Genomic DNA, 42,481 nt, shown 5'->3' with positions numbered 1-42,481 from the left:
TTGCCAGCCGAGTGGGCCTCCACGCCCGTCCCGCATCGGTCTTCGCGGAGGAAGTCAGCAAGCTTGAACTGGAGGTGACCATCGCTTCCCCGGAAGTCAGCCCCGACGAGGCCCTCGACGCTGCGAGCATCCTCTCCCTCATGAGCCTGGGCGCCTCCCATGGGGACGTTGTGGTACTTCGCGCCGACGGCCCGGGCGCCGATGCAGCCCTCGACCACCTGGTGGGGATCCTGGAGACGGACCATGACGTAGAAGCCTAAAACCAGCGAGAAATCAGCACCTACGGGGGTGGCGCGCACAAGGTGCACGCCACCCCCGATGCTGTGCAAAGACGGCCCCGACGCCACCAGACGATAACTGAAAAGTAGGGCACTTCTCCCCTGTGGCCCGCCTGCCTCCGGGGTCTACCGTGATCCGCATCAGCGTCCGCCGTCGTCGAGGAGCCACCATGCCCGGGTTTGTGCAGATCATCGAATTCAGGTCCTCCCACAGCGCGCGGAGAACCGCTGGGAAGCGTGCGTGCCTTCCTTAAGTCCTGTTCCGGAGCGGGCCAGCGCCGATGGCAGCCTCGTCGTTGACCTCAGCGGGCTGGCATCGGCATCGCTGGCCACCGTGGGCGGCAAAGCCCTCAACCTCGGCCGGCTTGCCGCTGCGGGCTTTCCGGTCCCGCCCGGCTTCTGCCTAACCACCGCCGCATACCGGAAAGCCGCGCCCGGGGACCTGGCCGCCATCGCCGCCCGCCTTGACGGGGTGGGCCCCGGCGGGACGCCTGGCTTCGCGGGGATCGAAGGGCCCGACGGCGGCAACGGACTTCCGGATGACGACAGGACCCAGCTCGCTCGGCAGGCCCGCGAGACAATGGCGGCAGCACCGGTACCGCCCGACGTCGAAGCCGCCATCCGCGACGCCTATGCCGCGCTGGGCAGCGTTCCCGTGGCGGTACGCTCTTCCGCCACTGCCGAGGACCTGCCCTTTGCCAGCTTCGCCGGCCAGCAGGACTCCTTCATGGACGTGTCCGGCGCCGACGCCGTCATGCGTGCGGTCCGCCGCTGCTGGGCGTCGCTGTGGACGGACCGGGCCGTGGCCTACCGCGCAACCAACGGGATCAGCCACCGCGAGGTGGGCCTCGCCGTCGTCATTCAACACATGGTGGACGCCGCCACCGCCGGCGTCCTGTTCACCGCCAACCCGCTGACCGGCACGCGGACGGAGACAGTCATCGATGCCGGCCGCGGGCCGGGACAGGCAGTGGTGTCCGGCGCCGTCAACCCGGACCACTTCGTGCTGGACACGGCAACAGCCCGGATCCTGCAGCGGCCGCAGGACCCCGCCTCCGGCCTGGCCGACGAGCAGCTGCGCGAACTGTCATCCCTGGGTGGGGCCTGCCAGCAGCTGCTTGGCGCGCCCCAGGATGTGGAATGGGTGATCGACGCCGGCGGCAAGGCCTGGCTGACCCAGTCGCGGCCCATCACCACGCTCTATCCCCTGCCGGAAGATGAACCATCGGGCATCCATGACGGCGGCACCCGGGTTTACCTGTGCGGCACGCTGCTGCAGGGACTGACCCGCCCCATCACGCCGATGGGCCTGTCTGTCATGGGACTCATGCGGAACAGCAAGGGGCCGTGGAAGTACGTGAACCCGGGCCTGCGCATGTACGTGGACCTGACGGCGGTGGTCCGCAACAAGTCCGGCCGCAAGGCACTGCTGAGGATGCTGCCCCTGGCGGACGGGAGGTCCGCCGCGGTCTTCCCCGCACTGCTGGAGGATCCCCGGTTCAGCATCGTCACGCCCCCGCTCCGGAAGTCGCTCCGGAAGCCCGGCCGGAAGCGGCCGCAGCGGCGCCCCGGGAAGGCACAAGGCGCCGGGGCTACCCAGAGCCTGGCCCTGATCGCGGGACTCCTTCCCGCCATGGCGCGCTCAGTGCTCTGGCCGGAGGCGGAGTTGCGCAGGGCTCGGCGCTACCAGGGCCGGCTGGAAGCCCAGCTTCAGCTCCCCCTGCCGGCCACTCCGGCACGCCGGCTTCAGCACGCCGAGGACATTCTCGCCGGAACCATCAACGGGATCATCCAGTACACCCTGCCCGCTCCGTCCGCCGGCTACCTGATGCTGGCTGGCGCCCGCCGGCTGCTGCGTGGGATCGCCAAGCCGCGCGAACTGGAGGCAGTCCTGCGCGGGCTCCCCCACAACGTGACCACCGGGATGGACCTGGAACTGTGGGACCTGGCAGTGTCCCTTGGCCGGGATCCGGATTCACGCAAAGTATTCCTGGAGCTGCGGCCGGACCAGCTGGCGGCGCGATACAAGGCGGGCACGCTCCCGGGGCTTGCCCAAGCGGGGTTGCGGGCGTTCCTGGCCAAGTACGGACACCGGGCGGTGGCAGAGATCGACCTGGGGATGCCGCGGTGGGCCGAGGAGCCGGACCACCTGCTGGGGATGATCTCGAACTATCTCCGGGTTGGCGACCCGGAGCAGGCACCGGACCGCCAGTTTGCCCGCGCCGCCGATCACGCCGACGCCCGCATCACCGAACTGGTGGAGCGGGCAGCTGCAAGGAGCAGGCTGCGGGGGCGGCTGGTGGCATTCTGCCTGCGCCGGGCCCGGCAGCTCTCCGGGTTGCGGGAACTGCCCAAGTTCTACATTGTGCTGGTGCTGGCCGAGATGCACCGGCAACTGCTCTCGGTCGGTGAGGACCTGGCGCGGACCGGCTCCATCGCGGCCGCCGGGGACGTCTTCTTCCTGGACTTCGAAGAACTCCGCGTGGCCCTTCGCGGCGCCGACCTCACGGAGGTGGTGGCTTCCCGCCGTCGGCTTTACGACGTCGAACTGCGGCGCCGGCGGATCCCGCGCCTCTTGCTCTCGGACGGCACGGACGTGGAGGCGGCGGTGATGGCGGCGGCGGCCGCGCTGCCGGACTCAAGCACTGCGGACCGGCTCACGGGCACTCCGGCCTCGGCAGGCACGGCCACCGGGAACGTCAGGGTGGTCCTGGATCCCGTGGGTGCCCATGTGGAACCGGGCGAAATCGTGGTGGCCCCCTCCACCGATCCCGGCTGGACGCCGCTGTTCATGACGGCAGGTGCCCTGGTGATGGAAATGGGCGGCGTCATATCGCACGGTGCGGTGGTGGCCCGCGAGTACGGCATCCCCGCCGTGGTCGGCGTTGCCGACGCCACCACGCGGCTGTGCGACGGCCAGACCGTCACCGTCGACGGGGCAGCCGGAACCATCGTCTGGTGAGGCGCTCCCCTGCGCAGGTCAGTCCAGCGCCCAGGCCTGCTCTGTCCCTGCGCCGGCGGCCTTCCTGCGGCGCCGCAGCACCGCGACGAGGAATGCAGCGCTGGCCAAAAGCAAGGCACCCGCTCCGGCGGCGACTGCGGGCAGCGCGATCCCAAAGGATCCCTGGGAAATGACGGCACCGTCTGAAGTACCGGCGTCGGCTGTCCCTGCCGGCTCTCCCCCGCCCGGGGCAACGGCCGCGGCTGGCACGTCCTGTCCGCCGTCGAGCACTGACAGTGACTTGCCGCGTCTGTTGACCACTACCACGGACCCGTCGGCCCGCTGAACCAGCCGGCCGGGATCGTCACCAACTGCGATGGTCTCGGCGGCCGAAGCCCCGGCCGGAATCACCGAGACCGAATCGTCCAGGCTGTTGGTCACGTACACGGTCCCGTCCGCAGCGGACAGCACCTCCTGCGGCGCCCGGCCCACGGGAATGCGCCGCGCCACCGCGGTGCCGCCGGGCTCGATCACCGCGACGTCGTTGGTCATGATGTTTGCCACGTAGACGGTCCCGTCCGGGGCCGCCGCGATCCCGTGCGGGCTGGCCTGCGCGCCCACATCAATGGTGTGCGACGGCCACGCCGCGCCGGGGGGAATCACGGTGACGGTACCTGCGAGCTGGTTGGTGGCATAGGCCGTCCCGTCCTTGGCCAGCGCCACCCGCACGGGGTACGGCCCCGCCTGGATGGTCCGGTTCACCCACGCGTCGCCCGGCTTCACCACGGACAGGGAGTTCTCCTCCGGGCTCACCACGTACAGCGATCCCTCGGGCCCCACCGCCAGCCAATGTGTGCCGAAGGAGACCTTCATGACCAGGGAGACCTCGCCGGCGCCGGGGGCCACCACACCGATTTCCGACTGCGCGCCCTCGCTCTGCGCCACGTACAGCGTCCCGTCCGGCGTCACGGCGAGCGAGGTGGGACCGGCCCCGGTCCTGATGGTGCGGGACGGCACGGTCTCCCCCGGACGGTAGGCCAAAACGCCGCCGTTGTAGCTTTGGTCGCTGACGTACAGGGTGCCGTCGGGCCCGGTCGCGACGGCCACCGGCTGGCCGACCACACCTATCGTTGCGGTGTCGGCGGCGGAGGCCGGAACGGTGACGACGGCGGTAGCCAGCAGGAGCGCGACGCCGGCCAGCAGGGCACGCCGGAGGGCTGGCGCCGCGAGCGGGCGTGAAAGCTTCGTCTTCATGAATGATCCCCCAAGAATGCTGCCGACCCCCTCGGCAATCCTCCGATCCTACCTGCCAGCCGCCGGCTGGACGGTGGGGCGATTACCTCCGTCGGGCCTTCCACCGAGGGGCCGCTTCAGCGCTCCCGCCGGAACGGCGGCATCAATCCGGACGTTGAGATGGTATGCAAAGGCGCATCGTTGTCCCCGCAGTCCTGGTCGTGGCCGCCGTCGCCGTGGCTGTGGGCCTTTACCTGTTCCAGCCCTGGCGCATCTTCACGAGTTCAACCATTATCGAGGACATCCCGTCCGCGGCCCCGTCCTCAGCGATCCCGGCGACGCCCACCGCCGTTCCAGCTCCCCGTGAACTGGCCGCAGGTTGGCTCATCAGCCATGAACACGTCAGTTCCGGAACAGTAAAGATCCTCGAGCTCCCCGACGGGAGCCGGATTCTCCGCTTCGAAGGACTTGATACGTCCGACGGCCCCGACCTTCGCGTATGGCTCACCGACGCCCCCGTCCTTGAGGGAACGGCCGGCTGGTACCTCTTCGACGACGGCGCCTATCTCGATCTCGGCGCGCTCAAGGCCAACAAGGGCGACCAGAACTACGAGATCCCGGCAGCGACGGTGCTGGCCGACTACAAGTCCGTCAGCATCTGGTGCGCCCGGTTCACCGTGTCGTTCGCCGCGGCTGAGCTGAAGCCTTGAGCCGACCGGGCGTCCGGACAGCAGCAGGCGTAGCCTGAACCCATGGACGCCGATCTCCGGCAACTCCGGCTCCGCACCGGCATCACGGTGCCGTGCCTCGTGCAAGACAACAGCCAAGGCGAAGCCGGCGCCATTCCCCTGCTGTTGCTTCACGCCTGGGGCGAGTCGCGCAAGAGCTTCGACCGGCTGATCCCCCTGCTGGCCGGCTTCCGGATCTTCGCGCCGGACCTGCGCGGCCAGGGAGAGGCGGACAAACCCGCGGACGGCTACTCCCTGGCGGAGCAGGCGGAGGATGCCGCCGCGGTCCTGGACGCTCTCGCCGTCCCCCGCGCCGCCGTCGTCGGTTCCTCCAGCGGCGGTTACGTGGCCCAGCAACTTGCCGTCGCCCATCCCGGAAAGGTGGCCGCGCTGGTGCTGGTGGGGTCTCCCCTGAGCCTGCAGGGACGGCCCGCCTTCGCCGACGAGGTGGACACGCTGGCCGACCCCCTCGACGAGGCCTGGGTGCGGGAGTCGCTGACCTGGTTCCCCCTGCTCCACGACGTCCCTGCCTGGTACGTCGAGGACCGCGTCCGCGACGGCCTGCGGATGCCGGCCCATGCCTGGAAGGACATCCTCAACGGGTTGTGCGAGGCCGCGCCGCCCACGGAAGCCGGAACCATCCAGGCTCCGACGCTTATCCTCTGGGGTGCACAGGACACCCTGCTGCCGCGCAGCAGCCAGGAAACCCTGGCGGCCCGGATCCCGGCCGCGGTGCTGAGGATTTACCCTGACGCCGGACACCTGGTTCTGTGGGAGTGCCCGGAGCAGGTGGCAGCGGACGCGATGGAGTTCCTCCGCTCCCGGCGCTGAAACGCGGCGGTCTCAAGCCCTCGGTGGATTCCTCAACCCCGGCTCAAAATCCCCGAAGGTTTCCCCAAGAATCGCGCTTTACGCAGGCGGCCGCGCACACAATATTTTCAGCAGCCACTGCGAAGACTCTCTTCGAGGGAATAGAACGAAATCCAGGACACTGCCTCTGCAGGCGCCTTATTGGGGGAACCATGAGCAATGAATACCAACTCGCCGACGGCTCGCCGCGCTATGGCCACCGCACGGCTTCAGCGGGCACAGTGCAGGCGACGACGCCGGTCACTGCTCCCACCGACGTGGCAGAGGGCGCTGCAAAGCTCAGCCTGGACGTGATGGCCGCGGCCATTGACCGCAGGCTGAGGAGCGCATGGGCTGATGAAGCAGACCCGGCTGTCGAAGCACTTCGGACCGGGAACCCTGAGGAACTGGCCGCAGCGCGTGCCCTCGTGCGGCTTCACCTCGGCTCGCAGCGGCAGTGGCGTCTCAAAGCCCAGGCCGTCTGGGATCAGCAACTGGCCGGTACCCTGGCGCGGCGGAGGGCCGGCGGCCGGGTCCAGGAAATCCTGGCACTGCGGCTGGGGCTGATGGCCGCGCTGATCGCACCTCCGGCGTACATTGTGGCCACCGGCCCGGATGACCTCCTGAAACTCCTGCTTGCCGGTATCGCGTGCTTTGCTTTCGCCGTGGCGGGCGGACACTTCCTGACGTGCCGGGCCCGGGTGCCGGTCATGCCGAACCTCCGTGGCCCCTGGCTGAAGGAGCTCCGGGAAGACGTGGTCAACGCAACCCTCGTGGCCATCCTCCAGAACAAGGGCACCCCGCTGGATCCCCGCGCTGCGGCGGCCGCCCGCCGGGGCTGGGAAAGCATCCAGGCCGCGTCCCAGGCCGTCGGCTCGCTGAACCCCTGATCCGCGGACCACTAGGGCGCACCGGGCGCAGCAGCCAAGCACCCGCGCCAACGCCGCCGCACTCAGCCAGCGGGCCGCCGTCGCGCATTACGACGGCGGCCGCTGACGCCGGTGCCTAACTCGCCGAGGGCAGGTGGTGCTGTCCGCCCCTCCGCCTCCCCACGGTCACATACCAGGCATCAGTCCGAGCTGGCCCATCATCGAGGCGACGTCCGGATGGACCCGGAAGGAGACGATCTTTCCGTCCCTGATAGAGGCGAAGTAGGTCCCCGTCCCGACGACGGACTTGCCGGTGGCAGAAATTTCCCGGTCTCCCATGCGGAGAGGACCGGTGTTGGTCCCGGTGAATTCCACTTCCGCCGCCACCTCGTCATCACTGACCACGCGCCTGGTGGTCCTGAGGTGCATATCGGGAAAAGCCGAGAACCACGCGTCCATATAGGACTTGACCTGCTCGCGCGAGTGGAACGGCTCCGGAGCCATCACATCCGAAAAGGTGAAATCGTCGGCCAGCAGGCCGGTGAATCCGGCTGCGTCGTGCTGGTCCCAGGCCGCCAATCCGCGGTCGTCAAGCTGCTCAACTTCAGCGCGCGACATCACACATCTCCTTTCTGAAATCCCTTGCTACTTGCCCGGCGCCCGGTAGGACGGGGTCTTCTTGGCGGCCTCGTCGATGTCCTCCACGGTCAGGAGCGGTTTCAGGCGGACGTTGACGTTCCCGGACGAATTGATCAGCAGCGACAAAGCCGCAGCGCTGGCATCGTCCGGCACCTCAAAGACGCCGAGGACGTCGTAGTAGCCAAACGCGTAGTAGAAGCTCTCCAGCGTTCCACCCACGGAGCCGAGGGCCTGCGTCAGGGCCTCGCGCCGCTTGGTGCCGCCTTCCTGCATGAGCCCCTTGATTCCGTCGCCCACATACGTTGCTTCAAACATGTACTTCGGCATGATCTTTCCCTTTCCTACATTCCCATCCCGGTTGCCGCCGCAGGAACCAGCGCCACCCCCAGTGCGATCACGCCCAGCGCCGCCGCAACCGAACGGTTCGCCAGCCGCCGCCACGGCAGCATCTTCTCCCCGGCAATAAAGGCCCCGATCAGGGCCATCCACCCGACGCTCATCACGCCGAGTGCGAACAGTGCCGTCATCAGCGCCCAGCAGCAGGCCACGCACCAGGCGCCGTGCTCCACGCCCATCCGAACGGCCCCGGAATAGCCGGGCCGCATCCTGTGCAGGATGAAGTCCATGGGTGAGCGGCATTTCATCAGGCTGACGTTCTTGGCTGGCGTGAACTGGTACAGGGCAGCGATCAGGATCACTCCGGCCGCCACGAAGCGTCCGCCCTGGTCGGGAGCGAAGGCCCCGGGTGCCAGCGCCGCCGCCCCCAGATAGAGCCCGTACGCCACCAGCCCGAAGACGGTCCACGCGGCCAGGTAGCCGGCCACGAACACCGAGGTGGACCCGGCGGGCGCGTAGCGTCCGGCCTGCCGCCGGTGCCGCTGGATGCGGTGGTACGCCAGCACCATCGGCGCCACCGACGGGAACATCATGGCTGCGAGCATCACCACCCACGTCACGGTGAAGAAGCCCACCGGCCCCGGATCGGTCCACGCACCCATGTCCATCCCTGCCAGCTGCGTGGAAGTGAAAACCCAGCTGGCAGCGGCGAGGACCAGCAAAACGGCCACCAGCCCTGCCTCACGCGGATCAACACGGGAGGCATCGGCCTTTGCCTCGCCGTCACCGGCCAGCTTCCTGCGGTACACGGGGCCGCCGTTCAGACCCGGCCCTTGGGGGCGTCTTCGGCCATCTCGCTGGCGAAAGCGAAGCCCGACGTTTCGCCGTAAACACCGTCGTATTCCTGCCCGAACAGGTCCACGTGCCCCGGCCCCTTGCCAATCCGGAATTCGGGCGCGAAGCCGTACATGGCGTTCTTCATCGTGGTGGCGCCACCGTCTGGTCCGGGCAGTGGCTCGAAGGTGACCTGGGCCTTGTCCGAGACTGCGCCCCGAGGCCGGTCACCGTCCGAGAAGGTGACGGCGCCGCGCTCCAGCCCCAGCCATTCGCCGTACAGCCCGGCAAGGTCGCCGAACGGACCCCCGGCCTGCCCGCGGATGATGGTTTCCAAGGCGCTCACCTGCTCATCGGAAGCGGACTGGTCAACGACGGCACCCACACGCCAGCCGCCTGCCGTCAGATTCGAGGGGAACCAGCCGACGAATGCAAAGTCGACGCCGGACAGGTCAGTGTCATCCAGGTTTCCCTTTTCGACGTGGAACACATTCAGATTGCGGCACTCGCCGCCAGGGCCGGTGGGCAGGCCGTCCACGGGGCACGGGCAAATCAGCTGGCAAGTGCAGTTGCCCACGTAGGTTCCGGACATTTCCCAAGACACAGCATCCTCCTCACCTGGCACCATCGCCTGGCAGAAGTGGCCCGGATCCGGCGCCCCATCCCTGGAAAACGGGGCGGACGGCCCCGTTAATGCAGACCGTATTCCCCCGCTCACGGGCCGTCAATATGGCGGGCTACCCAATGATTCCGCTCTCTGGAGGAACCGGAAAACGGTCAAAAGGGAGGGGCGACTCTCGGAAGAACGGCCATTAGTCCTGTCCCAAGGCCGTTCGGCCCTAGCGGGATGCAGCGCTCCAGCGCAGGCTGGATACTGGCGCCGGGGCATCCGCCAGCATGCAGTGCGCCAGCCACCGCCACACCGCGCCAGTGGAGGACCCCTATGTCAGTTGCAGGAGGACGGCTCCCGGAACGCAGGTGGGCCGCCGCGTTTGAGAGCCCCCGCCGTGACCCCCTGCGCAAGATCCTCCTCGGCGCCGGGCCGGCGTCGTCGCTGCTCTACGTGGTCTTCACCGACGGCTTCGCGGCATCCCGCTGGGAGGGTTACCGCCGCACCGGGCAGATGGTGAGCGAACTCTTCGCCGTCGGCTCCCCCGGCCGGGACGTCCTGGTCCCCTTCACGTGGATCTACACGGTCCTTTTCACGGCGTTCGGGCTTGGCGTCTGGAACTCCGTGCGCGGCAGCCGTCCCCTGCGCATCGGCGGCGCCCTGCTCACCGCTTACGGGCTGTGGAACATCATGGGCGCCCTCTTCCCGCTTCGGCTCGGCGACGACGCCTCCATCCCCATGCACATCGTTGCCACCAACATCCAGCTCGCGCTGATGGTGGCCGCCATGTGCTTCGTCGCGGCCGGGTTCCACGGCCGGATGCGGATCTACTCGATCGTCTCGCTCGTGGTGTCGGCGCTGATGGGTATGGTCGCGTTCATGGCGGCGCCGGGGCCGAACCTGGTGCTGGGCATCGGCGAGCGCATCAGCATCGGGGCGTTCCTGCTGTGGGTTGCGGTCCTCGCGGCAGCGCTGTGGAAACGGCCAGTGCTGTGGAAACGTCCGACGGCGGCGGGCAGCAAGGAGGCATCGTCATGAACTACGCGAACGGCCTGGGCAACGTGCAGCGGGGCGACCTGGACACGGCCGGCGGCAAGGCGGTGGGCCTCGGCGGCCTCATCCAGGCCGGGCTCCCGGTGCCTCCGGGGTTTGTCCTGACCACCGCCGCCTACTCGGACTTCGTGGCGGAGAACAACCTCGGGCAAGCCATCCAGGAGCTGGCCGCGCTCCCGCCTGATGCCTCGCCGGAGGACTATGAGCATGCCTCCGCGCTGATCCGGACCCTGTTCAGCAAGGGGGCCATGCCGTCCGGCATCCAGGCCGAACTCGAGGCCGCCTACCAACACCTCGGCGGGGACATCGCCGTCTCCGTCCGCTCCTCCGCCACCGCCGAGGACCTCGCCGTGGCCAGCTTCGCCGGGCAGCAGGAAACCTACCTCAACGTCCGCGGACCGGAGGCCCTCAGCAAGGCCGTCATCGACTGCTGGGCCTCCCTGTGGACGGCGCGCGCCATGGCCTACCGCGCCCGCGCCGGCATCCGGCCCGATGACGTGCGCCTCGCCGTCGTCATCCAGCAGATGGTGGAGGCGGATGCCGCCGGGGTGATGTTCACCGCCAACCCCGCGAACGGCCGCCGCGACCAGACTGTGATCAGCGCCGCCTGGGGGCTGGGCGAGGCGGTGGTCAGCGGCGCAGTCACCACGGATGACCTGGTGGTGGACACCGCCACGGGCAAGGTCCTCTCCCGGCAGACAGCCGACAAGGAACTCATGACCGTCCTCTCGGCGAACGGAACGGCCGAGGAGAAGGTGGCGGAAGCCCGGCGTCGTGCGCCTGTCCTGGACGATGCCGCGGCAGCGGAGCTGGCACGCCACGGCCAGCGCACCGTGGACCACTTCGACGTGCCGCAGGACATCGAATGGGCGCGGGCCGACGGCCAGTTCTTCCTGCTCCAGTCCCGGCCCATCACCGCTCTGCCCGAACCCGCGGCGGACGTCCCGACCGAGTGGCCCATCCCCTACCCCAAGGGCCTCTACTTCCGGGCGAGCATCGTGGAGCAGATGCCGGATCCGCTCTCCCCGCTCTTCGCCGACCTCATCGACGGCTCGGTGTCCCGCTCAATCTCGGCCCTGATGAACGACGCGCTGGGCCAGCACTCCCTCAGCGAGGGCGACGTCCGCTTCCCCACCATCAACGGCTACGCCTACTACTACTACCGCACCTGGCCCATGCTGCGGATGACGGCCCGGACCGTGCCGGCGATGCGCGCGCTGTTCGGCGGCGAGGCCCACATGGGCGTCAAGGGATGGCGCGATTATTCACATCCACGCTACGAACGGATCATCAAGGACTGGTCCGCGACGCCGCCGGCGGAGCTTCCCGGCGAACGGCTGCTGGCTGGCGCGCAGGCCCTCCTGGACGCCGGAACCGTGTATTACACCGCAGTGCAGTCCATCATTCCGCTCGCCGACATGAGCGAACTCGCCTTCCGCGCCTTCTACAAGACCGTCCGGCACCACGGCGATCCCCCGGCCCAGGCCTTCCTCCTGGGCTTCGACAGCGAACCCATCCGCGCGGAGAAGTCGCTGTACGACCTGGCTGGCTGGGCGCGCAGCGACCCGTCGCTGGTTTCCGCCTTGCTGGAGCGGCCGACGGCGGAGCTCGCCGAGTGCCTGCGCGCCGGTTCGGCGCCGGCAGGGGTTGACGACGCCCTGTGGCAGGAGTGGCGGTTCACCTTCCAGGAGCATCTGGCCCTGTATGGGCATGCCGTCTACAATCTGGACTTCGCCACCCCGGTGCCGGCAGACGACCCGTCCGCGCAGCTGGAGACGGTGAAGTTCTACCTGCGCGGGCAGGGCACCGACCCGCATGAACGGCAGCGGCAGCTCACGGAGCGCCGGGAGGAACTGACCCGGCAGGTGGCTTCACGGTTGGGGCCGCGCCGCCGCGCCCTATTCTTCCGTCTGCTGAAGTGGGCGCAGGAGACCGCGCCGGTCCGCGAGGACGCGCTGGCCGACGTCGGACTCGCCTGGCCCCTGCTGCGGCGGATGCTGCTGGAACTCGGGCGGCGGCTGGTGGCTTCCTCGGTGATTGCCGCACCGGACGACGTGTTCTGGCTTCGCTTCCCTGAGCTGCAAAGCGCCGTGGAGTTCGGGCTGGCAGAAACTGTTTCCGGCGTTGCCCTGGCCGGGGCGTCACGTCCGGTCCGGGCCGACGCCGTCGAGGAGCGCAGGATGCTCTGGCGGGGCCAGGCGAAGGCAACAGCCCCGCAGATGCTGCCCCAGAAGGCGTGGATGGAGAAGGCCTTCGGCTCGATGATGCCGGCGGGTCCGCAGCACCAGGCGGGCGACGTGATCAAGGGTGCCGGCGCGAGCTCCGGCCGGGTCACCGCGCCGGCCCGCGTCCTCCGGGGTCCCGAGGATTTCGGCCTGATGCAGCCGGGCGAGGTGCTGGTGGCCCGCATGACCACTCCGGCGTGGACTCCGCTGTTCGCGATGGCCTCCGCGGTGGTCACCGACGTCGGCGGGCCGCTGAGCCACAGCTCCATCGTGGCCCGCGAGTACGGCATCCCGGCCGTGCTGGGCACCGGGGTGGCGACGCAGCGGCTGGCTGCCGGGCCGGAAGTCACCGTGGATGGCGACGCCGGAACGGTGACTATTGCAGCCGCTACCGGTCCTTCCGGAGCGGCTTCTTCCGTAGACACCCTGAATCCTGGGTACGAGGGAAAGCTGCCATGACAAACCGCACGGGCAGGGGAGCATGGCCGGCAGCGGCTGCGTGCGTCTGTTGTGCAGCCGCCTACCTGTCCCTGGTGCGGCCCCGCCTGCTCCGCTGGGGTGCGACAGACGACGAAGTGCGGGGACCATACCCGGGCGTGGACCTGATTCCGGACAGCACCCGAAGCGCAACCATGGCCGTGACCATTGACGCACCGCCTTCGCGCGTGTGGCCCTGGCTGGTGCAGATGGGCACCGACCGCGCAGGCTGGTACAGCTGGGACCGCCTCGACAACTTTGGGCGGCGCAGCGCCGACAGCCTTCACCCCGAGTGGCAGGACATCGCCCTCGGCCAGCATCTGGCGGCAATGCCGGATGGCAGCGAGTGGTGGGAGGTCGCGGCCCTTGAACCCGAGCGGTTTTTGGGCCTCCGCATGTCCCTTGACCTGCGCGGGCGTCCCTTCGACCCGGCAGGGACGCGGCCACGCTTCTACACCGACTCGCTCTGGGGATTCGACTTGCGCAGCCTGCCGCACGGGCGCACCCGGCTGGTGGTCAGCGGGTACTGGGCCCTTCGGCCCAAGTGGCTTCAGCCCATCCTGAGCCTGGCCATCCTGGAACCCTCGCACTGGGTCATGCAGACCCGTCAGTTCTCGAATCTCAAGCGGCTCGCCGGCGTCCCCGACAGGGCATGATATTCGGGTGAATAAAAACCGGCTCGAGGCCTTCAGCGATGGCGTCCTGGCAATCATCATCACCATCATGGTGCTCGAACTGCACACCCCGGAGGAACCCACGTGGGCAGGCGTCGCCGCCATCCTGCCGACGCTCTTCACTTACCTGCTGAGCTTCGTGTATGTGGGGATCTACTGGAACAACCACCACCACATGATCCACCTCGCCAGCCGGGTGAACGGCGGCGTTCTCTGGGCCAACCTGCACCTGCTGTTCTGGCTGTCGTTGTTCCCTTTCACCACGCGGTGGATGGATGAGTCCGGTTTCCTGCAGGTCCCCGTGCTGCTGTACGGGATCAACCTGCTGTGTGCCGCGATCGCCTACTTCATCCTGGAACGTCGGCTTATTGCGGTGCAGGGCAAGGACGGGGCCCTCGCCAGGGCCGTCGGGAAGGACTGGAAGGGCAAGACCTCCCCCGTCATTTACCTCGCCGGGATCGCACTCACCTTCGTACAGCCGCTGCTGGGAGTCGCGGCCTTCACCGTCGTCGCGCTGATCTGGCTGGTTCCGGACCGGCGGGTGGAGCACTTCGTCGTCAAGGCCCAGGACGCCGCCGGCCAAGCATGAAACAAGGCGCTGTCGGGGGTAGTGCCGGGTCATCCGCATGCCTCTCCTAACCCGGGTACAGCAGGTCAGCCGCGTTGCCGCGGCGGCCCGCTCGATTCGCGGGGAATAAGAGTGGGGATGGATTTCCTCACGCGGGGCTCCTTGCCGGGATCCGTGATGAGGTCGATGGCTGTCCTGGCGATCTGGTCCAAAGGAACCCGTACCGAGGTCAGGGGCGTTGGCAGCCTGGCCGACAGGGGTGTGTCGTTGTAGCCGACGAGCGCGAGGTCTTGGCCGATCTTCAGGTTATGGCGGTGCGCTGCCGCCATGATGCCCATCGCGATGTTGTCATTGGCGCCGAAAATGGCGGTGGGCCGTTCCCGCCCGTCTGCCAGCAGCGCCTCTCCGGCGGCGAACCCGTTTTCAATGCCGTAGCCTGCCGCCACCAGCCACTGCTCACGAGGGGTGATGCCTGCTTCCTCGAGGGCCTTCCGGGCGCCGGCCAGGCGGGCGATGCCGGTGGAGGTGAACGCCGGGCCGGTGACCACCGCTATGTCGCGATGGCCCAGGTCGAGAAGGTGCCGCACTGCGAGGTAGCCGCCCACTTCGTCGTCACCAAGAGCCGAGGGGCTGACGCCGTCGGTGCGGAGCACCAGCGCATGCGGGACCTTGCGCTGGCGCAGGAGGCGGGGCAACTCGTCGTCCAGGCGGGCGGTGGCGAGGATCAGGCCGTCGATGTTCCGGTCCAGCAGGGTTTCGGCCGCCCGCTTCTCGTCCTCGGGATCGTCTCCGCTGGTGGCGACCATCGCGAAATATCCCCGGGAGGACGCGGCACGTTCGAGCTCCTCGAACATCAGCGCCATGACCGTGTCGCTGAGCCGCGGAACCAGGACTCCAAGGGTGCGTGTCTCGCCGCGGCGCAGGCTTGAAGCAAAAGAGTTCCTGCGGTAGCCGAGTTCCTCCGCAACCTTCCGGACATGGGCGGCCGCAGCGGAGCGGGACGTGATGCGTTCGTCCAGGGCGCGGCTGGCCGTGGAGATGCTGACGCCACTGGCCGCAGCCACGTCCTTCAGTGTGACGATCGTGCCCGGGGAAGCCGGTTCCATGAAGGTTCTCCTCTTGAGCAGGGGTGTAACAGACACTCTATTCCTCCAACTTGCAAACGTTCTCTTGACAGTGAGCCAGGACACGTTGCAAACTTGAAAACGTTCCCGCAAACGTTCTCATCATAGCGGGACTACCGACCATCAAAGAAGACAAGAAGGTAGCTGCAATGGCACTCGATCTCCGCGGACTCAGCCCCGCACCTGTCACCCCGTTCACCGAAGATGGCGCTGTCGACTTCGCTGCAATCCAGCGCCTGGGTTCATGGCTCGGATCGATTGAGGGCGTGAAGAGCCTCGTCGTCCTGGGGCACGCCGGCGAAGGCACGTTCCTCACCGAAGAGGAGCAGCTGGATGTTATCCGCGCGTTCGTGGCGTCCACCGACGGCCGTGTGCCGGTCGTGGCGGGCATCACGAAGGAGGGCAACAAGACCGCGGCCCTCGAAGCCAAGAAGGCCGTCGAGGCCGGCGCGTCAGCCGGTCTCGTCTACCCCTCGCACGGGTGGCTGCGCTTCGGATACCAGAAGGGTGCCCCGCAATCGCGCTACCGGGAGATCTACGAAGAGTCCGGCCTGCCGCTGATCCTCTTCCAGTACCCCGACAACACCAAGGCGACCTACGACCTCGACACCCAGCTGGAGATCGCCGGCCAGGAGGGCGTCTTCGCCACGAAGAACGGTGTCCGGAACATGCGCCGGTGGTACACCGAGATCCCCGCGCTGCGCGCCGCGTACCCCGAGCTGCAGATCCTGTCCTGCCACGACGAATACCTGCTGCCGACAATGTTCGACGTCGACGGCCTGCTGGTCGGCTACGGCAACATCGCCCCCGAACTCCTCGTCGAACTGATCGAGGCCGGCAAGGCACAGGACTACAAGCGTGCCCACGCAATCCATGAGCGGCTGCTGCCGGTGACCAAGAACGTTTACCACCGCGGCTCCCACATGGAGGGCACCGTCGCCTTGAAGTGGGGCCTCGTGAACCGCGGCATCCTGGACCACGCCACAGTACGCACCCCGCTCCTGCCCCTGCCGGAGGGCGCCGAGACTGAAATCGCTGAGGCCTTCGCAGCCGCAAACATCGGCAAGGTCACCGCCACCGTTTGACCCACCCGTTACGGGTCCTCACGGGTGGCGGGCCCCCTTGGCCCGCCGCCCGTGCCCCAGCTTTTTACTCTCCACCCCGGGGCAACGACGCCCCCAGCAACGTCGCTGTAGAAGGAGGACTCGCCGATGCGCGAGCAGAATAAGACCATCACCCGCACAGGTCACAGGGAAGAACAGATGGCAACCCAGCAAGGAAACCAGGCCGCAGGTGCCACCGAACGCCGTTCCTTCCTTGGATATCTTGCCCTCATGGGCCCGGCCTTCGTTGTGGGAGCCTGGCAGTTCGGGCCCGGAAACCTCACCACCGCGGTCCAGGCGGGCAGCCGTTTCGACTACTCCCTCGTTTGGGTCATTGCCGTCTCGACAGTGCTCATGATCTTCTTCACCGACATGAGCGTCCGCCTTGGAATCGCAACCCCGACTTCACTGATCACCTCGATCAAGGACCACCTCGGCAAGTGGGTAGGGGTGCTTGCCGGCGTCGGCGTCTTCGGGATCACGCTGATGTTCTCGGTCGGCAACGCCGTCGGCTCAGGGCTGGGACTGTCCCTGGTCTTCGGCGGCTCCCCCGTCCTCTGGACGATCGTCTGCACCATCGCCGTCGGATTCGTCCTGGCCTTCCGGAACGTCTATGGAATCGTGGAAAAAGTACTCCTGGTGATTGTGGTCCTCATGGGGCTGGCCTTCATCGCCAGCACCGTCGTGGCCCAGCCAGACTGGTACCGGGCCCTTGAAGGGGCGGTCCCCACGCTCCCGGCAGGCAGCGAAATCCTGGTCGTGGCCCTGGTGGGCACGAATTTCTCCATCAACGCCGCCTTCTACACCTCCTATGGCATCAAGGAACACCGCCGCACACGCGCCGACTACCGCGACATCACCTTTGCGGACACCATCCCCGGCATCGTGGCACCGGGCGTCATGACGGCCCTGGTGATCATGGTGGCCGCTGCGGTCCTCGGCAAGACCGGGGGCGAAGCAGGCACGATCAATGCCCTCGCCTCCATCTTCACGCCCCTCGCCGGACCCGTCGGCGCAACCGTTTTTGCGCTCGGGCTTTCCGGAGCAGCCTTCTCCTCCATGATCGCCAACGCCACCGCCGGGGGCACCATGGTCTCGGATGCCCTGGGCCGCGGATCGAAGGCGGGATCGCCCATGGCCCGCATCTTCACGGGGATGATCCTGGCCTTCGGCCTGATTGTCACCCTCGCGTTCCAGGGCTCGCCTGTCGGCCTGATCGTCGTAGCCCAGTCACTGACGGTCCTGATCGCACCACTGCTGGGATTCCTGATCGTCATCATGGCCAACAAGGCATCCCTCATGGGCGACCTGCGCAACAAGTGGTGGCACAACCTGTTCGCTGCCGTCGGACTCATTGCCATCGTCGCTTCATCCATCCGGCTGATCACAACGTTGCTCGGCTGACACCGAGACGCCAGCAACAGCACGGAGCCGTGGCGCCCCCAACCGGACCGGTTGGGGGCGTCATTCATGCTTTGCTGGAACCTCCCCAGTGGATGCGCGGCAGGACCCGCCGGCTACTCCCCCATGCCCGGGTGCACGGGAACAAAGTCCACTTTGTTCCCGGAGTTCTTCCGGCCCGCAGGAGCCCGGTTGAATCCCCGCGCGTCGAGGCCGTTCTTGGCCCGAAATTCTGCGAGCGCGGCATCGTAGGCGTTGTTGAGGGTCCGGCCGGAAAACTCACCGGTGCTGCCGTCGGTGAATGCGATCCGGATCCGGACGCTGGCCGGGAAGTGCCGAGGCATCCGGATGAAGCCGTCGGCGTCCTGCTGGAGTGTAATCACGGGGTCCTGCTTTCGTTGGTGGGAGCAGTCTCAAGTTTGCCGCAGATCCTTTGAATCCCGTTCCCAGCCGACGCCATACTTGGCCATGGCTTGGGGGATGACACGGCGTGGAACGTGGATGCGGTACTGCCTGCTTTCGGCCCTGCTGATCGGGATCCACTTGGGAACCCTGTGGTTCTTTTCCGACGGCGTTTACCACGGCGGCGCGAACGTCCCGCTCCGCAGATTCCCGGAGGACGTCGATGTCTTCTTCATCCTGACGTTCACGCCCACGTTTATTGGTCTCAAGTTCCTGGCTTACGACTCCGCAGTGCGGGCAATCACTAAGGGCTATAGGCCGGCCGCGGTGATGGTCGTTTTCATCGCCGGCTACGTGGTGGCCCTGGCGATGGAGATTGCCTTCCTCATCGCGGCCTCAAGACCGATTGCCGACTCGGGGTTTGCGCTTCTGGGTTCGATTCTCCAAACGCCCTTTGTACTCCTCCTAGCGGGCGCGGTCGTCGCAGGTTTGGCGCTGAAGAAAGACTTCCCTCCTCAGACCTAACCGGGCACATCGACCTAACCCATGCCACTGGACGGCGCGATGGAAGACCGGAGGATACTAAGAGAGCCTCCCCCGCCAGTAACGACTGCGTCCCCAGGACGGCCGAAAGGTATACCCATGCCCGCCCGCTTCCTCCCCGCCCACCCGCCCAGCATGCACCTGGTGCTCATGCTAGTGCTCACGTTCTCAACCGGCGTGCTGGACGCGGTGGGCTATCTGGGCCTGGACCGGGTGTTCACGGCAAACATGACAGGCAACGTGGTGATCCTGGGCATGGCACTGCTGGGCGGCGACAACCTTCCCATCCTTGGCCCCATCGTGGCCCTGGCCGGGTTCATGACCGGTGCCATGATCTCCGGACGTGCACTGCGGCTCAGCAGCGCGGGCTGGAACCGCCGCACCACCACGCTGCTGGTAGGTGTCAGCGCCGTCATGGCGGTTGTGGCAATCCTTCTCCTGATCGGGGTCAACCCGCGGCACAACGAGGTCCTGACGGTTGCCATCACCGGCACGCTGGCGGTCACCATGGGCGGGCAGGCCGCCACCGCCCGTCACCTCAACGTCAGGGACGTCCCCACTGTGGTGGTCACCTCCACCATCACCGGCCTGGCCGCCGACTCACGCCTGGGCGCCGGCACCCACCCCTTCTGGGGGCGGCGGCTTGCGGCCATCGGGCTCATCATGGCCGGCGCTGCGGTGGGCGCAGGTTTCGTGCAGCTCCACATTGGGCTCGGGGTGCTGCTGACGGCGCTGCTCACCCTTGGGGTCGCCCTGCTGGGCTGGAGTGCCACCAACCGGCACTCTCCCCCACACGCCGCGGACACGGCGACGGCCGCACCCAGCCCGGGCGTCGGCGTCGTAAGACCTGACCCCCAGGCCGAGGCGTAGGCCCCAGCCGCAGAAACGGCGGCTACCCCTCGCAGGCCACCCCGTCGCCGTCGCCATCCAGCCCGGAGCGGTACCCGGCCGTTCCTGCGTAGAGCGGCGCTGCTCCGGCAGCCACCACTTCGGCGCAGTTGGCGTAGTAGACCACCGTGGTGCTGGAAGCGGCTGCGACATACGTCGGCGCCGGCTGCCCGGGGCAACCGGCGAGCATGCCCGCGATCGCGTCGTGCTCGGCTTGCGTCACCCACAGGCTGTACCGCGCCTTCACCGATACCTGGCGCGCGACGTACTCGCACCGGAAACCCTTGGCCGGGGGCAGCCAGGTGGCGGCGTCGCCGTCGCCCTTTTGCTGGTTGGTGGGCCCGTCGGTGGCCTGGAGGTTCAGGGGATCGTTGGCGAACGCCGTGCGCTGCTCGGTGGTGAGCTGCTGGGCGCCCTTCTGCCAGGCGTCGCTGAGTGCCACCACGTGGTCGATCTGCACGGCGCTGCTGGTGGTGGTGCCGCGGATGAAGTCGATGACGGTGCCCGTGTACGGGTCAGCGAGCACGCCGGTCTTGACCGTGCAGGGGACGCTGTTGACGTACGTGATGTCCGTCAGGTCCCGGTTGAGGATGTCGTTGCGGGTGTCGCAGCCGTTCCGGTCCACGTCCGCCCAGGTGGGTCCGAACAGCGAGCGCTCATACCCCGTCTTGGGCGCGCGGCCCTTCACGGGAAGGGTCTCGAGGAGGTCCGAAGCCGTGGTGGTGTCTGCGGCAACGGCTGGCAGGCTTCCGCCGAAGAGCGCCAGCAGGGCGGACAGGACGACGGCGGCAGCCCAGCGGGTGCCGGACGCGGGCAAAGTTGCGGGCAAGGTCGCGGACATGCAGTTCCCCAGTTTGTGTGCACGAGAGTTGAGAGGGTCGGGGCTCCACGGCTGCCGACGCCACGGACGAGCTTATCGGCCGCCTACGAGCGATTTCCCCGAACTGGGCCAACTCTTCCCAATTCCTGCGCGAATCCTGTGGCGATATTCAACGCAGGCTAATTCAGCTATCTGATAATGAGGGGGTGGTCACAATTTTCAAAATCCTTCACAATGCCCTGTTTTTTGCTGGCTACCTCTCCATACTCGTACTCGCCCTTGTGGTAGGCCACTTCGGCCGAAAAGACATTGAGATAGCAATTTTTGCAGTTGCCATGTCGATGTACGTGGCCATACTCGTTCTTGGAGCAGCGATTAACCGCAAGAACAAACGGATGGGGCTCGTACAGGAGCCACCAGCAGGTGCGGCAAACCTACCGGGAAGAGTTCACAGCCTGCATGCCTCTGCCTCATACGACCACGACGCCCACACAGTTTGGTCCCTCATTCGCCCTGCTGAAAGCGCGGTCTTCCTCTCAGATGCACAGCGGGCCTTCACTGTTCCCGGCACGCCTCCGGGCGTAGGGGAGCAACAGTGTTTCATCAACCGCGACGGCTCCGTCTCAATTATCGAAGTCATTGGCGAGGAAAGCCCGTGGTGGGCAACGACGAGGCCGATTGCACAGGACGAAGCTAACCGGCGCTATACCTATCGACTCGAGCCCACACCTACCGGCTGCACGCTCACCATGGGAGCTGTTATTGAGCTTCCTGGAAATACTGCCTTTGCCTACGACCCAAATGACTGGTGGGAAATCCATTCTCGGACATACTTCAACCGTATTCAGGAAGTTCTTTCGGCCCGGCAAAACTAATTGGGCGAACAAGGCTCGACCCGGCTCAAGCTGAGAGTCCATCCGCGCTGGATGCGGGCGGCTCGCAGCAGGCACGGCGACGGCGGCACCCAAACCGGGTGCCGCCGTCGTGAGTCCTGACCTGAAGAACCCTGCCTAACCGGCAGCCAGGCTTCCCGCTCCGGTCACGAGGCTGGGCGCACCACTATCGCCGAGCCGCACTGGTTGATGAGCGTCCCGGAACTCGAGGCCGCGGTGGCCGTCTTCGTGCCGGTGGCCGACGTATCGGTCAGGGCGAGGCTGTTCACCTCGATGGCCGCGTTCGACTTTGCCGCGATGTTCGACGACACGTCGCCGAGCTCACTCGTCCCCGCCGGCGCAGTGAACGACGTGGTCGCAGAATTGGTGCCGTTCCGCACGCCGTGTGCGGTCAACAGCAGCGCGCCGGCGGTCACCGGCGTGACGGACGGCGCCCGCACGTCCGGGTAGGCCACCCCGCTGTTGGTGTCAGTGGCGGGTGTGACATCCAGCGGCGTCGTCGTGTTGGCGCCCTGCACGGCCACCGTGGCCCAGGCATACCGGGAGGCGGGCTCCGGCACGCTCGGCGCGGTGTCGCCGGACTGCATCACCCGGTACCAGACCGCCTGGTGCGCCGACGCGGAGCTGGCGCTTGTGAAGTCAGCGATGGCCCGCGTCCATCCCGCCGGAGTGGTGACGTTCGCCGAGCCGGACACTGTCACCTGGGAGAACAGGAAGACCGTGTCACCCGGCTGCCAGCCTGCCGGCAGGGTGGGCGTGTACGAGCCGGAGGCAGTCAGCTCGCCGGCCCCCGTCGTGGAGGACCTGACAGAGACCGGGGTCGCCGTCGGCGTTGGGGTCGGTGTTGGCGTCGGCGTAGCTGTTGAGGTCGCTGTTGGGGTCGGCGTCGGCGTCGCTGTTGAGGTCGCTGTTGGGGTCGGCGTAGGCGTCGGGCTCGGTGACGGCGCCGGCCTGGTCAGCGTGAAGCTGTCGGTGTAGGTCCCGCCAGACGCGCGGACGAAGCTGCCGCTCAGCGTGGTGTCCGTCACTGACACGTTCAGGAAGCCGTACGTCGGGTTGTTGTTGCTGCCCATGAAGCTCTGGAAGTACGGAGCCGTCGTCGTATTGCTCTCGCTGTTGATCGACCTGCCGCCCGAACCGACGGTGGCCAGGATGGTCCCGGTGCCGGCGGCGAACTGGCCGGTGGGGTTCGTGTCCGCAACGCAGTCGGGGTTGAAGCTGCTGACCGGGATGGCCGTGCAGCTGCCGTTGAGGGCGAGCGGGTAGCTGCGCGCGTATGCGTGGTCATGCGCCTGCAGGTACAGGTCCACCTTCTTGGCCACCAGCAGGTTCATCAGGTCAGGGCTGGCAGCGCACGGGTAGTTGACCATCGACAGGCAGTACATGTGCATCCCCACCACGACGAACGGGATCCCCGCAGCCCGCGCCGCATCGATGGTCGAGGACACGTACTGGTAACCCTGCGTGCCGGCCTTGTAGGACCAGTCCTTGGTGGTGCCGTCAAAGGTCAGCTTCGGGGACACCATGATCACCCGCACCAAGGGGCTGGTGGCCGGGTAGTCCGTGTAGAACTGCTGGCCGTAGTCGCCCGATGAACCGAGCTTGTCCGGCAGGCACGCGGCGAAGTTGGACCACACGCCGTCGGGTCCGTTGTCCTCGTGGTTCCCGGACACCACCTCGTAGGGCATCGTTCCGGCATGCTGCGTGACGAACGAGCACCAGGACGATTCCGGGGTGATCTGGGAGTAGGACATGTCGCCGAGGTTGAAGAACGCGGCGGTTCCGGCGTTGCGGGCCGCGTCGATCACCTTGCCCGTGACCGTGTTGCCGCCGGTATCGCCGACGAACCCCAGGCTCACCGTCGCTGCAGCGGTGGCCTTGGTCTCCCGCGACGTCGCGAGGAAGTACACGTTGGCGAGGACGAGTGCGAGGCCGAGGACAACGGCCAGGACCCGGCGGAAGGGGTGGCGCACGCGCCGGCGGCCGTTCATGGGCAGCTCCATTCGGTGGCGCGGCGCAGCCCGTTGGCTGCCGCGGAATATCCGACGACGACGGTCGGCCCGCCCTGGCGTGACACGGAGGTCGCCCCTCCGGACACCCCGGTGAACTGGCCGTCCGAACCCGGCGGCAGGATGCGGGCGCTCTTGCCGATCCACATCACGGCCTGCGGGCGGGACCCCCGGTACGACGGCGTGCTGCCGGCGCCGACGGCGATTCCCGCCACGCCTGCCTGCGCGCTTGATGCGGGGCCTGCGGCGGCTGCGCCGAGGTCACTGATGAGGCCCGACGCGCCCCAGGCGACAGCGTGTGTTCCTTCGGGTACGGCGCTCTGGCCGAGCGCCTGCCCGGACGGGTCGATCGCGAGCACCACGCCGCCCCGTCCGGCGAGGGCCGGCAGCACCTTCGGCGTACCGTCAGGTGCCCACAGAACCGGTGTACCGCCGTCGTCACCCAGCGCCACCCCGCCCACAGTGCCGTCAGGGCCGATCGCGAACGCATGGCCGCCCCGCACACCCGCGGGCAGCGGAAGCTCGCGGGGAGCTGCGGTCACGCTGGGCCAGACAGCGGGATGCTCGTCCTCGTCGGCGCCCGGACCGTCCGCGTGGTCCTCGCTGGCGACCAAAACCCCTGCGACGACTCCCCCATCCGAGACCGCCGACGGCATGGCAACGTCGCCCGGGCTGACGGGAAGCGGGTGGTACTGGCCGTTTTGCCACCACCATCCCACCAGCATTTCCTGGCGGGGGTCATACCCCGTGCCGACCACCACGCCGTCCTTGTTCACCGAGGCGGGGGCGACGGCCTGCAGCGGGATCGACAGCGCGGTGGCCTGCCCGTTCCGCCAGAGCACCGGCGCGGACTCGCCGCCGGCAGTGTCGGCGATGCCGACCACCAGGCCATTGCTGCTCGCCGCGGTCGCGTTGCTGCCCCGGCCACCCAGTCCGGGGAGCAGCCGGGCCGAACAGTTCGTGGCGGCAGGGAGGTCGGCCTGGGCAGCAGACGCCGCAATGGGCATCATCACCACCGCGCCCTCAACTGCCAGCAGTGCGGCCGTCAGCAATGCCTGGGGCCGCACAGTCCTGCGGCCGCCCTTCTGAGAAATTCCGTAGTCCCGCAATGTTGCTCCCCGGAGTTGAGCCCCAGATTCCCAGCAGCATCTGCGGCACAATCGACCACGGCCATGGCGGCCCTGTTCCTATGAGGCTAGGACCCGGGCCAACCGCAAGTCACGAGTACGGGATACCTAATTCCCGGGCCCGCCCGTACTTGGGGGATATCCCCCTAACCTGGGCCGATGCACCCAAGCCGGGTGCCGCCGTCGTACGTTCGCTACTTAAGCTTCGGCACCAGCACGGGCGTTGTCTTCTTGTAGGCCTCATAGTCCGGCTGGCCGCCCCACGTCTTGTCGGCCTTCTTCTCCAGGGGAGGCACCCCGCTGCCCTTGGTCAGCAGCAGGGTCACGAACACCGGGGAAATGAGGGCTGCCCACTGCCAGCCCTGGAGCACCGGAAGGGCGATGATGGCCACGCCCACCCAGAGCGTGATCTCGCCGAAGTAGTTGGGGTGGCGGGACTTTGACCACAGGCCCGTGCTGATGAACCGGCCCTTGTTGGCGGGGTCGGCCTTGAAACGGGTCTTCTCGAGGTCCGCCACGGTTTCGATGGTGATGCCCGCGGCCCACACCAGCAGGCCCGCCCAGAAGAACCCGTCCAGGCCCACCTTCCTGTCCGACGTGATGGCCACCCACGCGAGCGCCGCGGTGAGCACCACCCACAGGCCCTGGATGGTCCAGGTGTTCAGGAAGCGGAAGAAGTCCGGCTTGAGTTCGTCGAAGCGGTCGTCCTTGCCGTGCTTGCGGATGCGCAGGAACAGGAAGCTGCCCAGCCGTGCCGCCCACAGCACCACCATGGCGGCCAGCAGCATGCCGCGGGCGTCCACTCCCGGGGAGGCGAGCACCAGGAACACGGTGATGGAGATGTAGGTCAGGGCACCGGTGAGGTCGTAGAACTTCTCCGTCTGCGCCTTGTAGGAGGGAATGAACACCAGCCACTGGATCACGAACGCGGCCGCAACCCCCAGCGCGAACACCGGGAACCCGCCGATCCTCGACCCGCCCTGGCTGCCGGCGAGGGCGATGAGCACCGCCACCACCACGGCCACGAGGACGCTGATAATGGCCTTGCGGCTGTTTCCGTTCATGCAGGTGCGGTCCTTTCACGGCCTGCCGCGCGCTGCTGCACGGCACTGTTCACTTGGTCTTCGGAGCGGGGACGGTGATGTATGGGTGGGCTCCCGCGAAACGACACCCTCCACCTTCTGCCGCTTCCACACCGTCCGGCCCCCTGGCGGCACCGAACTGCTTCTGTAAGTTCTACCAACCCCAGGAGCCCCGCATGAGCCCCCGCACCAAGAACTGGCTGGTCACGTACGTCGTCACGGCCCTGATATTCGCGGCCCTGGACGTCGCCTGGATCCTGCTGGTGGCCAATCCGCTGTACCAAAGCCAGATCGGCGGCCTGCTGGCGCCCCGGGCCAACCTGGCTGGTGCGGTCCTGTTCTATGCCATCTTCGTGGCCGGGATGGTGCACTACGGCGTGCGGCCCAACAGCCCGGACGCGACCCTACGGCAGCGGGTTGCGGGTGGTGCCCTGTTCGGGTTTTTCACCTACGCCACCTGGGCCCTGACCGGGTTCGCCGTGCTGAAGGACTTCACAGCGCTGGTGGCCGTCACGGACATCCTTTGGGGCGCTGCGGCGTGCAGCCTGGTCACCTTGGTGGCTGCATCGGTCCTGCGCGGCCGGATCCGGAAGGTGCGTCCAGCCTGACCGCGGTGACCTTGTACTCCGGGCAGCCGGTGGCCTCGTCCCCCACCGGCGAGGTGAGTCCGTTGACTGCGGCGCCCGGGAAGTGGAAGCCCGCGAACACCTGGCCGGGCTCCACGTCATCGGTGATCCTCACCTGGAGTACGGCCTCCCCGTGACGGCTCTCCACCCGCACGGTGTCCCCGCCGCCCAGGCCCAGTGCCGCGGCGTCGTCCGGCCCGACGTCGACCGTCTCCCGGCCCAGCAGGCGCAGGTTCGCCGTGCGGCGCGTCATGCTCCCCGAGTTGTAATGCTCCGCCCTGCGCCCCGTGATCAGCAGGAACGGGAACTCCCCGTCGCACTCCTCCCCGGGCGGAAGGTAATGCCTGGCGGCGAGGTGCGCCCGCCGGTCAGGCGTGGCGAAGCCGTCCTGGTACAGCCGGGGCGTTCCAGGGGAACCGGCGGAGCCGCACGGCCAGTGCAGCGGCCCCTCCCGGTCCAGGCGGGAATGCGACACACCGCCGAACAGGGGCGCCACAACAGCGCATTCCGCCATGGCGTCGGCCGGCGTTGCGCACCCCAGGCCGGTTCCCATCCGGGCTGCGACGGCGTGCAGCACCTCGAAATCCGTGCGGACACCTTCAGGGGGTGCAACGGCCTCCCGGACGCGCTGGAAGCGCCGGTCAAAGTTGACGAACGTGCCGTCCTTTTCCAGCCATGCGGCCACAGGAAATACGACGTCGGCGGCAGCGGCCGTCGCGGAGAGGAACAGGTCGTTGCAGATCACCAGAGGGCAGGCATCCAGGGCAGCGCGGACGGCTGTGCTGTCCGGGTCGGTGGTGAGCACGTCCTCTCCGATGACCCAGAGCGCCTTCAGCTCCCCGGACCGGGCGGAGGCAAACATCTGCGGGATCCGAAGACCGGGCCGGGCCGGCACCTCGGCCCGCCAGGCCGCTGCGCACCGCTCCCGCGCTGCAGGGTCAGTGACTTTCTGGTACCCGGGCAGCAGGTCCGGCAACGCCCCCATGTCCGAGGCGCCCTGGACGTTGTTCTGTCCGCGCAGCGGGTTCACACCGCCGCCGCCACCCGGGCCGACGGCGCCCCGCAGGACTGCGAGGTTGGACAGCGTCCGGACGCCGTCCGTGCCGTGCTTATGTTCCGTCACGCCCAGTCCATAGAAGATGGCCGGCGCTGCTGCCTCCCCATAGAGCAGGGCTGCCCGCACCAGGTCATCCTCCCGGACACCGCTGATCGCCGCCACCCGGTCCGGCGGATAGTCGTCCAGCAGCACCCGCAGTTCCTCATAGCCGGTGGCGTGTGCCGCCAGGAAGGCGGAATCCACCAGCCCTTCCCGGACCAGGACATGCGCCAGGCCGTTGAACACGGCCACATTGGTTCCCGGGCGTGGCCGGAGGTGGACATCGGCGTGCCGGGCCAGGTAGGTCCGGCGTGGGTCCACCACCACCAGGCGCGCCCCATCCATGACGCGCTGGAAGATGCGCGAACCCACCACCGGGTGCGCCGCCGTCGGGTTCGCCCCGACCAGCAGGACAGCGTCACAGGCATCCAGGTCATCGAACGGGTTGGTTCCGCCGCCCAGGCCGAAGGCGGCAGCCAGGCCGGCTGCGGACGGGGCATGGCAGAGGCGGGAGCAGTTGTCCACGTTGTTGGTGCCCATGACGGCCCTGGCGAACTTCTGGGCCAGGTAATTCTCCTCATTGGTGGCCCGGGCCGAGGAGATCAGGGCGAATCCGTCCGGGTCCGCGTCCCGGACCGCGGTGAGCCTGGCAGCCACGAACCCGATGGCCTCGTCCCAGGTTGCGGGAGCCAGCGCCCCGTTCCGCCGGATCAGGGGCGTGCTGAGCCGCTCCGCCGAGTTCAGGAATCCGTGGGCAAAGCGTCCCTTGACGCAGGCGTGCCCGCGGTTGAGGGACCCGTTCCCGTCGGGCTTCACGGTGAGGATCGTGTTGTCCCGGGTGGCCACCTCCAAAGTGCAGCCGACGCCGCAATAGCCGCAGGTCGTCGTCGTCAGCTGTTCGGTTGCCCGCTCCTGGGTTGCCCGCTGCCCACTTGTGGCCTGCAGGTCCAGCAGCCCGGGTTCCGACAATGCCCCGGTGGGGCAGGTGTCCACGCAGGCCCCGCAGGAGACGCAGTCGGACTGCGCCCAGGGCCCACCCGTCCCGGGCGCCACCACCGTCCCGGCTCCCCGGCCCACCAGCGTCAGCGCGAACGTGCCCTGGATTTCGGCGCACGCGCGGACGCACCGCCCGCAGGCGATGCAAAGGTCCCGGTCGAGCTTGACGTACGGGTGCGAGTGGTCCACACCGCGGACCGGGAGCAGAACACTGCCGGCCGGGGCACCCACTCCGTACTCCGCGCAGTCCCGGGCCAGCTCGCTCCGGTCAACGTCCAGCGCCCGTGGCGGCAGTCCCGCCACGATGGCCTGCAGCGCAGCCCGCCGGTCGGGCCGGGAGGCGTCGACGGCGATGTGCAGCCCCTCCTGGGCCGGGGTGCTGCAGGCCGCCACGAGGCCGCGGCCGGTGATGTCCACCAGGCAGGTCCGGCAGGAGGCCACCGTACTGAGCCGGTCGTCGTGGCACAGCGTGGGAATCTCCAGGCCTGCGGCACGCACGGCATCGAGCAGCGTTGCTCCGGCCGGCACGTCCACCGGGTGGCCGTCAATGAAGACCCTCATGCCTGCCACCCGGCCAGCCCGTAGACCCGGGCGAGGCTCCGCACCGCTGCCGGCACCCGGCGTCCGAAGGCGCACAGGCCGCCCGCCGCCATGGTGTGGAGCACTTCGCTGCGTTCCCGTTTGGAAACGGCTTCATCCGGCCGCCCTTCTGGGTCTCCCGGCAGTGCCGGTTCTTCCGGCGCCCCGGCCAGGGCACGTCCCCGCCACGTGCCCACCCGGCACGGCGAACACTGGCCGCAGCTCTCCTCCGCGGCAAAGTCCCACAGATTCTGCAGCACCTGGCCGCCGGTGAGCCGGTCATCGAAGGCGACGATTCCGGCGTGGCCCAAGGCTGCGCCATGCCTTGACAGTGCCGCTTCGCTCAGCGGGATATCGAGATCGCCAGGGCCCAGGAAGCCGCCCAGCGGACCGCCGATCTGGAGGGCACGGAGCGTCCTTCCGTCCCGAAGTCCGCCGCCAAGGTCCTCCACGATCCGCCGCACGGGGGTGCCGATCTCCACTTCGTAGGCGCCCGGGCGGAGGAACCGCTCGGACAGGCAGGTCAGCACCGTTCCGGACTCGTCGGCCGTCCCCAGTTCCGCATATGCGGCACCGCCGCGATCCACGATCCACGGGACCGCGCAGAGCGTCTCCACGTTGTTCACCACGGTGGGCCTGCCGTGCAGGCCGTGCGCCGTGGGGAACGGCGGCCGGGGACGCACCACGCCGCGGAGGCCCTCAAGCCCGTTAAGCAATGCCGTTTCCTCGCCGGACACGTAGGAACCGGCTCCCACGGCTACCTGGATGTCCAGGCCGGTCCCGGTGCCCACGGCGTCCGGGCCAAGGTAGCCGGCGGAGCGGGCTTCTGCCACTGCCTCCCGCAGCCTGGCAGCGGCACGCGGATACTCTGACCGGACAAATACGACGCCGGAGTCCGCACCGACGGCGAAGCAGGCAAGCGCCAGGCCTTCCAGCACGCGGTGCGGGTCCTGTTCCATCAGGAGCCGGTCCGCGTACGAACCCGGGTCCCCCTCGTCACCGTTGGCCACCACCACCCGGGGACCTGGATGTTCAAGGGCGGCCCGCCACTTCGCTGCGGTGCGGAATCCGGCCCCTCCCCGCCCCCGGAGTTGCGCGGCTTCCACCTGGGCCAGCACGTCCCCCGGGACTGCGGAGGCGGCGACGCCCGGCCAGACAGACCACGGCCGGGACTCTCCCAGTATTCCGGCGGTCACTACCGGTACCCGGCTGCTGCTTGCCGCCGGGATGGATGGGGCCGTGCGGGGCGCCGTTCCACGCAGCTGGTCGGCCAGGTCCGGCCCGGCATGCGCGTCCCCGCCGTCCAGCGCCGCTGGTCCGGAGTAGCAGTAGCCCAGGCAATGCACTTCCTGGAGGGAAACGGACCCGTCCCCGCTCCGGCTCCCCGCCTGCACCCCGAGTGCTGCCTCCACCCCGGCAAGGTGCGTCCCGCCGGTGGCCGCGAAGCAGGCCGCTGCAGTGCACACCCGCACGTGCCTGGCTCCGTGGGACACGGTGAAATCTGCGAAGAAGGATGCCGGGCCTTCCACGGCAGCCGCGGGCAGGCCGAGCTCGCGGGCAATGCCGGTGCTGGCGGCGTCCATGTGCGCGGACTGGGACTGGCGCAACGAGTCAGGGACGCCGTCAATGTCCCGGCCGAAGCGGGCGGCATACCTGCGGAACGGATCGTCGGTGTTCCGGTCCAGCGTGCCATCGGTTGGGGGGCCCAGGTGCCGGGGTTCCTGCATGCCCCCAACCTTCGTCCCTGCCGGACAGGTCAGGGAAGGGTCCAAAGTCCCCGCGTGCTTGGCGCGCCGCGCCGAACTGGCCCAGTTTTCACCGGTGGGCTGCCGGGAATCCAAGGGAGGGCGAACAGACGGTCACCCAAAACTGGGCCAGTGCGGCACGTCCGGGGGCGGAGGGGTCAGCCGAACAGTGCCGCCACCCGGGTCAGGGTCTCGTAGACGCCGTAGGCGAGGGGCACGCCCACCAGGGCCCAGCCGACGGCGAGCTTCCCTGGCGCTGTGTTCACAGTGGCGTGCTGACCGTTGTGGGGAACAGTGTTCATCTCAGGCCTCCATGGCAGGTTCGTGCCGCGCGTCGGTGCGGGGCTCGTGGAATCGGGCATCAACGGGCTTGACCAGCAGGTTGGCCACGAAGCCGACCACCAGCAGCGCCACCATGGTCAGCAGCGCCGGCTGGTAGGAGGCGGCGTTCAGCTGGCCGGGCTTGCCCTGCGCGTCCAGGAACGCGTTGACGATCAGCGGTCCCGCCACGCCGGCGGCGGACCAGGCGGTGAGCAGCCGTCCGTGGATGGCCCCCACCTGGAAGGTGCCGAAGAGGTCGCGCAGGTACGCCGGGACCGTGGCGAACCCGCCGCCGTAGAACGAGATGATGACGAAGGCGAGCGCCACGTACAGGATGGTGGTGCTGGAGCCGGCCAGCGCCAGGATGGTGTAGAGCACCGCGCCGACGCCCAGGTACACCATGTAGATGCGCTTGCGGCCGGTGAGGTCGGAGGTGGCGGACCAGGCGAAGCGCCCCGCCATGTTGCCGATGGACAGCAGCCCCACGAAGCCCGCCGCGACGCCGGCACTCACGAGTGATTTGCCGTCTGTCTGCCGGAAAAAGTCCTGGATCATGGGCGCCGCCTGCTCCAGGATGCCGATGCCCGCGGTGACATTGCAGAACAGCGCCACCCACACCAGCCAGAACTGGCGCGTCTTGATGGCGTTCTTGGCCGAGACGTTCTCCGTGGTCACCAGCTTTGCGGCTTTGACTTTCGCGGGGTCGAACCCGGCGGGCCGCCAGCCGTCCGCGGGCACCTTGATGGTGAACGCGCCGAAGAGCATGTACACGAGGTAGACGACGGCGAGGGTGAGGAAGAGCTTCCCGACGGCGTCGCCGCTGGCCACCCAGCCCTGGGCGCCGGAGTTGGGGTCGTATGCCTTGAGCAGGGCCTGCGATACCGGGCTGGCGATCAGCGCGCCGCCGCCGAAGCCCATGATCGCCATGCCGGTGGCCAGGCCGGGCCGGTCCGGGAACCACTTGATCAGCGTGGACACGGGCGAGATGTAGCCGATTCCCAGGCCGATGCCGCCCACCACGCCGTAGCCCAGGTAGACCAGCCAGAGCTGGCGCGTGAAGATGCCCAGCGAGCCGATGAGGAAGCCGCCCACCCAGAACATTGCCGAGGTGAACATTGCCTTCCGCGGGCCGTTCCGGTCCACCCAGGTGCCCATGACGGCGGCGGACAGGCCCAGCATCACGATGGCGATGGAGAAGATCACGCCGATCTCGGTCAGGCTGGCGCCGAAGTGCTTGACCAGCGCTGTCTTGTAGACGCTGGTGGCGTAGGCCTGGCCGATGCAGAGGTGGACGGCGAGCGCGGCCGGCGGGACGAGCCAACGGTTGAAGCCCGGCGGGGCGATAGTGTGGTCACGGTCCAGGAAGCCCATGGTGATTCCCTTGCTGTTGGAGACGACGGTGTCCAGAGGCTAATGGCTCATACCCGGGCCCGTTGCCTTCGGCCATCATGCGGCAGATCATCAGCAAACGTACTATTGGCGCGCCGAGCGGCGGTGTTTTTACGGTGAGCGGGCAGTTCCTGCCTAGGACACGGCCAGGGTTTCCAGCAGGGCAACCGCGGCGGCGGTGCCGTCTTCCTCCCGCATCCGTGCCCCGGTTTCCGCGGCCTGCCCGCGCAGGGCGGGGGTCTGGGCCAGTGCGCGGCTGAGCCGGGCCGCGGTGAGTGCACGGTACGGAACGGCCTTCGGTGCGAGCCCGGCCCGGTTCAGCAGGTGGCCCCAAAACGGCTGGTCGGCGATGAAGGGAACCACCACGGACGGAATCCCTGCCCGGGCTGCGGCATGGGCAGTGCCGGCGCCGCCGTGATGGATGGCTGCCACGGCATGCGGAAAGACCAGGTGGTGTGCCACCGATTCCCTGACCAAAACATCGGAGCCCCTGAGGCCGGGGGCAACGCTGATGCCGCCCCAGCCCTCGGCGACCAGTGTCCGCAAATCGTTGTTGCGGGCCGCGGCGATGATCACTTCACCCCGCGCCGCTGCGTCGCCTGCCTTCATGGAGCCGAATCCCGCATAGACAAAGGGCCCGGCGTTGATGAATTCCTCCAGTTCCGGATCCGGCTTGGCGGCGGGTGGTTCCGCCGCCCAGTGGCCGGTGAGGTGGACACTGGCGGGCCAGTCGGCGGGGCGGGGCAGAAGCTGCGGGCTGACCGGGATCGCGGTGGCATCGGGTCCCGCTTTCCACAGGGGCACGGTGTGAGGCCCTGCTCCGGGTGGCAGGGCGTGGACGGCGCTTCCCAGCTCACGCCGGAACATCAGGGCAGCCAGCTGTGATGTCCGGTAGCTGGCGCGGTTCAAAGGGCCCAAGTTGCGGGTGGTGATGAAGGGTGCGGGGAACTCACGGGTGGGGGTCAGCGAAGGAACTGTCTCCACCAGCACCGACGGTATGCCGAGGCTGCGTGCGGCGGCTGGAGCACTGAGGACCTTTGGGTGGTAGACCACAACGTCCGGAGCAAAGGCGGTGATGTGCTCCACGGCAGCTGACAGGAGCCGGGCCATGGCTGGGCGGATCACTGTGCGGAATGCCCTGGCCCCGGCCCGGGGTGAGACGCCGCGGTCTCCGACGAGCTGGGCAAAGTCGATGTGCAGGCTGACGGTGTCAAGGCCAGCCGGGTCCGCTCCGGGATTCTCGGGGATGGCGGTCCTGACCTGGTGCCCGCGTGAACCTGCGGCCCTGGCCAACGCGAAGAAGGGCTCCACGTCTCCACGCGATCCGGCAGTCAGCAGCATGATCTTCATTGCGCAGCGCTCCCCTCCGGGCTGTAGAAACCACAGCATACAAGGGCCCCGGCCACTGCTGTACGTTGGACCGGTACCCGTCAGTAGCAAGCTGGAAGCAGGTGCCGCATGGACGCGGACGTCATCATCATCGGCGGCGGGCTGGCCGGGCTGGTGGCCAGCAACGAGCTGGTCCGGGCCGGCAGGCGCGTGGCCATCGTGGACCAGGAAAACGAGGCCAGCCTGGGCGGGCAGGCGTTCTGGTCGCTGGGCGGGCTCTTCCTGGTGGACACCCCGATGCAGCGGCGCCTGGGCGTGAAGGATTCCTTCGAGCTGGCGTGGCAGGATTGGCAGGGCTCGGCGCAGTGGGACCGGCTTTCGGGCGCGCATCCCGAGGACGAGTGGGCGCGGCAGTGGGGCCGCGCGTACGTGGAGTTCGCCGCCGGCGGGAAGCGCGCATGGCTGCGGGAGCACGGCATCCGGTTCACGCCCCTGGTGGGCTGGGCCGAACGCGGGGACGGCAGGGCCGGCGGCCACGGCAACTCGGTCCCCCGCTTCCACGTTCCGTGGGGCACCGGCACCGGGGTTTCGGAGCCCTTCGCCACGCGTGCCCGGGAGGCTGAGTCGGCAGGACGCGTCCAGTTTTTCTTCCGGCACCGGGTGGACGGTTTAACGTACGACGGCGGCACGGTCACCGGGGTGCGCGGCTCGGTGCTGGCACCCGATGCGTCTCCGCGGGGAGTGTCCTCCAACCGGGACATCGTCGGGGAGTTCGAGCTGCGGGCCCAGGCGGTGGTGATTGCTTCCGGCGGGATCGGCGGCAACCATGGGCAGGTGCGGCGCTGGTGGCCGGAGCGGCTGGGGACACCGCCGCGGAAGATGGTCACCGGGGTGCCGGCGCACGTGGATGGGCGGATGCTGGACATCGCCGATGACGCCGGCGTCCGGCTGGTGAACCGCGACCGGATGTGGCACTACACCGAGGGAATCCAGAACTGGAACCCCATCTGGCCGGACCACGCCATCCGGATCCTGCCGGGACCGTCCTCGCTCTGGTTCGATGCCCTAGGCCGGAGGCTCCCCTCCCCCGGACTGCCCGGCTACGACACCCTGGGCACCCTGCGGCTGCTGCGGACCACCCCGGACATCCAGCAGTACGACCACTCCTGGTTCATCCTCAACCAGCGGATCATCGAGAAGGAGTTTGCACTCTCCGGCTCCGAGCAGAACCCGGACATCACCGGCCGGGACCTCAAGCTGCTGCTCCGGACCCGGCTGGGCCGCGGTGCGGGTGCTCCCATCGAGGCGTTCAAGGAGCACGGCGCGGACTTCGTGATGGCGGACAACCTTGCGGACCTGGTCCGCGGGATGAACAGGCTGACGGAGCAGCCGCTGCTGGACTACGCCCAGCTCAGGCGGCAGATCGAGGAGCGCGACGCCGAGATCCGGAACCCCTACTCCAAGGACATCCAAGTGGCGGGGATCCGCAACAGCCGGCGCTATCTGGGAGACCGGCTGTTCCGCACCGTGAAGCCGCACCGGATCCTGGACCCGGCCGCCGGTCCGCTGATCGCGGTCCGGCTGCATGTGGTGACGCGGAAGACGCTGGGCGGGATCCAGACCAACCTTGACGGCCAAGCCCTTGGGCACAGCGGCGTTCCGATTCCCGGCCTTTATGCGGCGGGGGAAGCTGCCGGCTTCGGCGGCGGCGGTGCCCACGGCTACAACGCCCTGGAAGGAACGTTCCTGGGCGGCTGCATCTTCACCGGCCTCACCGTGGGCCGCTCACTCGCCCGGGCGCTCTGACCAGGCTTCGTACCCTGGCCCCGCGCCGCCGTCGTCCGCTCCACGTCCCTGGATGCTGCGCACTTAAGATGGGGCATGGACTTCGAGGACGCGCTCTTGACCGCAGTGGGTGCCGCGCTGATTCTTCTGATGGTCGCCGACGTCTTCCATACCCTGCTGTATCCCCACGGCTCGGGGCCGGTGGGCCGCACCATCATGCGCGGGTTCTGGCTGCTTTCCAGGAAACTTCGGGGCGGGGCATCCTCCATCGCCGCGCCGCTGGCCATGGCTGCCGTGATCGCTGCGTGGGCTGCCCTGGCGGCGGTGGGCTGGGCCCTGCTCTACCTCCCGCACCTGCCGGAGGGCTTTTCCTACTCGCCCGACGTCACACCGCAGGCTGACTTCTCGGAAGCGCTGTACATCTCGCTGGTGGCCCTCTCCACCGCCGGCTTTGGCGAAATCGTCGCCACACACCCGCTGCTCCGGCTGGTGATGGCGTTCCAGGCCGTGGCCGGTTTCGGCCTGCTGACGGCCACAGTCTCCTGGATCCTGCAGACCTACCCGGCGCTGAGCCGGCGCCGGACCCTTGCCCACCGGCTCAACCTGTTCCGGGAAGCGGCGGGGCCGTCCGGCATCTCCTCCCTGGAAGCCCGGCACGCTGCGGGTCTGCTGGAATCGATGGCCGAGAACGTGGCGTCCGTGAGCATCGACCTGGTGTCATTCCACGAAACCTACTACTTCCATGAGGTGGAGCAGCGGGGTTCCCTGCCGGCGACCATCGCCTACGCCCACCAGCTGGCGTCCGAGGCCCAGGCCAGCGACAACCCCGAACTGAGGTTTGCCGGCCGGATGCTCTTCGCCGCGCTTGATGACCTGGCCGGCGTCCTCCGTGGAAAGTTCGGCCACGTGGGCGAATCGTCCTCCGATGTCTTCGACCACTACGAGCTCCACCACAGGCACCGGCGACGGCCGGAGCCCGGGCGGTAGCCGCCGCTGTCCGTTGTCGCTGTGAGTGCCCAGGCGTAGACTCAGCCCACCATCGACCCGGAGGCGGGAAGCCATGAAGAGCATCCGGGCGCAGGCCCTCGAAGCGGAACAGAACGCCAGGCTCACCCCGGGCGGCGACGAGCGGTTTTCCGGGTACGGCGTCATGGGCCTTCCCTTCAGCTCCGGACACGTCCTGGCCATGCGGCGCTTCCCCGTGACCAGCGTAGGGCCGGGTTACAGCTCCGTTTGGCTTCGCCGGCCAACCGGCAGGTGGACCATCTACGCCGACGCCCGGCCCGAGGTCTCCTGCGCGCGCTATTTCGGTGCTGCCCTGGACGACGCCGTCCAGTGCGGCGTCGATGTCAGCTGGACGGCGGATAACGCCTTCACCGCCACGATCGGCCGTGACGACGTGGACCTGACCTGGACGGTGGAGCTGGCGGCCACTCCCGTAACCACTTCCATGAGCGCCATCATGGGCGCGCTGCCCCACACGCTCCTCTCGAACACAGCGTTCCTCAAGGCCATGAGTGCCGCTGCCGGGCCCATGCTCGGCGCGGGCCGGCTCGGACTAGCGGGCCGCGTTCCCAACAAGCAGGGATTCCGGGCCAAACCGCGGCGCATGTGGTTCATCTCCCGCAGTTCGGCAACCCTTGGCGGCGAGGACCTCGGCAGCCCGCAGCCGTTGCCCGCCCAGACCCGGCTGGGCGATTTCTGGATTCCCCAGCGGGGCATCTTCGTGATCGGCGCTTCGGCCTTCGACACGTTCGATCCCGCGCAGCACCTTCCGGCCACCGCCCGCAGCAGCCCGTAGGCTACCTCCGCCTGTGCGATGACCTGCGCGATGACCTGTGCGGTATCCGGATGTGGATGGGCCGGAAACGGCGCGGGCCGATGGTTTCGCCCCGGCTGGTCAGCGCCACGGCAGCAACCACGAGCCACGTGGTGGCCGCCTGCCCCCAGGGGTAGACCTGCTGGGGGACTCCGGGCGTCGTCGGGTTGAGGATGAACTGGAATGCCGCCAGGCTCGCGTGCATCAGCGCCGCCACGAGCACACTGCCCGTGTGGTCGTAGACCCAAACCATGAGCACCCGGTAGGCCGTCAGCTGGCCGACGAGTACCGCGGCTGCCCACAGCGACATGAAGACCGCCAGCGGCACGCCGCCGTTCGTCCCGCCACCGCCCCAGTAGTTGACGAAGAAGTGCCAGACACCCCACAGCACCCCCACCAGTAGCCCTGTCCAGAGAACGCTGAAGTGCTGCCTTGCCCGGGGAATGGCGAACCCCGTCCAGCCGATCTCCTCGAGGGGCCCGACCACCAGCCCCAGCACGACTGCCGTGACGAGCGTCCCTGCCCTGTCCGGCCCCGTGGCAATCCTCGGCGCATAATTCAGGGAAGACATCCACAGCACCAGCACGGGAGCGGCCAGCGTTACTGGTGCGACCAGCAGGGCGAAGAGGTACCAGCGGCCCTCGACCCGCCACTTCACCAGCCGGGCCCACAGGTCCCGGTACCCTTCCCGTCCCGACACGATTCCGGTCAGGACCAGGCTGGCCACCGCGGGTCCCAGCAGCATCGCCGGCACCGTGGCGGGGATGGTGAGCTGGAACTGTTCCGGCGTCGGCGAGAGGCCGCCGGTGACGGCCCACACGGCCGCGACTATGGCGCCCCAGGACAGGGTGAAGGTCACGGCGAAGTACCACGGCAGCGGATGCCTGCGCACCGATGTCGCCAGGGCATGCATGGGAACCTCCCCGCGTTTCAGGCCACGAGCCGGGCCACCAACTCCCCCCGGCTCCCAACGCCGACTTTCTCGAAGACCGACTTCAGGTGGTCATGCACGGTGTGCGGGGAGATGAACAGGTGCCTGGCGATGTCCGCCGTCGGATTTCCGGACAGCACCTCCAGGCAGACGTCCCGCTCCCGGGCCGTAACCCCGTACGCCATCAGCAGCAGGCTGGCCACTTCATGGGTGGTGGCGGGCTCCACGGTGACCACCATCTGCTCGGGGTCGTCCCCGGTGATCAGCCGGCTGGCCTGCAGCACCACCCAGTTGTTCCCGGCGTCGCGCATCCTCGCCCGCGCCGTTCCGGAGGCAGCGGCATGCGCCTGCGCCACGACCGAATAGAGCGTCATGCTGAACCTGCCGGGGGCGGCTTCCTCCACCTCGGCCAGCCAGGTGGCGGCCGCGGAGGTGGCCGCGCGCAGCTCGCCGTGCAGCCCGGCCAGGACAATGACGGGTCCGACGGCGGCCTGCCGCACCGGGTGCGCCACACGGACTGCGACCCTGGTGGCGGCCGCAAGGGTGGCTGTCACCGCGTCCAGGAATTCCAGCTCGCGGTCGGTAAAGTCGCGGCCGCCGTCGCGGAAAATGCTGCCCACTCCCCAGCACGTGTCGTCCACGCGGAACGCCGCCCGCAGCTCGTGTTCCAGGCCCTGCGGCTTGAGCAGGTCGTTGATGCGGACGCTGCGCACCACCTCCCGGTGCGGCGCGTCCGACATCCTGGCGATGGCATGCGGCCGGCGCAGCAACTCGGCGAAGGTGTTGGGTTCCTGTCCGGTGTATTCGGTCTGGGCAAAACGGAGGCTGTACTCCTCGTACTGGTCCTTGCCCACCGGCCAGGGCTGCCAGTTGGTGATGGACGTCATGACCATTGATTCGGGGTCGACGGCGGCCCAGCACCCCTGCTCGAACGGCACCTCGCGCTGCACGACGGCGAGGGCCGAGGTGTAGAGGTCTGCCAGGCCCATCCCGCCGGCAGCCAGTGCTGCGATGTCCCGCCGGGCACGCTCCGCGCGCTCCTCCCACATACCTCAAGTATCGTCCCGGACGGCGGGGCGGCAATCCCCTAATTTGGGGGGCTCCCAAGCACCCCGAAACCCCCGGTGAGGGGATCGCGGCGGTGCGTGCCGCCGTCGTACTTTTCCCTTATGGGATGCCGGACCAGGCCCGGCGTCACCGGATCAAAGGAGGTTGCAATGGGACAGGCACGCGATGTCATGGACCGGCTGATGGCGGCCATGGAGTCGAAGGACAAGGATGCGCTGGCTGGCTGCTATGCCGCCGACGCGGTGCTGGACACGCCGGACCAGGGTGAGATTACCGGACGCGCGGCAATCGCGGACTATTACTTCCATTTCTGGGAGGCCATGCCGGACGTCAGGTACGAGTTCGTGGACAAGCATGAGGCCGGGAACGTTGCCATCGATGAAGGTTTCGTGACGGGTACGAACACCGGGGCGCTCAACCTGCCCACCGGCGGGACAATTCCGCCCACCGGCCGGCAGGTCCGGGTCAGGAGCTGCGACGTCGCCAGGGTGGAGGCCGGCGCGATCACCGCATACCGTGCCTACTTCGACCAGATGGAACTCCTGGGACAGCTCGGGCTGCTCCCGGAACCGTCCAGGCAGTAGGAGGCTAGACTGGCCGGGTAAGGACGGATTGGGGGATCCAGGGCGGTGTCTGCTGCCGTTTCCGCTGGTCGGTCGCCGGCCAATGCAAAGGAACACCGTGGCCTTCTTCCAGGATTTTCCCGTCCCTCCCCTGCCGCCCCGGCCCCGTGCCGCCCGGCACGCCCCGCCGCCGTGGGCCGCCCCGCCAGCCTACGAACTGTCGGCCGTTGTGCACCTCGGCGCCTTCCTGCACCGCAGCCCGACGACGGTCGTCGCGCTGCGAAGTGCCGAGGTGTTCTCAACGGGTGTGTCGTTCAACCTGTCGTGGGTCTTCCGCCGCGGGGAAGAAGACGAGGAGGCCTGGGATGAAAGGCGCGGCTTGTTCTTCCGGCCCATGGGCATGCACCAGGGCAGGGCCACCCGGTCCGCGCTGATGTTCGGCGTCCAGCTTCCCGACGGTTCGAGGGCCAGTTCCGGCCATCAGGTGCCGTACGGGCTCATGGGCACCGGCGGGCAGCCAGCGCCTCCAACGCTTTCCCTCAACAACGGCGGCGGCGGCGGTGGCGATGACGAACTTGCCGGCACCGGAACCCTCTGGCTGTGGCCGCTTCCCCCTGCCGGCGACCTCCGGTTGTTTGCCCAGTGGACCGACTTCGGCCTCGACGAAACGTCCATCACGCTCGACGGCGGCCGGCTGCGGGATGCCGCTTCCGGCGTTCAGCAGTACTGGCCCGGGGAGGGCAGCAGCAATGGGTAGTTTCACTGGGCTTGTCCTGTACGCGGTCTTCGTCGCCGTCTTCTTCTACATCCTGTACGCCGTGGTGCGTGCCGCGGTCCGGGACGGGATCGGCCAGGCTGACGAGCGGCGGCGGCGCCACGCCGCGGAGCTGGACAGAGATGGCGCATAGGCCATGGCGCAGGGTGAACACCCCTCCGGACTGGATGGCGGCAAGCTCCCAGGATCTTTCACCGGTCACCATCCTCGTGGTTGCTCTCGGCCCCGGCTTGGTGGCCTTCGTGGCCGTCCAGGCCATGCTTGGCTACTGGGTTGCTCTCGGCGCCTTCTTCATCCTTGAGGCCGTGGTGCTGGTGCTGGTGAGGCGGGATTTCCTGCGCAGGAAACGTACCCGGTCTGGTCGATCGTCCGGGGATGCGCGGAAGGACTCCTGATCAGCCGGCCGCAGCCTCCTGGTCGGCGGAAGCCAGCGAGGAGACGATGCTGCCGCAGCCTTGGAGGAACATGCGGCGGCCGTAGCCGTCGTCGGTCCATACCCAGATGATGGAATAGTCTGCCGTGATGGCGTCCACGACCCCGGTGCCGGCAAGGGTTCCTTCGCTGTACCGGACACTGTCCCCCACTGCCAGGCGGGGATGCCGGACCCGTTTCCTTCGTGGCCGAAGGGTAGCGGCGGGCCCTACCATTGCCCTGGCTCCTGGACGTGGTTCTGTTGGTTGTGGTGCATGGGTGTTCCTTGCGTCGCGGGCGGATGGCCAGCTCATTACAACCCTGCCCGCTGCTCCAGGTCACGCACTCCTGCGTGGTGAAGCCAGACTACCCCGCGGCGGGGCGCGCATGCCCGCCCGGGCCCGGGCAACCAATTGTGACTGCCGGCCCGCACATGATCATTAGCGGTCGACGGCGGCGAGCAGTTGCGTTTCGGCGCGGTTCAGGTAGCGGGCAAGGAAGTTCGCTGCCGCGGCAGGCTCCCCGGCCTCCAGGAGCTCCACGATCCTGGCGTTGTCCTCCACATAGGGCTCGTGGAAGGCGGGGTCGGCGGCCATGGAGTGGAACACCAGGCGCATCTCCGCGAGCACCTGGTCCATGAGCCCATTCAGGCGCTCACTGCCGGCACGGTTGACCAGCGCACGGTGGAAGTCCTGGTTGGCGCCGGCCATGGCAGGAATGTCGCCCTTGGCGGCCGCGGCCCGGGCACGGCGGATGATCTCCTTGAGGGGGCCCAGCGGCGCATCCCCGGACCACAGCACTGCCGCGGGCTCCAGAAACCGGCGGACCCTGTAGATCTCGCGGATGTCTGCTGCCGTGGGGCGGGCCACGAAGACACCGCGGTTGGGGATGCGCGTGACGATATGCTCGGCGTGCAGGGCGGTAAACGCCTCCCGGAGGGTGTTGCGGGACACCCCCAGGGCTTCGCGGAGTGCTTCCTCGGCGAGCTTGGATCCGGGCTTCAGCTGTCCCGCCTCGATGCGGCTGCGGAGCTGTGCGGCAACCCAAAGCCCGGTTTCGGCGTGCTTGGTGGTCCTGGCCTCGTTCTGCAGATCAGCCAACACCTCGTCAAACGTCATGGCTCCACGATATAGGCCTCCGGCGGCGTGCCCGGACAACCGACAGGCGGTCGCTTGGGCGTCCCGGGAATGGGGCGTTTGGTGGTGGCTGGTGTTTGGTGCGTGGTGTTTTAAATGTGGGAGGCCCCAACCGTGTGGTTGGGGCCTCGACCATTGGTGTGTGTCCGGCGGTGTCCTACTCTCCCACACCCTCCCGGGTGCAGTACCATCGGCGCTGTGGGTCT

Annotated in this window: 42 protein-coding genes; 22 read left to right on the top strand and 20 right to left on the bottom strand. The window is 68.2% G+C overall.

Features of this window, described 5'->3' with window-relative positions:
• Together K4G53_RS07860 and K4G53_RS07855 are read left to right on the top strand one after the other, a co-directional pair.
• Positions 1-260, top strand: a 260-nt coding sequence (locus K4G53_RS07860; protein WP_221383452.1) for an HPr family phosphocarrier protein, incomplete at its 5' end; no start/stop codon positions are given.
• A 259-nt stretch (positions 261-519) separates the two neighbouring features.
• The gene (locus K4G53_RS07855; protein ID WP_221385155.1) at positions 520-3,240 is read left to right on the top strand and encodes a PEP/pyruvate-binding domain-containing protein; all 2,721 of its coding nucleotides are present in this window, start codon (positions 520-522) and stop codon (positions 3,238-3,240) included.
• 18 nt (positions 3,241-3,258) lie between these two features.
• Here the strand turns inward: K4G53_RS07855 and K4G53_RS07850 are convergent, their stop codons facing one another.
• The gene (locus K4G53_RS07850; RefSeq protein WP_221385154.1) at positions 3,259-4,473 is read right to left on the bottom strand and encodes a hypothetical protein; all 1,215 of its coding nucleotides are present in this window, start codon (positions 4,471-4,473) and stop codon (positions 3,259-3,261) included.
• A 164-nt stretch (positions 4,474-4,637) separates the two neighbouring features.
• On the opposite strand from K4G53_RS07850, the gene K4G53_RS07845 reads away from it, so the two are divergent.
• The 3 genes from K4G53_RS07845 (at position 4,638) to K4G53_RS07835 (ending at position 6,919) form a co-directional block, all read left to right on the top strand.
• Positions 4,638-5,162, top strand: coding sequence for a DM13 domain-containing protein (locus K4G53_RS07845; protein WP_221385153.1), 525 nt, complete (start codon positions 4,638-4,640; stop codon positions 5,160-5,162).
• Positions 5,163-5,204: 42 nt separating this feature from the next.
• Positions 5,205-6,011 (top strand): alpha/beta fold hydrolase, encoded by an 807-nt coding sequence (locus K4G53_RS07840; protein WP_221385152.1) that lies wholly within the window; start codon positions 5,205-5,207, stop codon positions 6,009-6,011.
• 191 nt (positions 6,012-6,202) lie between these two features.
• Positions 6,203-6,919 (top strand): hypothetical protein, encoded by a 717-nt coding sequence (locus K4G53_RS07835; RefSeq protein ID WP_221385151.1) that lies wholly within the window; start codon positions 6,203-6,205, stop codon positions 6,917-6,919.
• Positions 6,920-7,084: 165 nt separating this feature from the next.
• Here K4G53_RS07835 and K4G53_RS07830 read toward each other — a convergent pair whose 3' ends face one another.
• From K4G53_RS07830 to K4G53_RS07815, 4 genes are read right to left on the bottom strand one after another with little or no spacing between them, the layout of a single operon-like run.
• On the bottom strand, positions 7,085-7,516 hold the full coding sequence (locus K4G53_RS07830; RefSeq protein ID WP_221385150.1) for an ester cyclase: 432 nt from the start codon (positions 7,514-7,516) through the stop codon (positions 7,085-7,087).
• Between the two features lie 27 nt (positions 7,517-7,543).
• Positions 7,544-7,864, bottom strand: a complete 321-nt coding sequence (locus tag K4G53_RS07825; RefSeq protein WP_221385149.1) for a GYD domain-containing protein — start codon at positions 7,862-7,864, stop codon at positions 7,544-7,546.
• Positions 7,865-7,878: 14 nt separating this feature from the next.
• A complete protein-coding gene (locus K4G53_RS07820) occupies positions 7,879-8,682 on the bottom strand; it encodes a DUF2182 domain-containing protein (RefSeq protein ID WP_221385148.1) in 804 nt (267 codons plus the stop codon).
• An 11-nt stretch (positions 8,683-8,693) separates the two neighbouring features.
• Positions 8,694-9,311, bottom strand: a complete 618-nt coding sequence (locus tag K4G53_RS07815) for a DUF1326 domain-containing protein (RefSeq protein WP_308287847.1) — start codon at positions 9,309-9,311, stop codon at positions 8,694-8,696.
• Between the two features lie 339 nt (positions 9,312-9,650).
• Here K4G53_RS07815 and K4G53_RS07810 point away from each other — a divergent pair, with 339 nt between their 5' ends.
• The 4 genes from K4G53_RS07810 to K4G53_RS07795 are packed head-to-tail and all read left to right on the top strand — an operon-like array spanning position 9,651 to position 14,335.
• Complete coding sequence (locus K4G53_RS07810; protein WP_221385147.1) at positions 9,651-10,355, top strand: DUF998 domain-containing protein; 705 nt, start codon at positions 9,651-9,653, stop codon at positions 10,353-10,355.
• Positions 10,352-13,054 carry a PEP/pyruvate-binding domain-containing protein gene (locus tag K4G53_RS07805; RefSeq protein WP_221385146.1) on the top strand — a complete coding sequence of 901 codons (2,703 nt, stop codon included), beginning with the start codon at positions 10,352-10,354 and terminating at the stop codon, positions 13,052-13,054. The genes K4G53_RS07810 and K4G53_RS07805 overlap by 4 nt, the downstream gene beginning before the upstream one ends.
• Complete coding sequence (locus K4G53_RS07800) at positions 13,051-13,728, top strand: hypothetical protein (RefSeq protein ID WP_260323429.1); 678 nt, start codon at positions 13,051-13,053, stop codon at positions 13,726-13,728. Before K4G53_RS07805 ends, K4G53_RS07800 begins: the two co-directional genes overlap by 4 nt.
• A gap of 7 nt (positions 13,729-13,735) precedes the next feature.
• Positions 13,736-14,335, top strand: a complete 600-nt coding sequence (locus K4G53_RS07795) for a TMEM175 family protein (protein ID WP_221385145.1) — start codon at positions 13,736-13,738, stop codon at positions 14,333-14,335.
• A 65-nt stretch (positions 14,336-14,400) separates the two neighbouring features.
• Here K4G53_RS07795 and K4G53_RS07790 read toward each other — a convergent pair whose 3' ends face one another.
• Complete coding sequence (locus K4G53_RS07790; protein WP_221385144.1) at positions 14,401-15,420, bottom strand: LacI family DNA-binding transcriptional regulator; 1,020 nt, start codon at positions 15,418-15,420, stop codon at positions 14,401-14,403.
• A gap of 167 nt (positions 15,421-15,587) precedes the next feature.
• On the opposite strand from K4G53_RS07790, the gene K4G53_RS07785 reads away from it, so the two are divergent.
• Together K4G53_RS07785 and K4G53_RS07780 are read left to right on the top strand one after the other, a co-directional pair.
• Positions 15,588-16,523 carry a dihydrodipicolinate synthase family protein gene (locus K4G53_RS07785; RefSeq protein ID WP_221385143.1) on the top strand — a complete coding sequence of 312 codons (936 nt, stop codon included), beginning with the start codon at positions 15,588-15,590 and terminating at the stop codon, positions 16,521-16,523.
• Positions 16,524-16,649: 126 nt separating this feature from the next.
• Entirely contained in the window at positions 16,650-17,945 is a 1,296-nt protein-coding gene (locus tag K4G53_RS07780) for an Nramp family divalent metal transporter (protein ID WP_221385142.1), read from the top strand.
• A 113-nt stretch (positions 17,946-18,058) separates the two neighbouring features.
• On the opposite strand, the gene K4G53_RS07775 is transcribed toward K4G53_RS07780, so the two are convergent.
• Entirely contained in the window at positions 18,059-18,325 is a 267-nt protein-coding gene (locus K4G53_RS07775) for a hypothetical protein (protein WP_221385141.1), read from the bottom strand.
• 118 nt (positions 18,326-18,443) lie between these two features.
• On the opposite strand from K4G53_RS07775, the gene K4G53_RS07770 reads away from it, so the two are divergent.
• Both K4G53_RS07770 and K4G53_RS07765 read left to right on the top strand, forming a co-directional pair.
• A complete protein-coding gene (locus K4G53_RS07770; RefSeq protein WP_221385140.1) occupies positions 18,444-18,869 on the top strand; it encodes a hypothetical protein in 426 nt (141 codons plus the stop codon).
• 117 nt (positions 18,870-18,986) lie between these two features.
• Positions 18,987-19,757 (top strand): YoaK family protein, encoded by a 771-nt coding sequence (locus K4G53_RS07765; RefSeq protein ID WP_221385139.1) that lies wholly within the window; start codon positions 18,987-18,989, stop codon positions 19,755-19,757.
• A gap of 22 nt (positions 19,758-19,779) precedes the next feature.
• Here the strand turns inward: K4G53_RS07765 and K4G53_RS07760 are convergent, their stop codons facing one another.
• The gene (locus K4G53_RS07760; RefSeq protein ID WP_221385138.1) at positions 19,780-20,616 is read right to left on the bottom strand and encodes a DUF1524 domain-containing protein; all 837 of its coding nucleotides are present in this window, start codon (positions 20,614-20,616) and stop codon (positions 19,780-19,782) included.
• Between the two features lie 185 nt (positions 20,617-20,801).
• On the opposite strand from K4G53_RS07760, the gene K4G53_RS07755 reads away from it, so the two are divergent.
• Positions 20,802-21,470 carry a hypothetical protein gene (locus K4G53_RS07755; RefSeq protein WP_221385137.1) on the top strand — a complete coding sequence of 223 codons (669 nt, stop codon included), beginning with the start codon at positions 20,802-20,804 and terminating at the stop codon, positions 21,468-21,470.
• A gap of 164 nt (positions 21,471-21,634) precedes the next feature.
• On the opposite strand, the gene K4G53_RS07750 is transcribed toward K4G53_RS07755, so the two are convergent.
• From K4G53_RS07750 to K4G53_RS07740, 3 genes are all read right to left on the bottom strand, one after another.
• Entirely contained in the window at positions 21,635-23,479 is a 1,845-nt protein-coding gene (locus K4G53_RS07750; protein ID WP_221385136.1) for a hypothetical protein, read from the bottom strand.
• The gene (locus K4G53_RS07745) at positions 23,476-24,564 is read right to left on the bottom strand and encodes a hypothetical protein (RefSeq protein WP_221385135.1); all 1,089 of its coding nucleotides are present in this window, start codon (positions 24,562-24,564) and stop codon (positions 23,476-23,478) included. Before K4G53_RS07745 ends, K4G53_RS07750 begins: the two co-directional genes overlap by 4 nt.
• A 254-nt stretch (positions 24,565-24,818) precedes the next feature.
• Positions 24,819-25,688, bottom strand: a complete 870-nt coding sequence (locus K4G53_RS07740) for a DUF1295 domain-containing protein (protein WP_221385134.1) — start codon at positions 25,686-25,688, stop codon at positions 24,819-24,821.
• A gap of 194 nt (positions 25,689-25,882) precedes the next feature.
• Between K4G53_RS07740 and K4G53_RS07735 the strand changes: the two genes are divergently transcribed.
• A complete protein-coding gene (locus K4G53_RS07735) occupies positions 25,883-26,314 on the top strand; it encodes a DUF2177 family protein (RefSeq protein WP_221385133.1) in 432 nt (143 codons plus the stop codon).
• Here K4G53_RS07735 and fdhF read toward each other — a convergent pair.
• From fdhF to K4G53_RS07710, 5 genes are all read right to left on the bottom strand, one after another.
• Positions 26,256-28,985: a formate dehydrogenase subunit alpha gene (gene fdhF / locus K4G53_RS07730; RefSeq protein WP_221385132.1), complete on the bottom strand. Its 2,730-nt coding sequence runs from the start codon at positions 28,983-28,985 to the stop codon at positions 26,256-26,258. The two genes, K4G53_RS07735 and fdhF, sit on opposite strands and share 59 nt — an antisense overlap.
• Positions 28,982-30,730, bottom strand: a complete 1,749-nt coding sequence (locus K4G53_RS07725) for an NAD(P)H-dependent oxidoreductase subunit E (protein ID WP_221385131.1) — start codon at positions 30,728-30,730, stop codon at positions 28,982-28,984. Before K4G53_RS07725 ends, fdhF begins: the two co-directional genes overlap by 4 nt.
• A 176-nt stretch (positions 30,731-30,906) precedes the next feature.
• A complete protein-coding gene (locus tag K4G53_RS07720; protein WP_221385130.1) occupies positions 30,907-31,050 on the bottom strand; it encodes a hypothetical protein in 144 nt (47 codons plus the stop codon).
• A gap of 1 nt (position 31,051) precedes the next feature.
• Positions 31,052-32,440: an OFA family MFS transporter gene (locus K4G53_RS07715; RefSeq protein ID WP_221385129.1), complete on the bottom strand. Its 1,389-nt coding sequence runs from the start codon at positions 32,438-32,440 to the stop codon at positions 31,052-31,054.
• Positions 32,441-32,593: 153 nt separating this feature from the next.
• Entirely contained in the window at positions 32,594-33,808 is a 1,215-nt protein-coding gene (locus K4G53_RS07710; RefSeq protein ID WP_260323428.1) for a glycosyltransferase, read from the bottom strand.
• A 108-nt stretch (positions 33,809-33,916) separates the two neighbouring features.
• Here K4G53_RS07710 and K4G53_RS07705 point away from each other — a divergent pair, with 108 nt between their 5' ends.
• The 3 genes from K4G53_RS07705 (at position 33,917) to K4G53_RS07695 (ending at position 37,373) form a co-directional block, all read left to right on the top strand.
• Positions 33,917-35,593: an FAD-binding dehydrogenase gene (locus tag K4G53_RS07705; RefSeq protein WP_221385128.1), complete on the top strand. Its 1,677-nt coding sequence runs from the start codon at positions 33,917-33,919 to the stop codon at positions 35,591-35,593.
• A 75-nt stretch (positions 35,594-35,668) separates the two neighbouring features.
• Positions 35,669-36,559, top strand: coding sequence for a potassium channel family protein (locus tag K4G53_RS07700; protein WP_221385127.1), 891 nt, complete (start codon positions 35,669-35,671; stop codon positions 36,557-36,559).
• Positions 36,560-36,632: 73 nt separating this feature from the next.
• Positions 36,633-37,373, top strand: a complete 741-nt coding sequence (locus tag K4G53_RS07695) for a hypothetical protein (RefSeq protein ID WP_221385126.1) — start codon at positions 36,633-36,635, stop codon at positions 37,371-37,373.
• 1 nt (position 37,374) lies between these two features.
• Here K4G53_RS07695 and K4G53_RS07690 read toward each other — a convergent pair whose 3' ends face one another.
• A complete protein-coding gene (locus K4G53_RS07690; protein WP_221385125.1) occupies positions 37,375-38,304 on the bottom strand; it encodes a CPBP family intramembrane glutamic endopeptidase in 930 nt (309 codons plus the stop codon).
• Between the two features lie 17 nt (positions 38,305-38,321).
• Positions 38,322-39,371, bottom strand: a complete 1,050-nt coding sequence (locus tag K4G53_RS07685; RefSeq protein ID WP_221385124.1) for a LuxR family transcriptional regulator — start codon at positions 39,369-39,371, stop codon at positions 38,322-38,324.
• A gap of 168 nt (positions 39,372-39,539) precedes the next feature.
• On the opposite strand from K4G53_RS07685, the gene K4G53_RS07680 reads away from it, so the two are divergent.
• The 4 genes from K4G53_RS07680 (at position 39,540) to K4G53_RS07665 (ending at position 41,123) form a co-directional block, all read left to right on the top strand.
• Positions 39,540-39,974, top strand: a complete 435-nt coding sequence (locus K4G53_RS07680) for an ester cyclase (protein WP_221385123.1) — start codon at positions 39,540-39,542, stop codon at positions 39,972-39,974.
• 97 nt (positions 39,975-40,071) lie between these two features.
• Positions 40,072-40,710: a hypothetical protein gene (locus tag K4G53_RS07675; protein ID WP_221385122.1), complete on the top strand. Its 639-nt coding sequence runs from the start codon at positions 40,072-40,074 to the stop codon at positions 40,708-40,710.
• Complete coding sequence (locus K4G53_RS07670; RefSeq protein WP_221385121.1) at positions 40,703-40,861, top strand: hypothetical protein; 159 nt, start codon at positions 40,703-40,705, stop codon at positions 40,859-40,861. The genes K4G53_RS07675 and K4G53_RS07670 overlap by 8 nt, the downstream gene beginning before the upstream one ends.
• 13 nt (positions 40,862-40,874) lie before the next feature.
• Entirely contained in the window at positions 40,875-41,123 is a 249-nt protein-coding gene (locus K4G53_RS07665) for a hypothetical protein (RefSeq protein ID WP_221385120.1), read from the top strand.
• Here K4G53_RS07665 and K4G53_RS07660 read toward each other — a convergent pair whose 3' ends face one another.
• Both K4G53_RS07660 and K4G53_RS07655 read right to left on the bottom strand, forming a co-directional pair.
• Positions 41,124-41,375, bottom strand: coding sequence for a hypothetical protein (locus K4G53_RS07660; RefSeq protein WP_221385119.1), 252 nt, complete (start codon positions 41,373-41,375; stop codon positions 41,124-41,126).
• A gap of 204 nt (positions 41,376-41,579) precedes the next feature.
• Entirely contained in the window at positions 41,580-42,257 is a 678-nt protein-coding gene (locus K4G53_RS07655) for a GntR family transcriptional regulator (protein WP_221385118.1), read from the bottom strand.
• Positions 42,258-42,481 lie beyond the last annotated feature (224 nt).

The organism is Arthrobacter sp. MAHUQ-56, from assembly GCF_019710585.1.
GTDB lineage: Bacteria > Actinomycetota > Actinomycetes > Actinomycetales > Micrococcaceae > Arthrobacter.
This window is presented reverse-complemented; position numbering and strand designations above follow the sequence as displayed.

Excerpts from the sequence above, each read along its gene's own strand:
- K4G53_RS07845 (WP_221385153.1), top strand. The coding sequence starts at position 4,638 with ATGCAAAGGCGCATCGTTGTCCCCGCAGTCCTGGTCGTGGCCGCCGTC.
- K4G53_RS07800 (WP_260323429.1), top strand. The coding sequence starts at position 13,051 with ATGACAAACCGCACGGGCAGGGGAGCATGGCCGGCAGCGGCTGCGTGC.
- K4G53_RS07770 (WP_221385140.1), top strand. The coding sequence starts at position 18,444 with ATGCGGTACTGCCTGCTTTCGGCCCTGCTGATCGGGATCCACTTGGGA.
- K4G53_RS07750 (WP_221385136.1), bottom strand. The coding sequence starts at position 23,479 with ATGAACGGCCGCCGGCGCGTGCGCCACCCCTTCCGCCGGGTCCTGGCC.
- K4G53_RS07785 (WP_221385143.1), top strand. The coding sequence starts at position 15,588 with ATGGCACTCGATCTCCGCGGACTCAGCCCCGCACCTGTCACCCCGTTC.
- K4G53_RS07725 (WP_221385131.1), bottom strand. The coding sequence starts at position 30,730 with ATGCAGGAACCCCGGCACCTGGGCCCCCCAACCGATGGCACGCTGGAC.
- K4G53_RS07670 (WP_221385121.1), top strand. The coding sequence starts at position 40,703 with ATGGGTAGTTTCACTGGGCTTGTCCTGTACGCGGTCTTCGTCGCCGTC.
- fdhF (WP_221385132.1), bottom strand. The coding sequence starts at position 28,985 with ATGAGGGTCTTCATTGACGGCCACCCGGTGGACGTGCCGGCCGGAGCA.
- K4G53_RS07705 (WP_221385128.1), top strand. The coding sequence starts at position 33,917 with ATGGACGCGGACGTCATCATCATCGGCGGCGGGCTGGCCGGGCTGGTG.
- K4G53_RS07735 (WP_221385133.1), top strand. The coding sequence starts at position 25,883 with ATGAGCCCCCGCACCAAGAACTGGCTGGTCACGTACGTCGTCACGGCC.
- K4G53_RS07655 (WP_221385118.1), bottom strand. The coding sequence starts at position 42,257 with ATGACGTTTGACGAGGTGTTGGCTGATCTGCAGAACGAGGCCAGGACC.
- K4G53_RS07695 (WP_221385126.1), top strand. The coding sequence starts at position 36,633 with ATGAAGAGCATCCGGGCGCAGGCCCTCGAAGCGGAACAGAACGCCAGG.
- K4G53_RS07780 (WP_221385142.1), top strand. The coding sequence starts at position 16,650 with ATGCGCGAGCAGAATAAGACCATCACCCGCACAGGTCACAGGGAAGAA.
- K4G53_RS07840 (WP_221385152.1), top strand. The coding sequence starts at position 5,205 with ATGGACGCCGATCTCCGGCAACTCCGGCTCCGCACCGGCATCACGGTG.
- K4G53_RS07685 (WP_221385124.1), bottom strand. The coding sequence starts at position 39,371 with ATGTGGGAGGAGCGCGCGGAGCGTGCCCGGCGGGACATCGCAGCACTG.
- K4G53_RS07710 (WP_260323428.1), bottom strand. The coding sequence starts at position 33,808 with ATGAAGATCATGCTGCTGACTGCCGGATCGCGTGGAGACGTGGAGCCC.
- K4G53_RS07825 (WP_221385149.1), bottom strand. The coding sequence starts at position 7,864 with ATGCCGAAGTACATGTTTGAAGCAACGTATGTGGGCGACGGAATCAAG.
- K4G53_RS07790 (WP_221385144.1), bottom strand. The coding sequence starts at position 15,420 with ATGGAACCGGCTTCCCCGGGCACGATCGTCACACTGAAGGACGTGGCT.
- K4G53_RS07660 (WP_221385119.1), bottom strand. The coding sequence starts at position 41,375 with ATGGTAGGGCCCGCCGCTACCCTTCGGCCACGAAGGAAACGGGTCCGG.
- K4G53_RS07740 (WP_221385134.1), bottom strand. The coding sequence starts at position 25,688 with ATGAACGGAAACAGCCGCAAGGCCATTATCAGCGTCCTCGTGGCCGTG.
- K4G53_RS07835 (WP_221385151.1), top strand. The coding sequence starts at position 6,203 with ATGAGCAATGAATACCAACTCGCCGACGGCTCGCCGCGCTATGGCCAC.
- K4G53_RS07830 (WP_221385150.1), bottom strand. The coding sequence starts at position 7,516 with ATGTCGCGCGCTGAAGTTGAGCAGCTTGACGACCGCGGATTGGCGGCC.
- K4G53_RS07760 (WP_221385138.1), bottom strand. The coding sequence starts at position 20,616 with ATGTCCGCGACCTTGCCCGCAACTTTGCCCGCGTCCGGCACCCGCTGG.
- K4G53_RS07805 (WP_221385146.1), top strand. The coding sequence starts at position 10,352 with ATGAACTACGCGAACGGCCTGGGCAACGTGCAGCGGGGCGACCTGGAC.
- K4G53_RS07680 (WP_221385123.1), top strand. The coding sequence starts at position 39,540 with ATGGGACAGGCACGCGATGTCATGGACCGGCTGATGGCGGCCATGGAG.
- K4G53_RS07850 (WP_221385154.1), bottom strand. The coding sequence starts at position 4,473 with ATGAAGACGAAGCTTTCACGCCCGCTCGCGGCGCCAGCCCTCCGGCGT.
- K4G53_RS07720 (WP_221385130.1), bottom strand. The coding sequence starts at position 31,050 with ATGAACACTGTTCCCCACAACGGTCAGCACGCCACTGTGAACACAGCG.
- K4G53_RS07690 (WP_221385125.1), bottom strand. The coding sequence starts at position 38,304 with ATGCATGCCCTGGCGACATCGGTGCGCAGGCATCCGCTGCCGTGGTAC.
- K4G53_RS07700 (WP_221385127.1), top strand. The coding sequence starts at position 35,669 with ATGGACTTCGAGGACGCGCTCTTGACCGCAGTGGGTGCCGCGCTGATT.
- K4G53_RS07765 (WP_221385139.1), top strand. The coding sequence starts at position 18,987 with ATGCCCGCCCGCTTCCTCCCCGCCCACCCGCCCAGCATGCACCTGGTG.
- K4G53_RS07810 (WP_221385147.1), top strand. The coding sequence starts at position 9,651 with ATGTCAGTTGCAGGAGGACGGCTCCCGGAACGCAGGTGGGCCGCCGCG.
- K4G53_RS07715 (WP_221385129.1), bottom strand. The coding sequence starts at position 32,440 with ATGGGCTTCCTGGACCGTGACCACACTATCGCCCCGCCGGGCTTCAAC.